General features: G+C 72.1%; 48 protein-coding genes and 1 pseudogene (1 of these 49 only partly in view). 21 read left to right on the top strand and 28 right to left on the bottom strand.

Features of this window, described 5'->3' with window-relative positions:
• The 3 genes from ABEE00_RS02615 to ABEE00_RS02605 form a co-directional block, all read right to left on the bottom strand.
• Positions 1-6 carry the beginning of a DUF5719 family protein gene (locus ABEE00_RS02615; RefSeq protein WP_345743501.1) on the bottom strand. Its footprint begins 1533 nt before the window's first position, so only the first 6 of its 1539 coding nucleotides appear in the window; its start codon is at positions 4-6; its stop codon lies off the left edge, out of view.
• Positions 3-3953, bottom strand: a complete 3951-nt coding sequence (locus tag ABEE00_RS02610) for a glycosyltransferase (RefSeq protein WP_345743500.1) — start codon at positions 3951-3953, stop codon at positions 3-5. Before ABEE00_RS02610 ends, ABEE00_RS02615 begins: the two co-directional genes overlap by 4 nt.
• A gap of 194 nt (positions 3954-4147) precedes the next feature.
• On the bottom strand, positions 4148-4411 hold the full coding sequence (locus ABEE00_RS02605) for a WhiB family transcriptional regulator (protein WP_004952403.1): 264 nt from the start codon (positions 4409-4411) through the stop codon (positions 4148-4150).
• Between the two features lie 629 nt (positions 4412-5040).
• On the opposite strand from ABEE00_RS02605, the gene ABEE00_RS02600 reads away from it, so the two are divergent.
• The 3 genes from ABEE00_RS02600 (at position 5041) to ABEE00_RS02590 (ending at position 7986) form a co-directional block, all read left to right on the top strand.
• Positions 5041-5544, top strand: a complete 504-nt coding sequence (locus tag ABEE00_RS02600; protein WP_345743499.1) for a cysteine dioxygenase — start codon at positions 5041-5043, stop codon at positions 5542-5544.
• 118 nt (positions 5545-5662) lie between these two features.
• Positions 5663-6634: a 2-phospho-L-lactate transferase gene (gene cofD / locus ABEE00_RS02595; RefSeq protein WP_345743498.1), complete on the top strand. Its 972-nt coding sequence runs from the start codon at positions 5663-5665 to the stop codon at positions 6632-6634.
• Entirely contained in the window at positions 6631-7986 is a 1356-nt protein-coding gene (locus tag ABEE00_RS02590) for a coenzyme F420-0:L-glutamate ligase (RefSeq protein WP_345743497.1), read from the top strand. Before cofD ends, ABEE00_RS02590 begins: the two co-directional genes overlap by 4 nt.
• Positions 7987-8063: 77 nt before the next feature.
• On the opposite strand, the gene ABEE00_RS02585 is transcribed toward ABEE00_RS02590, so the two are convergent.
• From ABEE00_RS02585 to ABEE00_RS02575, 3 genes are all read right to left on the bottom strand, one after another.
• Positions 8064-8975 carry a DNA-3-methyladenine glycosylase family protein gene (locus ABEE00_RS02585; protein ID WP_345743496.1) on the bottom strand — a complete coding sequence of 304 codons (912 nt, stop codon included), beginning with the start codon at positions 8973-8975 and terminating at the stop codon, positions 8064-8066.
• A 43-nt stretch (positions 8976-9018) separates the two neighbouring features.
• Positions 9019-10101 carry a mannose-1-phosphate guanylyltransferase gene (manB, locus tag ABEE00_RS02580; RefSeq protein WP_345743495.1) on the bottom strand — a complete coding sequence of 361 codons (1083 nt, stop codon included), beginning with the start codon at positions 10099-10101 and terminating at the stop codon, positions 9019-9021.
• A gap of 123 nt (positions 10102-10224) precedes the next feature.
• Positions 10225-11865 (bottom strand): peptidoglycan recognition protein family protein, encoded by a 1641-nt coding sequence (locus ABEE00_RS02575; protein WP_345743494.1) that lies wholly within the window; start codon positions 11863-11865, stop codon positions 10225-10227.
• 167 nt (positions 11866-12032) lie between these two features.
• Between ABEE00_RS02575 and ABEE00_RS02570 the strand changes: the two genes are divergently transcribed.
• The 4 genes from ABEE00_RS02570 (at position 12033) to ABEE00_RS02555 (ending at position 17944) form a co-directional block, all read left to right on the top strand.
• Complete coding sequence (locus ABEE00_RS02570) at positions 12033-12794, top strand: TIGR03089 family protein (RefSeq protein ID WP_345743493.1); 762 nt, start codon at positions 12033-12035, stop codon at positions 12792-12794.
• A gap of 184 nt (positions 12795-12978) precedes the next feature.
• Positions 12979-14187 carry an LCP family protein gene (locus tag ABEE00_RS02565; protein ID WP_345743492.1) on the top strand — a complete coding sequence of 403 codons (1209 nt, stop codon included), beginning with the start codon at positions 12979-12981 and terminating at the stop codon, positions 14185-14187.
• Positions 14188-14310: 123 nt separating this feature from the next.
• Entirely contained in the window at positions 14311-16113 is a 1803-nt protein-coding gene (locus ABEE00_RS02560) for an LCP family protein (RefSeq protein ID WP_345743491.1), read from the top strand.
• 97 nt (positions 16114-16210) lie between these two features.
• The gene (locus ABEE00_RS02555; protein ID WP_345743490.1) at positions 16211-17944 is read left to right on the top strand and encodes an LCP family protein; all 1734 of its coding nucleotides are present in this window, start codon (positions 16211-16213) and stop codon (positions 17942-17944) included.
• A gap of 67 nt (positions 17945-18011) precedes the next feature.
• Here the strand turns inward: ABEE00_RS02555 and ABEE00_RS02550 are convergent, their stop codons facing one another.
• Together ABEE00_RS02550 and ABEE00_RS02545 are read right to left on the bottom strand one after the other, a co-directional pair.
• Entirely contained in the window at positions 18012-19094 is a 1083-nt protein-coding gene (locus tag ABEE00_RS02550; protein ID WP_345743489.1) for a glycosyltransferase family 2 protein, read from the bottom strand.
• A gap of 194 nt (positions 19095-19288) precedes the next feature.
• The gene (locus tag ABEE00_RS02545) at positions 19289-19468 is read right to left on the bottom strand and encodes a hypothetical protein (RefSeq protein ID WP_345743488.1); all 180 of its coding nucleotides are present in this window, start codon (positions 19466-19468) and stop codon (positions 19289-19291) included.
• On the opposite strand from ABEE00_RS02545, the gene ABEE00_RS02540 reads away from it, so the two are divergent.
• The gene (locus ABEE00_RS02540) at positions 19455-20822 is read left to right on the top strand and encodes an LCP family protein (protein ID WP_345743487.1); all 1368 of its coding nucleotides are present in this window, start codon (positions 19455-19457) and stop codon (positions 20820-20822) included. The two genes, ABEE00_RS02545 and ABEE00_RS02540, sit on opposite strands and share 14 nt — an antisense overlap.
• Positions 20823-20904: 82 nt before the next feature.
• Here ABEE00_RS02540 and ABEE00_RS02535 read toward each other — a convergent pair whose 3' ends face one another.
• Positions 20905-21459, bottom strand: coding sequence for an acyl-CoA thioesterase (locus ABEE00_RS02535; RefSeq protein WP_345743486.1), 555 nt, complete (start codon positions 21457-21459; stop codon positions 20905-20907).
• Between the two features lie 128 nt (positions 21460-21587).
• Here ABEE00_RS02535 and ABEE00_RS02530 point away from each other — a divergent pair, with 128 nt between their 5' ends.
• A complete protein-coding gene (locus ABEE00_RS02530) occupies positions 21588-22829 on the top strand; it encodes an LCP family protein (protein ID WP_345743485.1) in 1242 nt (413 codons plus the stop codon).
• Between the two features lie 106 nt (positions 22830-22935).
• Here the strand turns inward: ABEE00_RS02530 and ABEE00_RS02525 are convergent, their stop codons facing one another.
• On the bottom strand, positions 22936-23310 hold the full coding sequence (locus ABEE00_RS02525; protein ID WP_345743484.1) for a VOC family protein: 375 nt from the start codon (positions 23308-23310) through the stop codon (positions 22936-22938).
• 76 nt (positions 23311-23386) lie between these two features.
• Between ABEE00_RS02525 and ABEE00_RS02520 the strand changes: the two genes are divergently transcribed.
• Positions 23387-23962 carry a CGNR zinc finger domain-containing protein gene (locus ABEE00_RS02520; RefSeq protein ID WP_451918479.1) on the top strand — a complete coding sequence of 192 codons (576 nt, stop codon included), beginning with the start codon at positions 23387-23389 and terminating at the stop codon, positions 23960-23962.
• Positions 23963-23975: 13 nt separating this feature from the next.
• Here ABEE00_RS02520 and ABEE00_RS02515 read toward each other — a convergent pair whose 3' ends face one another.
• Positions 23976-25322: a UDP-glucose dehydrogenase family protein gene (locus tag ABEE00_RS02515; protein WP_345743483.1), complete on the bottom strand. Its 1347-nt coding sequence runs from the start codon at positions 25320-25322 to the stop codon at positions 23976-23978.
• A gap of 302 nt (positions 25323-25624) precedes the next feature.
• Here ABEE00_RS02515 and ABEE00_RS02510 point away from each other — a divergent pair, with 302 nt between their 5' ends.
• Positions 25625-26731: an acyl-CoA dehydrogenase gene (locus ABEE00_RS02510; protein WP_345743552.1), complete on the top strand. Its 1107-nt coding sequence runs from the start codon at positions 25625-25627 to the stop codon at positions 26729-26731.
• A gap of 42 nt (positions 26732-26773) precedes the next feature.
• On the opposite strand, the gene ABEE00_RS02505 is transcribed toward ABEE00_RS02510, so the two are convergent.
• The 3 genes from ABEE00_RS02505 to ABEE00_RS02495 all read right to left on the bottom strand — a co-directional run bounded on the left by ABEE00_RS02505 (position 26774) and on the right by ABEE00_RS02495 (position 31296).
• On the bottom strand, positions 26774-27871 hold the full coding sequence (locus ABEE00_RS02505; protein WP_345743482.1) for an alpha/beta hydrolase: 1098 nt from the start codon (positions 27869-27871) through the stop codon (positions 26774-26776).
• Positions 27872-27970: 99 nt separating this feature from the next.
• A complete protein-coding gene (locus tag ABEE00_RS02500) occupies positions 27971-29482 on the bottom strand; it encodes a peptide MFS transporter (RefSeq protein WP_345743481.1) in 1512 nt (503 codons plus the stop codon).
• Between the two features lie 320 nt (positions 29483-29802).
• A complete protein-coding gene (locus tag ABEE00_RS02495) occupies positions 29803-31296 on the bottom strand; it encodes a peptide MFS transporter (protein ID WP_345743480.1) in 1494 nt (497 codons plus the stop codon).
• 385 nt (positions 31297-31681) lie between these two features.
• Between ABEE00_RS02495 and ABEE00_RS02490 the strand changes: the two genes are divergently transcribed.
• Positions 31682-32362 carry a response regulator transcription factor gene (locus tag ABEE00_RS02490; protein WP_345743479.1) on the top strand — a complete coding sequence of 227 codons (681 nt, stop codon included), beginning with the start codon at positions 31682-31684 and terminating at the stop codon, positions 32360-32362.
• A 10-nt stretch (positions 32363-32372) separates the two neighbouring features.
• Positions 32373-33665, top strand: a complete 1293-nt coding sequence (locus ABEE00_RS02485; RefSeq protein ID WP_345743478.1) for an ATP-binding protein — start codon at positions 32373-32375, stop codon at positions 33663-33665.
• On the opposite strand, the gene ABEE00_RS02480 is transcribed toward ABEE00_RS02485, so the two are convergent.
• Positions 33570-34118 carry a GtrA family protein gene (locus ABEE00_RS02480; protein WP_451918478.1) on the bottom strand — a complete coding sequence of 183 codons (549 nt, stop codon included), beginning with the start codon at positions 34116-34118 and terminating at the stop codon, positions 33570-33572. The two genes, ABEE00_RS02485 and ABEE00_RS02480, sit on opposite strands and share 96 nt — an antisense overlap.
• Positions 34119-34398: 280 nt before the next feature.
• Here ABEE00_RS02480 and ABEE00_RS02475 point away from each other — a divergent pair, with 280 nt between their 5' ends.
• From ABEE00_RS02475 to ABEE00_RS02465, 3 genes are read left to right on the top strand one after another with little or no spacing between them, the layout of a single operon-like run.
• The gene (locus ABEE00_RS02475; RefSeq protein ID WP_345743477.1) at positions 34399-35547 is read left to right on the top strand and encodes a 5-(carboxyamino)imidazole ribonucleotide synthase; all 1149 of its coding nucleotides are present in this window, start codon (positions 34399-34401) and stop codon (positions 35545-35547) included.
• Positions 35544-36086, top strand: coding sequence for a 5-(carboxyamino)imidazole ribonucleotide mutase (purE, locus tag ABEE00_RS02470; RefSeq protein WP_345743476.1), 543 nt, complete (start codon positions 35544-35546; stop codon positions 36084-36086). Before ABEE00_RS02475 ends, purE begins: the two co-directional genes overlap by 4 nt.
• Positions 36083-37282 (top strand): dipeptidase, encoded by a 1200-nt coding sequence (locus ABEE00_RS02465; protein ID WP_345743475.1) that lies wholly within the window; start codon positions 36083-36085, stop codon positions 37280-37282. The genes purE and ABEE00_RS02465 overlap by 4 nt, the downstream gene beginning before the upstream one ends.
• 83 nt (positions 37283-37365) lie before the next feature.
• Here ABEE00_RS02465 and ABEE00_RS02460 read toward each other — a convergent pair.
• From ABEE00_RS02460 to ABEE00_RS02435, 6 genes and pseudogenes are all read right to left on the bottom strand, one after another.
• A pseudogene (locus ABEE00_RS02460) lies at positions 37366-38163 on the bottom strand (hypothetical protein); the annotation flags it as partial.
• Positions 38164-38402: 239 nt separating this feature from the next.
• Positions 38403-39593, bottom strand: a complete 1191-nt coding sequence (locus tag ABEE00_RS02455; RefSeq protein ID WP_345743474.1) for a neocarzinostatin apoprotein domain-containing protein — start codon at positions 39591-39593, stop codon at positions 38403-38405.
• A complete protein-coding gene (locus tag ABEE00_RS02450) occupies positions 39590-40450 on the bottom strand; it encodes a COG1470 family protein (protein ID WP_345743473.1) in 861 nt (286 codons plus the stop codon). The genes ABEE00_RS02455 and ABEE00_RS02450 overlap by 4 nt, the downstream gene beginning before the upstream one ends.
• Positions 40451-40481: 31 nt before the next feature.
• Positions 40482-41234: an LPXTG cell wall anchor domain-containing protein gene (locus ABEE00_RS02445; RefSeq protein WP_345743472.1), complete on the bottom strand. Its 753-nt coding sequence runs from the start codon at positions 41232-41234 to the stop codon at positions 40482-40484.
• 290 nt (positions 41235-41524) lie between these two features.
• The gene (locus ABEE00_RS02440) at positions 41525-42097 is read right to left on the bottom strand and encodes an ATP-binding protein (protein WP_345743471.1); all 573 of its coding nucleotides are present in this window, start codon (positions 42095-42097) and stop codon (positions 41525-41527) included.
• Between the two features lie 185 nt (positions 42098-42282).
• Positions 42283-42663, bottom strand: coding sequence for an STAS domain-containing protein (locus ABEE00_RS02435; RefSeq protein WP_345743470.1), 381 nt, complete (start codon positions 42661-42663; stop codon positions 42283-42285).
• Positions 42664-42933: 270 nt separating this feature from the next.
• On the opposite strand from ABEE00_RS02435, the gene ABEE00_RS02430 reads away from it, so the two are divergent.
• From ABEE00_RS02430 to ABEE00_RS02420, 3 genes are all read left to right on the top strand, one after another.
• On the top strand, positions 42934-43887 hold the full coding sequence (locus ABEE00_RS02430) for an RNA polymerase sigma factor SigF (protein ID WP_345743469.1): 954 nt from the start codon (positions 42934-42936) through the stop codon (positions 43885-43887).
• A 324-nt stretch (positions 43888-44211) separates the two neighbouring features.
• On the top strand, positions 44212-44667 hold the full coding sequence (locus ABEE00_RS02425; RefSeq protein WP_345743468.1) for a nitroreductase family deazaflavin-dependent oxidoreductase: 456 nt from the start codon (positions 44212-44214) through the stop codon (positions 44665-44667).
• Positions 44668-44981: 314 nt separating this feature from the next.
• The gene (locus ABEE00_RS02420; RefSeq protein WP_345743467.1) at positions 44982-46745 is read left to right on the top strand and encodes an APC family permease; all 1764 of its coding nucleotides are present in this window, start codon (positions 44982-44984) and stop codon (positions 46743-46745) included.
• Between the two features lie 94 nt (positions 46746-46839).
• Here ABEE00_RS02420 and ABEE00_RS02415 read toward each other — a convergent pair whose 3' ends face one another.
• The gene (locus tag ABEE00_RS02415) at positions 46840-47457 is read right to left on the bottom strand and encodes a cysteine hydrolase family protein (RefSeq protein ID WP_345743466.1); all 618 of its coding nucleotides are present in this window, start codon (positions 47455-47457) and stop codon (positions 46840-46842) included.
• Between the two features lie 197 nt (positions 47458-47654).
• Here ABEE00_RS02415 and ABEE00_RS02410 point away from each other — a divergent pair, with 197 nt between their 5' ends.
• Positions 47655-48599: a GlxA family transcriptional regulator gene (locus tag ABEE00_RS02410; RefSeq protein ID WP_345743550.1), complete on the top strand. Its 945-nt coding sequence runs from the start codon at positions 47655-47657 to the stop codon at positions 48597-48599.
• A 66-nt stretch (positions 48600-48665) separates the two neighbouring features.
• Here ABEE00_RS02410 and hutI read toward each other — a convergent pair whose 3' ends face one another.
• Genes hutI through hutU form a run of 4 tightly spaced genes read right to left on the bottom strand, consistent with a single transcriptional unit; the run spans position 48666 to position 54182 of the window.
• The gene (hutI, locus tag ABEE00_RS02405) at positions 48666-49838 is read right to left on the bottom strand and encodes an imidazolonepropionase (RefSeq protein WP_345743465.1); all 1173 of its coding nucleotides are present in this window, start codon (positions 49836-49838) and stop codon (positions 48666-48668) included.
• 53 nt (positions 49839-49891) lie between these two features.
• Complete coding sequence (locus ABEE00_RS02400; RefSeq protein ID WP_345743464.1) at positions 49892-51262, bottom strand: formimidoylglutamate deiminase; 1371 nt, start codon at positions 51260-51262, stop codon at positions 49892-49894.
• Positions 51259-52452, bottom strand: a complete 1194-nt coding sequence (locus ABEE00_RS02395) for an allantoate amidohydrolase (RefSeq protein WP_345743549.1) — start codon at positions 52450-52452, stop codon at positions 51259-51261. Before ABEE00_RS02395 ends, ABEE00_RS02400 begins: the two co-directional genes overlap by 4 nt.
• A gap of 44 nt (positions 52453-52496) precedes the next feature.
• Positions 52497-54182 carry a urocanate hydratase gene (gene hutU, locus ABEE00_RS02390; protein ID WP_345743463.1) on the bottom strand — a complete coding sequence of 562 codons (1686 nt, stop codon included), beginning with the start codon at positions 54180-54182 and terminating at the stop codon, positions 52497-52499.
• Positions 54183-54338: 156 nt separating this feature from the next.
• Here hutU and ABEE00_RS02385 point away from each other — a divergent pair, with 156 nt between their 5' ends.
• Complete coding sequence (locus tag ABEE00_RS02385; protein ID WP_345743462.1) at positions 54339-55649, top strand: type III PLP-dependent enzyme domain-containing protein; 1311 nt, start codon at positions 54339-54341, stop codon at positions 55647-55649.
• Positions 55650-55845: 196 nt separating this feature from the next.
• On the opposite strand, the gene ABEE00_RS02380 is transcribed toward ABEE00_RS02385, so the two are convergent.
• Together ABEE00_RS02380 and ABEE00_RS02375 are read right to left on the bottom strand one after the other, a co-directional pair.
• Complete coding sequence (locus ABEE00_RS02380) at positions 55846-57021, bottom strand: 5-methyltetrahydropteroyltriglutamate--homocysteine S-methyltransferase (protein ID WP_345743461.1); 1176 nt, start codon at positions 57019-57021, stop codon at positions 55846-55848.
• A 74-nt stretch (positions 57022-57095) separates the two neighbouring features.
• Positions 57096-57662, bottom strand: coding sequence for a pyridoxamine 5'-phosphate oxidase family protein (locus ABEE00_RS02375; RefSeq protein ID WP_345743460.1), 567 nt, complete (start codon positions 57660-57662; stop codon positions 57096-57098).
• Positions 57663-57671: the final 9 nt, after the last annotated feature.

Here is a 57671-nt window from a genome sequence, read left to right as displayed (position 1 = left end):
GTTCATCGCTGGTCGCTCCTGTCGCCGTACGGGGCGCCGTCGGTGCCGGGCTCGCCCGCCCCGCCCTGCCCGTACGGGTCGTACGGGTCATAGGGGCCCGGAGGCGGGGGCGGCGGGTACTGCCCGTACGGGTCGTACTGACCCTCGAACTGCGTCTCGTACTGCGCCTCGTACTGGCCCTGCTGCTGCTCCGGCAGCACGACCCCGCCGTAATCCCCGGCCTGCCCGTACGGGTCGTACTGCTGCTGCCCGTAGGGCTGTTGGCCCTCCCAGCCGGGGTACGCGCCGGGCTGGGCGCCCTGCTCCTGGCCGTACTGCTCGTACTGCTCCCCGTAGCCGCCGCCGAACTGCGCCGCGAAGGGGACCTGTTCCGGCTGCTGAGCGGGGAACCCGGGCGCGGCATAGGGCTGTTGCTCCGGGTAGGGCTGCTGCCCGGGGTCCGGCGCCATGCCGGGCTGCGGCACGCCGTGCTCGGGCACGCCGTGCTGCTGCCCGTACGGGTCGTAGGGGTCGTACGGGGGCTGCCCCGGCATCTCCGGGTCCCCGTAAGGGGGTTCGGGGACGGGCGGGACGGCGCCCTGATCCGCACCGGGGTCCTGCCCCTGGTCCGGCACGCGGTTCTCCCCCGCTGCGCGCAGCCGGCGCGCCCTGCGGCCCTCGCCCGCGACGGGCTGGGCCGGCACGGCCTCGGCCTCCGGCAGGTCGTCGTCGATCTCGCGGCGGCGCCCCGGCAGGGCGAGCACGACCACCACGGCGGCGAGCAGCCCCTGCGCCCACAGCCACGCGGCGTGCCCGAAGCCGCCCGCGTAGGTGAGCTCCAGCTTCCCGCCGTTGGCGGGCAACTTGAAGCCCTGCGCCCAGCCGTCCACGGTCACCGGGCTGAGCGGCTTCCCGTTCAGCGTGGCCTGCCAGCCGTCGTCGGCCGCGTCCGCGAGGCGCAGCACCCGGCCCTGCGGCCCGCCCTTGATCTGCGTGCTGGAGTCCACGGCACCCGCGGCGACCGGGACCGGCGCGGTCTCCTTGCCCGCCGCGGCGTTGCCCTGGGTGCCCGGCACGATGCTGACCCGGGACACCTCGCGCTCCACGCGCCACAGCGCGCTGCCGTCCGACTGGCTCAGCCGGGTCAGCCCCGGCGTCGCGTCGAGCACACGGCCCATCTGGCGCGGTGCGCCGTCGCGTACCAGCACATAGCGCACCGCGTACTTGCCGAGCTGGCTGGTCTGGTCGGCGCCCGAGCCCGCGACCAGATTGGCGACGATCTTGTCCAGGCGCGGGTTGTCGCCCGCCGTGGCCGCCAGGTCCGCGTCGCCGAGGCGGGCGCCGGCACCGCGCACGAGCGAGTACGCGACGTCGGCCGCCGCACCCGAGGAGCGGTCGGCCTCGCCGTCCATCACGAGCGTGCGCGCCTGGTCCTGGGTCTTGCTCTCCTCCGCGACGAACGCGGGCACCTGCTCGGGGCTGCGCCGGGACAGCGGCCCGTCGGCGCCGCCGATCATCCAGCCGAAGGCCGCGATCACCGGGGCAGCGGCGGCGGCCGCCGCGATCAGCGCGGCGACCGGCTGCCGCCAGCCGAAGCTCTGGCTCGCCACCCGCTCCTTGGCGCCCTCCGCGCCCATGACCGCGGCGCACAGCAGCGCCAGCCCGTACACCAGGGTCGCGGGCCCGGCCCACGCCGAGCCGTTGGACAGCCCGGCGAAGAGCAGCCCCGCGAGCGCGACCGCCCACGCCGTGCGGATCGCCAACTGCCGCTCGCCGCGCAGCAGCGCGGCGAGACCGGCCAGCACCACGCCGCCCAGCAGCAGACCGCCGGTGGCCCCTGGACCGCCCGGGCTGAGGGTGAGCAGATCCAGCGCGTCGGCCGAGCTCGCCCCGTACGGGATGCCGACCTCGCGCAGGAACAGCGCGGGGTCGGTCAGCAGCGACAGCGACCAGGGCGCCAGCAGCACCATCGGCGTGAGCAGCACGATCAGCGCCCGCAGCAGGACGCGCTGCCCGAACTCGCCGCGCATCGCACTCAGCACGAGCAGGCCCGCCATCAGCAGCAGCGCGATCGGCCACATCACCGGCGTGAACGCGGTGACGAAGGTCAGCAGCAGCGCGCACGCCCACGCGGCGCGCCATCCGGGGCGCCCGCCGCGCAGCCCGCTCACCGCGAGCCCGGCCCTGGCGAGCAGCGGCAGCACCATGGCGAGCACCGCGGTGCCGATGTGGCCGCCGGCCAGCGCGCCGGTCGCCGCGGGCAGGAAGGCGTACGCCACGCTCGCCCACGCGCGCAGCGGCCGGGACTCGGTCAGCGGGCGGGAGCAGAAGTACGCGCTCAGCCCGGCCAGCGGGACCGAGCACACCAGCAGCACCGTGAGCGCGAACCCCGTGCTGCCGAAGCACACGGTGGCCACCAGCGCCACGATCGCCAGATAGGGCGGCGCGGTCTGGGTGCCCCCGACACCCACCGGGTGCCAGCCGTCGAAGTACCGCGCCCACAGGTCGGAGACGTCGGCCGGCGCGGGGAGCAGCGCGCCGCCCGCCAGCGCGCCGCCGCCGAGCAGCGCCCGGCAGGCGACCAGCGAGACCACCAGCAGCACCGCGAACAGCATCGGGCCCGGCTTGCGCGCGACCCGCTTGAGCCGCGCGAACTGCTCGACCTCCAGGAAGTCGGCGTCGTCACCGCCGGGACCGCTCTCCACGGCGCCGTGCCGCCCGCCCGAGGACAGCTCGGGCTCCGAGCGCCCGCCGATGTTGCTGGCGACCTGCTCGACGGTGACCCGCACGGTCGCCCCGGGCGGCGGGAAGAGGTGCCTCAACTCCCCGTAGGGGACGTGCGGTTTGCCTCTCTTGCGGCGGGCCGCCGTGATCCGGCCTGGCCGCAGCAGGGCGCCGGTCAGCCCGGCGATCTCGTCGAGCGCCTGTCCCGGCACCTTGCCGACGAGGTACGCGAGGGTACGCAGCAGGGTGCCGAGCACCAGCCGCAGCAGCACCCACGGAAGCTTCTTGCCGGGGACGTTGGCGAGCAGCGCGTACACCGCTCCGGCCTTGTCCACGCGGTGGGGGCTGGCCCCGTTCCTGCTGGCCCGGCCGACGCAGTCCACGGGGCGCCGCTCGCGCGATGCCGCCTCCGCGTGCCGCATCATCGCGTCGGGCGCGACCAGCACCTGGTGGCCCGCCGCCTGGGCGCGCCAGCACAGGTCGATGTCGTCCCGCATCAGGGGCAGCCGCCGGTCGAAGCCGCCGAGCTGCTCGAAGACGTCCCGCCTGATGAGCATGCCGGCGGTGGACACCGAGAGCACCGACCGCACCTGGTCGTGCTGCCCCTGGTCCTGCTCGCGCCGCTCCAGGCCCGTCCACCTGCGGCCGCTGTTGGCGATCGAGACGCCGGCCTCCAGAAGCTGCCTGCGGTCGTACCAGCTCCGCAGCTTCGGCCCGACGACGGCGACCTCCGGGTGCGCGTCGGCGATGCGCAGGAGCTGCGCCAGCGCGTCGGGCTCCGGAGCGCAGTCGTCGTGCAGCAGCCACAGCCACTGGACCGGCTCGCCGTACGGCAGGTCCGGCATGTCGTACGCCTCGTCCCGCCAGGTGCGGTTGACCGGGTCCCAGCCGCTGGGACGCTTCAGATAGGTCAGCTCCTCGGGCGTGAGGACGGGCGCGGTGCGCGCCGCCTCCTCGACGGCCGAACCGAAGCCGGTACGCCGGGCCATGTGCAGCACACGGCCCTCGCCCAGGGCTTCGGTGACCAGTCGGGCCGAATCGTCCGCGCTGCCGGTGTCGGCGCCGATCGCGTACTGGACCGGGCGCTCCTGCCCGAGCAGTCCGGACAGCGCCTCGGGAAGCCACCGTGCTCCGTCGTGCGAGACGAGCACCGCGGTGACCACATGGCGCGGGAATTCGGGCGGTCCGGCAGAACCGAACGCCGCTGTGGCCGCCTCGTATTGGGCCGCCGGATGGCTGTGCACGGACATCGAGGTACGGGCCCTCCCCGGGGGTGCGGGGGCTTCCCCGGAAGACGCTGTGGTGGATGCGGTGGACACACGCGCCTCTGGGGAAGGCCGATGTGCCTCTGACGGCGCACCACACTAGCGGCTCACTACAGCGCACCTGCCTCGTCCGTGCTTAGTTCGGACAGGAGCTGGGCAGAGACTGCCCACCATGTCCCTTACACAGCGGCCTTCTTCAGTCGTCGGCGCTCACGCTCGGACAGTCCGCCCCAAATACCGAAACGCTCATCATTCGCGAGGGCGTATTCCAGGCATTCGGATCGGACCTCGCAGGCAAGGCAGACCTTCTTCGCCTCCCGGGTGGAACCACCCTTCTCGGGGAAGAACGACTCCGGATCGGTCTGCGCGCACAATGCGCGCTCCTGCCATCCGAGCTCCTCGTCCGCCTCTTCGACCAGCAGTTGTTGGAACAGCTCGGTCATGTGCGCGCCCCTCGTCCGTCTTTGCGTCCCCGTGATGCAGTCGTTATCGGGCCGGTCCGTTATCGAGTCGGACCGTTATCGAGTAGGCCCTGTCGAGTTGTGCTTCTTCGAGCCAGCCGTTATCGAACCCGCCTGAACGACACGGGTGAAATTACAAGTGTGCCGATCCGGGCCAGTCAAGCCGAGATCTGCTATTGAGCCCGTTATTCACTCTGCGGAACCAGTCTTACGCAGTAAGTGTTCATATCGGCACAAACCATGACATCGAGTCACGTTGACCCTCCACCTCGACGCAAGAGCGTCGATCACGCTCTGATCACAGATGCGCAACGGCGTTTGCCGGGGCGGATGGTGCGCCACTTGTCCTGTGCGGCGATCGCACAAACCTTTCCCCGGAGATCCCAACCGGATGCAGTGAAACATTGCGCCCAAATGAGACAAGGCATTGACATCAGGGCATGCCCTGTGGCTGCCTTGTCCCCATGTCAGTGACCTCCGAGCTCCGCACGGCCCGCTCCGCCGGGTCCCTTCGTGCTGCCGCGGGCGCGGGTCACTGTTGCTGTCGCTGCTGTTGAGGCACCCGCTTTTCTTCCTTCTTCCTCCCTCCAGCGCGAAAGCTCTCTCCTGACGTGAACAGCGACGTCGAGATCGCGGGCGACCCGCTCGCGGTTCCGCACCTTCTTCCGCCCGTTCCCGAACACCCCGCCACCGTCGCGGGATTCGCCGGACTGGCCCGCACCATCGCCGCCGACCGCGCCGCCTGGGAATCCCTGGTGCGGTACGACGCCACCACCCGCTGGTACCACCGGCTGCGCACCGGACCCGGTTACGAGGTCTGGCTGCTGAGCTGGCTGCCGGGGCAGGGCAGCGGCGCGCACGATCACGGTCCGTCCTCCGGCGTGCTCACCGTGCTCGACGGCCGGCTCACCGAGCACGCGCGCGGGACCGGGCGTGCTCTTCTTCCGGGCGCGCAGCGTGTGTTCGCGCCCGGTTATGTGCATGAAGTGATCAACGACAGCCTGGAACCGGCCGTGAGCCTGCACGTCTACTTCCCGGGGCTGACCGAGATGCCGATGCACGCACCGCACTGCGCGGCCCCGGCGTACGAGCCGAGGCAGGCGCTCACCACCTGACGGGGCCGCGCCCGCCCCGGCCACCACCCTCCTGTGCGACAGGCTCCGCCTGACAGGCCCGCCCGTCGCCCAGCCACCACCCTCCTGTAGGACAGGCTCCGCCTGACAGACTGCTGGCATGCAGCGGATTGTGGTTCTGGCCGGGGGCATCGGCGGTGCCCGTTTTCTTCGTGGTCTCCAGGCCGCCGTGCCCGACGCGGAGATCACCGTGATCGGCAACACCGGCGATGACATCCACCTCTTCGGGCTGAAGGTCTGCCCGGACCTGGACACCGTGATGTACACGCTGGGCGGCGGCATCCACCCCGAGCAGGGCTGGGGCCGGGCCGATGAGACCTTCGCGGTGAAGGAGGAGCTGGCGGCGTACGGCGTGGGCCCCGGGTGGTTCGGGCTCGGCGACCGCGACTTCGCCACGCACATCGTGCGGACGCAGATGACCGGCGCCGGTTATCCGCTCTCCGCCGTGACCGAGGCACTGTGCGACCGCTGGCAGCCCGGCGTGCGGCTGCTGCCGATGACCGACGACCGGGTCGAGACGCACGTGCTGATCGAGGACCCGGACGATCCGGACGGCGGCCAGAAGGCCGTGCACTTCCAGGAGTACTGGGTGCGGCTGCGCGCCTCGGTCGACGCGCAGGCCGTGGTGCCGGTCGGCGCCGACGCGGCGAAGCCGGCGCCCGGCGTGCTGGAGGCGATCGCCGACGCCGACGTGATCCTCTTCCCGCCGTCCAACCCGGTGGTCAGCGTGGGCACCATCCTCGCGGTGCCCGGCATAAGGGAGGCCATCGCCGAGGCCGGAGTGCCGGTCGTCGGCCTCTCCCCCATCGTCGGCGACGCGCCCGTGCACGGGATGGCCGACAAGGTGCTGGCGGCGGTCGGCGTGGAGTCGAGCGCGTCGGCGGTGGCCCGGCACTACGGTTCGGGGCTGCTCGACGGGTGGCTGGTGGACAGCGTGGACGAGGGCTCCGTCGCGGACGTCGAGGAGGCGGGCATCCGCTGCCGCGCCGTGCCGCTGATGATGAAGGACACCGAGGCGACGGCGGAGATGGCGCGCGCCGCGCTGGCGCTCGCCGAGGAGGTACGCGCGTGACGCTCGGCCCCGAGAGCCCGTCCTCGTACCAGGTCTGGGCGCTGCCCGGCATTCCCGAAGTGCAGCCGGGCGACGACCTGGTGAAGCTCATCGCCGCTGCCGCCACGGGGCCCGGGCTCCCGGGCCTCGCGGACGGCGACGTACTGATCGTGACGTCGAAGATCGTCAGCAAGGCCGAGGGCCGGGTGCTGGTGGCCGACGACCGCGAGGCGGCCATAGACGCGGAGACGGTGCGGGTGGTCGCGCGGCGCGGTCCGGCGCGGATCGTGGAGAGCCGGCACGGTTTCGTGATGGCGGCCGCGGGCGTGGACGCCTCCAACACCCCCAAGGGCACGGTGCTGTTGCTGCCCGAGGACCCGGACGCCTCGGCCCGCACGGTGCGCGAGGGCATCGCGGACGTGCTGGGCGTGGACGTCGGCGTGGTGGTCACCGACACCTTCGGGCGGCCGTGGCGCGAGGGCCAGACCGACGTCGCGATCGGGGCCGCCGGCGTACGGGTGCTGGACGACCTGCGCGGCGGGGTCGACGCGTACGGCAATCCGCTGGGCGTGACCGTCACCGCGGTCGGCGACGAACTGGCCGCCGCGGGCGAGCTGGTGAAGGGCAAGGCCGACGGACTGCCGGTCGCGGTGCTGCGCGGACTGCCGCAGCACGTGCCCTCCCTCACCGACGACCCCGAGGACGCGGCGCGGGAGCAGTCGGCGCGGGAGCTGGTGCGGGACGCGGCCAGCGACATGTTCCGGCTGGGCACGTCGGAGGCGGTGCGCGAGGCGGTCACGCTGCGGCGCACGGTGCGGGAGTTCACCGACGAGCCGGTGGATCCCGAGGCGGTGCGGCGCGCGGTGGCCGCGGCGGTCACCGCTCCGGCGCCGCACCACACGACGCCGTGGCGGTTCGTGCTGCTGGAGTCGGAGGAGTCGCGCGCCCGGCTGCTGGACGCGATGCGCGAGCAGTGGATCGCGGATCTGCGCGCCGACGGCAAGTCCGAGGAGAGCATCGCCAAGCGGGTGCGGCGCGGCGACGTGCTGCGCGACGCGCCCTATCTGGCCGTGCCGTGCCTGGTCATGGACGGTTCGCACGACTACCCGGACGCGCGCAGGTCGGCCGCCGAGCGGGAGATGTTCGTGGTGGCGAACGGCGCGGGCATCCAGAACTTCCTGATCGCGCTGGCCGGCGAGCGCCTGGGCTCGGCGTGGGTGTCCTCCACGATGTTCTGCCGCGACGTGGTGCGCGAGGTGCTGGACCTGCCCGGCGACTGGGACCCGATGGGCGCGGTCGCCGTGGGCCACGCGGCGGCACCGCCGAGGGAGCGGCCGCCGCGCGACGGCGCGGACTTCATCGTCAGCAGGTGAGCATCGTCAGCAGGTGAGCAGACCGGCAGCCCGGCGGGCGCCCCGTACGGGAACCCCCTGGGTGCCCTGACGCCCCGTCACAGTCGCGCGATGTCCCCCACGGGGAAGCGCGGCCGGCGGCGGGGCGGTGCGTGTCCTGTGAGGCAGATGAGCCGGGCCGCGCGGTGCCGCTGGCCCTCGTACGGGGCGAGGAGCTCCAGCATTCCCTCGTCGTCCACGGTGCGCTCGCCGGTCAGCGCGTAGCCGACGATCCGCGGCAGGTGCAGGTCGCCGACGGTGATCGCGTCGGGCGCCCCGTTGCTGCGCTGGAGCGTCTCGGCCGCGGTCCACGGGCCGATGCCGGGGATGGCCTGGAGCCTGCGCAGGGCCGCCTCCAGCTCCATGTCCGCGGCCTCCTCCATGCGCGGGGCGCGCTGAGCGGCGCGGATGACGGCGGCCGAGCGCTTGGAGTCCACGCCGGCGCGGTGCCACTCCCATGAGGGGATGCGGCACCAGTCGCGGGGCTCGGGCATCACCTGCAGCCTCTCGTGCGGGCCCGGGGCCCTCTCGCCGAAGCGGCGCAGCAGCAGGCGCCAGGCGCGGTACGCCTCGTCGGCCGTGACCTTCTGCTCCAGCACCGAGGGGATCAGCGACTCCATGACGAGTCCGGTGCGCGGGAGCCGCAGCCCGGGGTTGCGCCGGTGCGCCTCGCGTACGAGGTCATGGTGGGCGGTGAAGGCGCTCGGATCGTCCAACTCGCCCAGCAGTGCCGGGAGTTGGTCCAGCATCCAGGTGGCGCCCGCGCCCCATGCCTCGGCCCGTACGGTCCGTGCTTCCTGGGTCAGGCGCAGCGTGGCCGGGCCCTCGGGGGTGCGGCTGGCGCGCCAGACGGCGCCGTCCTCGGCGCGGTACGCCGGGTCGTGCGGTCCGCGCTGGAGCACACGCAGGGTCCGCCGCAGGTCGTAGTGGGGCGGCGGGGTCCAGGTACGGGTGAGGGGCGGCGCGGACACGCCCGCAAGGTTAACGAGCCCGCGCACCGCCCCCGCCCCTCGCCTACTGGTCGGAGGAGAAGCGGACCGAGCCCGCGGGTATCCGTGCGTCGCACCACACCCTGATGCCCTCGCGCAGCTCGTTGCCCTCGCCGATCTCCGCGCCGTCGCCGATGACCGCGCCGTCCAGCACGGTGCCGGCGCCGATCCTGGCGCCCTCGCCGATCAGCGAGTCGCGGATCTGCGCGCCGCCGTCCACCACGGCGCCGTCCAGCACCGTCGAGCCGTCCACCCGGGCGCCGGGGCCGACCACCGCGCCGGCGCCGACGACCGTACCGCCGGTCAGCTTCGCGTCGGAGGCGACCTGCGCCGTTTCGCGTACGAGGCTGTCGCCGCATCTGCCCGGCACGGCCGGCGAGGGTGCTCTGCCCAGCACGAGGTCGGCCGAGCCGCGCACGAAGGCCTGCGGGGTGCCGAGGTCGAGCCAGTACGTGGAGTCGACCATGCCCTGGAGGTGCGCGCCGTCGGCGAGCAGCCCGGGGAAGGTCTCGCGCTCGACGGAGACCGGGCGGTCGTGCGGGATGGCGTCGATCACCGAGCGGTCGAAGACGTACGCGCCCGCGTTGATCTGGTCGGTGACGATCTCCTCGGGCGTCTGCGGCTTCTCCAGGAAGGCGGTCACCCTGCCGTCCGCGTCGGTCGGCACGAGGCCGTAGGCGCGCGGGTCGTCGACCCTGGTCAGGTGCAGCGAGACATCCGCGCCCGAACCGGTGTGGGTGTCCACCAGGGCGCGGATGTCGAGTCCCGTGAGGATGTCGCCGTTGAAGATGAGCACCGGGTCGCCGGGGGCCGAGTGCAGGCGGGAGGCGACGTTCCTGATCGCGCCGCCCGTGCCCAGCGGCTCATCCTCCGTCACGTACTCCAGGTGCAGGCCGAGTTGGGACCCGTCGCCGAAGTACGGCTCGAAGACCTCGGCGAGGTAGGAGGTGGCCATCACGATGTGCTCGACCCCCGCCGCCCTCGCCCGCGCGAGCTGGTGGGTGAGAAAGGGCACGCCTGCCGCCGGGACCATCGGCTTCGGCGTGTTCACGGTCAGCGGGCGCAGCCGGGTGCCCTTGCCCCCGACCAGGAGAATCGCTTCTGTCACCTGTTTCTCTGCTTCCTGAACGGGGCCCTTGGCCGGGTGGCCGGCGGCCAGTGTAAGCGGATGCGGACATCCCGCCCGGCGGCCACCCGTACCGCCCAGGAGCAGCGGCTTCGGTCGTTCCGGTCAGCGTCCCTGAAGCCGTGCCGCGGTGAACCGGATGGAGCCGAGCTTGCTGTAGAGCTGGGAGCCGGGGCACGAGGTGCTGTAGCCGTCGCGGTGCCCCGAGACGGTGTGAAGCCTGACCTTGCTGCCCTTCTTGTACTTGCCGCCCCCCGAGACGGCCCACGACGTCCCCCCTGCGTTCACTCCGCTCAGCCCGAGCTTCCACGCCGTGAGCTTCGCCACGGCGGTGGTCGCGGCGTTGGTCGGACGGGACGAACCGAACGAACCGAGCACCGCGATGCCCGTGCTGTTGGAGTTGAACCCGTAAGTATGGGCGCCCTTGACCGGTTTGGCCACCCCGCCTGCCCGGCCCTCGTAAATGGTCCCGCACTTGTCGATCAGGAAGTTGTAGCCGATGTCCCGCCACTTACTGCTCTTGACGTGGAAGCGGTAGATCGAACGCAGGATGCGGGGTACCTCACGGCAGCTGTAGTTGTTGCTCATGGCCGTGTGGTGGACGAACGCCCTGTGCACGGTGCCGGTGTAGGAGAAGCCCTTCTCCCGCCACTTCTCGTTGGCGCCCCAGCCGTGCCGGGTGACGATCGCGGGGCGCGGACCGATGCGGCTCTCGACGGCGCGCTGGTCGTCCCCCGACCCGGATTTCGCGGCGGCGGCGGCCTGTGAGCCGTACTCCGCCTCGGTCTGCTCCTTGGTGAGCGCGGGGATCACGTCACGCTCCTGGTCGGGCTGCCCGGGCTGCTGCGCGGAGCCGGGCTTCTTCGCGGGCTGCTGGGCGGCTGGCTGCTTCTGCTCGGCGGGCTTCTGCTGAGGCTGAGCGGCCGGCTTCTGCGCCTCGGGCTTCTTCGCCTCGCTGGACTCCTGCCCGGTGGCGGGCTTCTCCGCGGTGGCGGGCTTCTCCGCGGTGGCGGGCTTCTCCGCTGCGCCGGGCGCCGGCTTGGTCTCGGAGGCCGGGCGGGCCTGGTCGTCCTGGCCCTGCTGCGAGCCGGACGCCGCGCCTGACCCCGTCGCGGGGGCGGAGCCCGAGCCGGTCACCGCGTCGGTCACCGCGTCGGCCGTCGAGTCGGGTCCCGGGTCGACGAGTTCGAGGCGCAGGCCCTCGGGGAGCACCGACTCGTGGTGGACGCGGACCTGCACGCCGTCGGAGTTGCCGGCCCACATGGGCGCCGACGAGCCGCGCCCCGCGTCCCCCGCGTCGGGGCCGTCCTCGCTGTGCGTCTCCAGGTCGCGCCAGGGGGTCCAGCCCTTGCCGCCCTTGTCGTGGGTGCGGACCTCGACGCGTCCGTGCAGCTCGGCGTCGGGGCGGTCCCATACGACGCCGACGAGCGAGAAGGGGTCGACCTTGCGGGGCTTGAAGAGCCGGGGCCCCTTCTCCCCCGCTCCCCCGCCGCCGCGGGCGGGCCCGGAGAGCGCGAGGGGCAGGGACTGGGTGCTGCCGGGGAGTTGGGCCGCCGCCTTCCTGCCGCGGTCGCCGTCGCCCGACCGCGCCGGTGCCGCGGGGGCCTCGGCGGCAGCGGCCTGTCCGGGGGACGTGGCGCGGGAGGAGAGCGTGGCGGAACCGTCGGGCGAGGAGGGGCCGGTGAGAGGGAGCAGCAGCGCCGCCGAGCACGTGACGCCGATCGCGGAGACAGAGAATGCACGCATAAGTCAAATGCTGGACATACAGTCACAATTCTGTCCATCCGGAACTGACGCCTCGTCGGACGCCGGGGCCCCGCCCGCGCCCTCGCCGGCGGGCTTCTTTCGTACGGACGTTCCCCGCCGCCTGCCTGACGGTTCGTCGGAAAGCGGGCGCCCGTACCCTTACGGCGATGAACACCACCGATCGCACCCCCGCCGACCTGCTGCGTTCCGCCCTGGCCACGGATCCGGGACGCCCGCTGGTGACCTACTACGACGACGCGACGGGCGAGCGCGTCGAGCTGTCCGTCGCGACGCTGGCCAATTGGGTTTCCAAGACCGCGAACCTCCTTCAGGGTGACGTCGCCGCCGAACCGGGTGACCGCGCCGTGCTCCTGCTCCCCGCGCACTGGCAGACCGCGGTGTGGCTGCTCGCCTGCTCCTCCACCGGTGTGGCCGCCGCACCCGGCGGTGATCCGCGGGGCGCCGACCTCGCCGTCAGCGGTCCCGGCGCCGAGCAGCTGGAGGCGGCGCGCGCCTGCACCGGAGAGCGGATCGCGCTCAGCCTGCGCCCGCTGGGCGCGCGCTTCCCGCAGCCGCCGGAGGGCTTCCACGACTACGCCGTCGAAGTGCCGGGCCAGGGCGACCAGTTCGCTCCGCTGGCCCCGGTCTCGGGGGACGACGTCTTCCTGGAGCTGCCCGACGGCACGGAGCTGACGGGGGAAGAGGCCGTACGCCGCGCCCGCGAGGACGCCGCCGCGCTGGGCCTGGAGCAGGGCTCGCGCCTGCTGACCGGCGGCTCGTACGACGACTGGGAGGGCATCAGCACGGGGCTGCTCGCGCCGCTGGCGGCCGGCGCCTCCGTGGTGCTGTGCCGCAACCTCCAGGAGCTGGACCCCGCCGCGCTCGACAAGCGCAAGGAGGACGAGCGGGTCACCCACACCGCCGTCTGAAGGTGGCCGCCCGCGCCGCCCGGTTCCATGATCGGCACAGCGTGCTCGCGCATTCCGCAGCACCGGCGCACGCCTGCCGCGTACAACCCCGGCGCGGTCCGGGGCGTCTGACTGCGTGACCGGCGTCGGTGTGTGCCCGTGCGCTGCTCGCACGCGCCACCGACACCGGGAGGATGACACCGCCGTGACCGACGCCGGGAACGACCCCACGGGTTCCGCGCCCGAGGAGCAGCGACAGCGGCCCCGCCGCCGCTGGCTCCGCTGGACCGCGCTGGGCTCGGCGGTGCTGGTGCTGGCCGCCGGGGGCGTCGCCGTCCATCTCTACCGGTCGCTCGACGACAACATCCACACGGATGTGGACACGGCGGAGGAGCTCGCGCAGTACGAGAAGGAGCGACCGGCGCGGCCGCCCGGCGCGGCCCGCAACATCCTGCTGCTCGGCTCCGACAGCCGCGCCGGGCGGAACTCCGGCTACGGCGGCGGGGACGACAGGCAGCGCTCGGACACCACGATCCTGCTGCACCTGGCGGCCGACGGGCGCAGCGCGACCGGGGTGTCCGTCCCGCGCGACCTGATGGCGCGGGTGCCGGAGTGCACCCGACAGGACGGGAGCGTGGAGGCGGCGCGGTTCGCGCAGTTCAACTCGGCCTTCGAGGAGGGGGGCCCGGCCTGCACCATCCGTACGGTCGAGAAGCTCACGAAGATGCGCGTGGACCATCACCTGGTGGTCGACTTCGACGGCTTCAAGAAGATGGTGGACGCCGTGGGCGGGGTCGACGTCTGCGTACCGGCCCCGGTCGACGACAAGAAGGCCCAGCTCAAGCTCCCCGCGGGGCGGCAGACGCTGCACGGCGCCCAGGCCCTGGGCTACGTACGGGCGCGCGGTGCGCACGGCGGGCTCGGCGACGGCAGCGACACGCAGCGGATGGAGCGGCAGCAGGCGTTCCTCGGCTCATTGGTGAAGAAAGCGCGGAGCACCGGTGTGCTCCTCAATCCGGCAAAGCTCTATCCCGTGCTGAACTCCGCGACCTCGGCGCTCACCGCCGACGCGGGCCTGGATTCTCTGACGGAGCTGTACGAACTCGTGCGCAGCGTCCGGAATATCCCCGAGGACCATGTGCGATTTCTGACCGTTCCGCGACGGTCGTACCCGCCCGATATCAACCGCGACGAACTCGTGCAGCCGGAAGCGGGCCGGCTCTTCGCTCGGCTGCGCGCCGACCGCCCCGTGCGCACCTCGGCGTCAGCGGCCGCCGACGCCGGTGACCGTGTGGGTGACCGCACATCGGGGCCCCGCGGCGCCCCGGGCGATGACGGGCGCGGGACCTACGACGGGCGGTCGGCGGCCGAGGACATCTGTGCGAGGGAGCACGCTGGGAATGGGGGGAATTGACCGCTTCTAAGTCCGTGGAATCAGTCACCGACGTCGCTCACCAAGGAATACCCCGGTTAGTGTGAGCGCTCCGGTCCGCCCCGAGGGGCGACGCCAGGCGGTAAATGGAGGACTTACGCAATCGTGAACGCGCAAGGCCGTGGGCACGCGGGCGATATCGATCCCGCGGATCAGTGGGTGTTCGATCCGAACACCGGCAGCTATCAGCTCCGGCTGAATGACGCTGCCGACGGCTCCGCCTCGGAGCAGGGCAGCGCCCGCCCCACCGCACCGCGCCAGAGAAGATCCTCCACCGGTTCCCGCCGCTCCAGGGGCGCGGACCGGGCAGGCGCCGCGGAGGGCGCGGGGGCGGCGGGCGAGACGGCCGCCGCGCACGGTTCGGGCGGCCGCCGCGTGCCGGGGCAGCGCCGCAAGGGCAAGAAGGTGTCGGGGGCCGCTGCGACGGCCGGTGCCGCGACGGTGGCCGGACACCGGTCCGGAGGCCACGGGCGGCGCAGCCGCCGGGCGCGCACGGGGCTGTCGAAGAAGCAGAAGGCGCTGCGCTGGGGCGGCGGCGCGCTGGGGCTGCTCCTCGTCGCGGGCTGCACCGGCGGCTACATCTTCTACGACCAGCTGAACGGCAACATCAGCAAGGTCGACGTCGGCATGAACAACGCCGCGACCACCGACGGGCCGGTCAACATCCTCGTGATGGGCACCGACAAGCGCGACGGCAAGGGCAACGCGGGCTACGGCGACACCGGCAGCGTCGGGCACGCGGACACGACGATATTGCTGCACGTCTCCAAGGACCGCTCCAACGCCACGGCGCTGTCCATCCCGCGCGACATGCTCACCGACATCCCGGACTGCCCGACCAAGCAGAAGGACGGGACGACCAAGACGATCCGCGGCCAGCAGCAGGCGCGCTTCAACACCAGCCTGGGGCAGTCGGAGCGCGACCCGGGCTGCACCTGGCGCACGGTCGAGAAGATGGTCGGCATCAAGATCAACCACTTCATGCTGGCGGACTTCAACGCCGTGAAGGAGCTGTCCACCGCGGTCGGCGGCGTGCCGGTCTGCGCGGGCAAGGAGATCAACGATCCCAAGTCGCACCTGCACCTGACGCCCGGCAAGCACACCGTGAAGGGCGAGCAGGCGCTGGCCTTCGTGCGCACCCGGCACTCGGTGGGCCTCGGCAGTGACCTCAGCCGCATCGAGCTCCAGCAGCAGTTCCTCAGCTCGCTGATGCGCAAGATGCAGTCCGGGGACACGCTCAGCAGCCCGTCGAAGCTGATGGACCTGTCCAGCGCGGCGACCAAGGCGCTCACCGTGGACACCGGCATCGGCACCGTGGGGAAGCTGTACGACCTGGCCAACGACCTCAAGCAGGTCAAGCCGAAGAACATCACCTTCGCGACGCTGCCGGTGCTGGACAACCCCGACGACCCGGCGACCGTCATTCAGGACAAGGCGAAGGCGAAGCCCTTGTTCAACATGATCCGCAACGACCAGTCGCTGACGAAGACCAAGCAGGAGAAGGCCAAGAAGAAGAAGGCAGCACTGAACGCCAAGCAGGCCCCTGCCTCCGAGGTGAACGTCGCCGTGCAGAATGGCGGCGGCCCGCCCGGCGCCGCGCAGCAGACCGCGGACTGGCTGGGCACCAAGGGCGTCGGCCAGGCACAGAACGGCGGCAACGCCGGGGGCGCGGGCGGCAAGACCAAGCTGGAGTTCAGCCACGCGCAGGCGGGGCAGGCGGCGACCGTGGCCCATCTGCTGGGCCTGCCGAAGTCGGCGCTCAAGCCCGGCTCCGGGGGCGGTGGGGCGATGAAGCTCACGCTGGGCCAGGACTTCAACGGTCCCGGCAAGCCCGTGGAGGTCGAGCACAAGGCGCCGGCCGGCGTACAGAACGTGAACGGCAACGACAAGAACATCTGCGCGAAGTGAGCCCGGTCCCCCGGTCGCCCCAGCGGGCGGCCGGGGGACGGCGCGAGGAAGCGACGGGCCCGCTGCGCTGCTGGATACAGGACAGCGGGGAGGGCCCGTGCGGCAGAACGGCGTCCGGGGAGGGCAGGGTGAGCGCTCGCGCATACCCACGGCCCGCGACAGGGGCTGGGACGATTCCCTGTACGAGGACCGGGACAGGGAACGGAACGAGGGCGGGGACACCCGTGACGGCGACGGTGAGCCGCATGAACGCGGCCCGGTGAAACGGGACCGGGACCGCCAGGGGGAGGACAAGCACTCGGCACGCCGCCGCCCCGCGCGGCGGCGCAGACGCGTGCTGCTCTGGATCGTCTCGGCGTTCTCGGTGCTGGTGCTGCTCGTCGCGGGCGCCGGGTATTTCTACTACCAGTACCTCAACGGCAATCTCGGCAAGGACATCCTCAACCTCGGCGACAGCAAGCTCGACAAGACCGGGCCGAACGCCGCGGGGCAGACGCCCCTCAACATCCTTCTGCTGGGCTCGGATTCGCGGGACGGCGGGGACAACGCGAAGCTCGGCGGTTCGCGCGCCGACCGCGGCAGGCCGCCGCTCGCCGACGTGCAGATGATGCTCCACGTGTCGGCCGACCGCAGCAACATGTCGGTGATCTCGATCCCGCGCGACACCAAGGCGACGATCCCCAAGTGCACCGACCCGGACGACGGGAAGGTCTATCCGGAGACCACGGGACGCATCAACTCCAGCCTCCAGCGCGGCGGTCCCGGCTGCACGGTCGCCACCTGGGAGGAGCTGACCGGCATCCCGGTAGACCACTTCATGATGATCGACTTCTCCGGCGTGGTCTCCATGGCGGACGCGGTCGGCGGCGTACCGGTGTGCGTGAAGGACAACGTGCGCGACCCGAAGTCGCACCTGCGGCTGCGCAAGGGGCGTTCCGTCGTACGCGGCGAGCAGGCGCTGCACTGGCTGCGCACCCGGCACGGCTTCGGCGACGGTACGGACATCGGCCGCGCGAAGGCGCAGCACATGTACATGAACTCGATGGTGCGGCAGCTCAAGTCGGGCACCAAGCTCACCGACCCGGGGAAGCTGCGCGACCTGGCCGAGGCCGCGACCGAGGCGCTCACCGTGGACACCGGCATCGGCTCGGTGAAGAAGCTCTACGACCTGGGCAGCGACCTGCGCCGGGTGCCCACGGGGCGGATCACCATGACGACGATGCCGTGGCGCTATGCGCCGGGCGGCTATGTGGAGCCCAAGGACGGCGACGCGGACAAGCTGTTCTCCATGGTCCGCAACGACGTCGCGCTGGACGGCAAGGACAAGAAGAAGCACGGCCCGGCGAAGAAGCCCGAGCCCACGAAGCCCTCCACGCCCCAGGCCGAGCTGCCCGTACGGGTGCTCAACGGCACGGGCACGGCGCTCCAGGCTCCCGTCACCGGGCGCGCGGGCCAGATCACCGAGGTGCTGGGGCGGCAGGGCTTCGCGCAGACCGTCGCGGACGCCACGCCCAAGTCGCAGGCGGACACGACGGTCAGCTACCCGCGGGAGGGCCAGCGCGGCGACGCGCTCGCGGTGGCCAAGTCCCTCGGCCTGCCGGAGAGTTCGCTGAAGCACTCCACGGGCGTGGACGAGGTGACGCTCGTGATCGGCGCCGACTGGCGGCAGGGCGAGCGCTACCCGGCGGGCGCGGGCGGCGGCTCCCAGGACGACGCGGACAAGGGCGGCTCCGGCGGCAAGGACGACAACAAGGCGCCGGACAGCGCCGACGCGCTCAACGGCAAGGACAAGGGCGCCTGCATGGACGTGAACCCGGCGTACAGGTTCTGAGCCCGGCCGCAGGCCACGTGAAAGCGCCCCGGGCGTCGCCCGGGGCGCTTCGCTGTGTGCGGCCTCGTTACGAGGGCTGCCGCTCGGCGGTCTCCGCCGCCCCGGCCCGCACCGGCTCGCGGCGGCTGGCGATGACCTTGCGGGCCAGCTTCTTGGGGCTGGTCAGGAAGCCCCAGCCCCAGGACATGTGCATGGTGGCCAGCGCCAGCGGGATGCGGACGCGGGACGCGGCCGAGAGGCCCTTGCCCGCCGGGAAGGAGCCCGCGGCGATCGCGGCGAGGTAGCCGCCGGGCACCACCAGGCCCCACGGCGTGACCAGCACACCCACGACCGTGCCCGCGGCGATCGCGCACACGGCGGCCGGCGGCGCGAGATAGCGCAGGTTGATGGAGCCGGAGTGATAGCGCGCGACCACGTGCCGCCAACGGCCGTAGTTCTTGTACTGCTTGGCGAGGGCGCGCACATTGGGCCGGGGCCGGTAGGACACCCGCAGGTCGGGCGAGAACCACACCAGGCCGCCCGCCTCGCGGATGCGGAAGTTGAGCTCCCAGTCCTGCGCGCGGATGAACTCCTCGTTGTACCCGCCCTGCTGCTCCAGCACGTCGCGCCGGAACACGCCCAGATACACGGTCTCGGCCGGCCCCGCCTGCCCGCCGGTGTGGAAGGCCGCGTTGCCCACGCCGATCTTGGAGGTCATCGCCGCTGCGACGGCCTCCTCCCAGGCGTTCTCGCCCTCGGCGTGCATGATGCCGCCCACGTTGGCCGCGCCGGTCTCCTCCAGGAGCCGCACGGCGGTGGCGATGTAATTCGCCGAGAGCATCCCGTGCCCGTCCACGCGCACCACGACGGGGTGCCGGGAGGCCTTGATCGCCGCGTTCAGCGCGGCGGGGGTGCGGCCCGTGGGGTTGGGCACGGTGGCGACCCGCCGTTTGCCGGACGCGGTCTCGCTGACCAGCTCGGCCGCGATCTCGTCCGTGCGGTCCTCGGAGGGCCCGAGCGCGATGACGACCTCGAGCTCGCCCTCGTACTCCTGCTCCAGGATGGCCCGCACCGCGGTGCGCAGGTGCCGCTCCTCGTTGAGCACCGGCATGATCACCGATACGGCGGGGAGCGCGGCCAGTTCGGCGGGTGGGGTGGCGCTATCAGTCACGCCGCTCACGGTACCGCGTACGGATGAGGGCCCCGCACGCCAGCCGGGTAGCGGGCGCTGGGCCATTGGGCGTGTGAGGGAGGCGCGCCCGGTCATATCGGCCTACGGTGCGAGACGTACGGAAAGTAGCCGACCGACCGCAGAGCGCAGCTCCACGCCCCCGCCCGACGGTCCCGTTCGCACGCCGCGAGGTGTCAGTTGCCCGCACCGCCCCACCGCCAGCCCTCGTCACGGCCGCCCTCGAGTACGCCCAGGTCAGGACGCCCCGGCACGCCGCCGCGCGGCCGGGAAGGCCGCACGCCGCGCTGGGGTCTGAGACTGTCGGCCGCCGTCTCGGCGCTCGTGCTGACCGCGAGCTGCGTGGGCAACGTCATGGTCTCCGACCTGGACCAGAACGTGCGCCGGGTGGACGCCTTCAAGGGCATGAAGGGGCGCCCGGGCAGCACGGACGGGCTGAACTTCCTGGTGGTCGGCACCGACAAGCGGGACAAGATCAGCGACGCGCAGCGCAAGAAGTACAACCTCGGCGGCTCGGCGTGCGACTGCACCGACACCCTGCTGCTGGTGCACGTCTCGGCCGAGGGCGACCGGGCCAGCGTGGTGAGCCTGCCGCGCGACTCGTACGCCGAACTGCCGCCGCACAAGGACAAGATCTCCGGCAAGTGGACCGACACGCTGCCGGCGAAGCTCAACTCGGCCTACACGCACGGGGGTCCCCAGCTCACCGCGCAGACGGTGGAGAAGATGACCGGGGTGCACCTGGACCACTACCTGGAGGTCGACTTCACCAGCTTCATGCGCACCGTCGACACCCTGGGCGGGGTGCCGGTGTGCACGGACAAACCGCTCAAGGACGACCACTCGGGGCTGGACCTGCCCGCCGGCACCTCGAACCTGAACGGCGGCGAGGCCCTGCAGTACGTACGCGCCCGGCACCTGGACGCGGCGGCCGACATCGGGCGGATGCAGCGCCAGCAGCGCTTCCTCGCCTCGGTGCTGACGAAGGCGACCGACAGCGGGGTGCTGCTGAACCCGGCGAAGTTCCAGAAGGTCTCCTCCGCCATGCTCTCCTCGGTGCGCGCCGACCCGGGCTTCGGCACCGAGCAGATGATGCAGCTCGGGCAGGCCATGCGCGGCTTCTCGCCGTCCTCGTCCGAGTTCGTCTCGGTGCCGATCAAGAACACCGACAACCGGGTGCCGGGGCTCGGCTCGACGGTGCAGTGGGACGACTCGCGGGCCCGCGACCTGTTCGGCAAGCTGCGCGCCGACAAGCCGCTCGCGGCGCACAAGAAGAAGGAGCACGGCAAGGAGGAGGCCAAGCAGGGCGAGGGCTCGGGCGTGCCGGTCGAGGTGGCGCCGGACAACGTGAAGGTGCAGGTGGAGAACGGCACCGGTACGCCGGGGCTGGGCCACAAGGCCGATCAGGCGCTGCGCGGCGCGGGCTTCGACACCACGGGCATCCCGCGGAACGCCGAGGACAAGAAGGCCAAGCACACCGTGATCTCCTACGACCCGCGCTGGGACGCCTCGGCCCGCTCGCTGGCCAAGGCCGTTCCGGGGGCCGAGCTCAAGGAGGAGAAGGGGCGCGGCCCGGTGATGCGGGTCACCGTGGGCTCGGACTACAAGGACGTACGGAAGGTGCGGGCGAGCTCGCCCGACGGCGGCTCGGACGGCGCGCCGGAGCCGGACGGCAAGGCGGTCACGGGCGACAAGGTGGCCTGCTCGTGAGGCCCCTGCTCATGAGGCCGGCTGCTCGCGAGGCCGTCCGCTCGTGAGGGGCGCGCGGTCGGGGTGCGCGGCTCGCGGCGGCTCACGCGTGCTGGTCGGGCTCCGCGTGCTGCTTCTGCTCCCGCAGCTCCCTGATCGCGCGGCGCCTGGCCAGCCGGTGGGTGCGGCGGATCTGCGCCTCCTGGTAACGCCGCTTGTCCCGGTCGCTTTCCGGGACGACCGGCGGTACGGCGCGCGGCTTGCCGTCCGTGTCCACCGCGGCGAACACCAGGTAGGCGCTGCCGACCTGGGTGGCCGGCGTCGACTCGTTCCAGCGCTCGGCCAGCACCCGCACGCCGACCTCCATGGAGGACCGGCCCGTCCAGTTCACCTGGGCCTTCACATGGACCAGGTCGCCCACCCTCACCGGCTCCAGGAACACCATCTCGTCCATGGAGGCGGTCACCGCTGGGCCCTCGGAGTGCCGCCCCGCGACCGCACCCGCCGCGTCGTCGACCAGCTTCATGATCACGCCGCCGTGCACGGTGCCGAGGAGGTTGGTGTCGTTCCCCGTCATGATGTGGGACAGGGTGGTGCGGGACGCGGCGGTCGGCTTGCCCGGAAGGGTGTCGTCCGCGGTAAGGGCCTGGTCGGTCATGTCCTCCACCATATGCGGGGACAAGATGGACACCGGTGCGACGGCTTTGCATCAGAACTGCTACAGCATTCGACCGAAGCGGACACCGGGCTGGGTTCGCACGCCGTACCAGGTGCACACTGCCCGGCATGAATCAGTGGCCCGACGGATGGACCGAGGGCTCCCGCGACCGGCGAGGTCGCGGAGGCCCCGGACGACCAGACCCGACAAGTGTCATGCCTCAGTCACCCCGCCAGGGCGTACCCGCCCAGGGCGGAGGGGGCTACGCCGGCGACCCGGGCCCCGGATACGACTCGGGCTACAACACGGGCCAGGTCTACCGGGGCGGTGGCGGCGGCCACGGCGGCTACGACGACGATTACGCCTACGACCGGCGGCCGCGTCCCAACTGGGGCCGCCGCATCAAGGTGACCGTCATCACGGTCCTCGTGGTGTTCCTCGCCTGGTCCATCGGCACCTACTTCTGGGCCGACTCCAAGCTCCAGCGCAAGGTCGACCTCGGCATCGTCGAGAACCGCCCCGACGCGGGCAGCGGCACGAACTACCTGATCGTGGGCTCGGACAGCCGCGAGGGCATGACAGCGCAGCAGAAGAAGGACCTGCACACCGGGTCGGCCGAGGGGAAGCGGACCGACTCGATGATGATCCTGCACGTGGGCTCGGACGGGCCGACGATGATCTCGCTGCCGCGCGACTCGTGGGTGGAGATCCCGCCGTTCACCGGCGCGGAGTCGGGCAAGCACTACACCAACACCCAGCACACCCGGCTGAACGCGGCGTACGCGCAGGACGGTCCGACGCTGCTCACCCGCACCGTCGAGCACAACACCGGGCTGAAGATCGACCACTACGCGGAGATCGGCTTCGGCGGCTTCGCGCAGATCGTGGACGCGGTCGGCGGCGTCGAGATGAACATCCCCGAGGACATCAAGGACAAGAACTCCGGCGCCGACTTCAAGAAGGGCAAGCAGGTCCTGAACGGCAGGCAGGCCCTCTCCTTCGTCCGCAACCGGCACGCGGGCACCGGCGACAGCGACCTCGGCCGTACGAAGAACCAGCAGAAGTTCCTCTCGGCGCTGGCCAACCAGACGGCCACCCCGTCGACGGTCATGAACCCGTTCCGGCTCTACCCCACGATGGGCGCCGGCCTGGACACGCTGACCGTCGACAAGGACATGAGCCTGTGGAACCTGGCGTCCATGTTCTACGCGATGAAGGACGTGACCAGCGGCCAGGGCAAGTCCATGAACATGCCGGTCCAGATGGTGTCCGGGCCCTCCGGCTCCCTCCTGTGGGACAAGCCGAAGGTGCACGAGCTGGTGAACCAGCTCAAGAACGACGAGAAGGTGACCGTCACCTCCGACCGCTGAGAGGTCGCCCAGAGGCACTGACCGCGCCAGACCGCGCCACTGAATTCCGAGGGGCGGGCCGGATCCTTCCGGCCCGCCCCTCGCTTGGTCGCGCGCCCTCGCCCCGCTACTTCGCGCAGAGGCAGAAGGGGTGGCCCGCCGGGTCCAGGTAGACGCGCCAGTCGCCCTCCTCCGTCTCGGACTGGACCAGCTTCGCGCCGAGCGCCAGCACCTCGTTCTCGGCCTCGTCCCAGCGGTCCTTCGGTACGTCGAAGTCCAGGTGCAGCTGCTGGCCGTGCTCCAGGCTCGGCCACTGGGGCGGGATGAAGCCCGGGGACTCCTGGAAGGCGAGGCGCCGGCCCTCGGGGCCCGCGACCTCGACCCACTCGGAGTCGCTCTCGGCGGGGTCGATGCGCCAGCCCAGCACGCCCGCGTAGAACTCGGCGAGCCGCTGCGGGTCGGGACAGTCCAGGACGACGACGCCCATTGTCGCGATGGCCATGGTTACCCCTTGGTTGGGTTTGGTGGTAACGCCTTCGGTTACCTCATGATGGCCCCGTACCGGTAACGTGGCAACCGTGGCGGACAACGGCATGCCGGATTCCCTCGTCCTGGTGCGGGAGTTGGTGAACACCCGGGACGTGGAGACCGGCGAGGACGCGCTCGCCGAGGGAGCGGGCTTCGCGGACTTCGTACGGCGGCACGGGCTCGGCCCGATGGGGCTCGACCGCGACCGGCACGGGGCCGACCTGCGCGAGCTGCGCGAATGCCTGCGCGCCGCCTGCCTCGCCCACGCGGGCACGGACATGCCGCCGCACGAGGCGGCCGTGCTCGGGGAGCGGCTGGGGCACGCCCCGCTGGCGCTCGGCGTGGACCGTACGGGGGCGGCGGCGCTGCGCCCGGCGGAGGGGCTCTCCGGCATGCGCGCGCTCACCGCGCGGATCGCCGCCGACATCGCCGCGGCCTCGGCGGACGGCGCCTGGCAGCGGCTCAAGGTGTGCGAGGCGCACGACTGCCTGTGGGCGTTCTACGACAGGAGCCCGGCGGGCCGCAGACGCTGGTGCGACATGGCCGTCTGCGGCAGCAGGGCGAAGATGCGCGCGTACAGGAACAGGGCGAACAAGGCCGACAAGCCCCGCGACACGCGCAGTTGACCCCGGAGGGCCCTCAGGCGCGCGGCCGCCCCAGCGCGCGGAAGGTCCAGCCCGCCTTGCGCCACAGCTCAGGGTCGAGGGTGTTGCGCCCGTCCAGGAGGTGCCGCCTGGCCACCGCCTCGCCCAGCACCGCCGGGTCCAGCTCCTTGAACTCGCGCCACTCGGTGAGGTGCAGCACCACGTCGGCGCCGCGCACCGCCTCCAGCGCGCTCGGCGCGTAGCCCAGCGTCGGGAAGAGGGCGCGCGCGTTCTCGTTGCCCTTCGGGTCGTACACCGTGACCTGGGCGCCCTGGAGGTGGAGCTGACCTGCGACGTTCAGCGCGGGCGAGTCCCGTACGTCGTCGGAGTCGGGCTTGAAGGTGGCGCCGAGCACGGCGATCCGCTTGCCCAGCAGGCTGCCGCCGAGCGCCTCGCGTGCCAGCTCGACTATGTGGGCGCGGCGCCGCATGTTGATCGAGTCGACCTCGCGCAGGAAGGTCAGCGCCTCGGAGGCGCCCAGCTCGCCGGCGCGGGCCATGAAGGCGCGGATGTCCTTGGGCAGGCAGCCGCCGCCGAAGCCGATGCCGGCGCGCAGGAACTTACTTCCGATCCGCTCGTCGTGCCCGATCGCCTCGGCCAGCTTCACGACGTCGCCGTCTGCGGCCTCGCACACCTCGGCCATGGCGTTGATGAACGAGATCTTCGTGGCCAGGAAGGAGTTGGCCGAGGTCTTCACGAGCTCGGCGGTCGGGAAGTCGGTGACCACGAAGGGCGAGCCCTCGGCGATCGGCTGCGCGTACACCGTGCGCAGCAGGTCCTCGGCGTGCTGGCTGCGCACGCCGACCACCAGCCGGTCCGGGTGCAGGGTGTCCTTGACCGCGAAGCCCTCGCGGAGGAACTCCGGGTTCCAGGCGAGCTCGGCGTCCTCGCCGACGGGGGCGGCCGCGGCGAGCTCGGCGGCCAGCCGCTCGGCGCTCCCGACGGGGACCGTGGACTTGCCGACCACGAGCGCGGGCCGCTTCAGGTGCGGGGCGAGCGAGGCGACCGCGCTGTCCACATAGCTCATGTCGCAGGCGTATTCGCCGTGCCGCTGCGGGGTGTTCACACAGATGAAGTGGATGTCGCCGAATTCCCCGGCCTCCGCGTAGGAGGTGGTGAAGCGGAGCCTTCCGCTCGCGCCCTCGTGCCCGGCGACGTGCTTGCGCAGCAGGTCCTCCAGGCCCGGCTCGTACATCGGGGCCTCGCCGCGCTCCAGCACGGCGATCTTCTCGGCGGAGACGTCCAGGCCCAGCACCTCGAAGCCCAGCTCGGCCATGGCGGCTGCGTGGGTGGCACCGAGATATCCGGTGCCGATCACGGTGATCCTGGGGGCGGGGGCCATCGGTGCTCCTGTAACTGCCGGCAAACGCTGGGCGAACGCTGCCCGCGAGCATAACGGGGCGCGCCCGCGGGCATTCCCGTGGAGCCCGGGCCCGGGAAGGCTGTCGTGAAGCTCACGTATCGCGAGCCCCCGAATGCCCTCTAGAATTCGGGTTACTTAACGGTAATTTGCTTTGCAGTGCCCGCCCATGCCGCGCCGTGCCACCGCGAACGGCGGCTCAGGAGGAGTGAGACAACTTGGCGTCCAACGGAAACAGCAACGCCGCCGACTTCGACCTCTACCGGCCCGCCGAGGAGCACGACATGCTCCGCGACTCGGTGCGCGGACTGGCCGAGGCGAAGATCGCTCCGTTCGCGACCGAGGTCGACGAGGAGGGCCGCTTCCCGCAGGAGGCGCTGGACGCGCTCGTCTCCAACGACCTGCACGCGGTGCACGTCCCCGAGGCGTACGGGGGCGCCGGCGCCGACGCGCTGGCCACCGTCATCGTGATCGAGGAGGTCGCCCGGGTGTGCGCCTCCTCCTCGCTGATCCCGGCCGTGAACAAGCTGGGCTCGCTGCCGGTGATCCTCTCCGGCTCCGAGGACCTGAAGAAGCGGTACATGACGCCGCTCGCCAAGGGCGACGCGATGTTCTCCTACTGCCTCTCCGAGCCGGACGCGGGCTCGGACGCGGGCGGCATGAAGACCAAGGCCGTACGCGACGGCGACAGCTACGTGCTGAACGGCGTGAAGCGCTGGATCACCAACGCGGGCGTCTCGGACTACTACACGGTCATGGCCGTCACCGACCCCGAGAAGCGCACCAAGGGCATCAGCGCCTTCGTCGTGGAGAAGGGCGACGAGGGCGTCTCCTTCGGCGCCCCGGAGAAGAAGCTCGGCATCAAGGGCTCCCCCACCCGCGAGGTCTACCTCGACAACGTGCGCATCCCCGCCGACCGCATGATCGGCGAGGAGGGCACGGGCTTCGCCACCGCGATGAAGACCCTGGACCACACGCGCATCACCATCGCCGCGCAGGCGCTGGGCATCGCGCAGGGCGCCCTGGACTACGCGAAGGGCTACGTCCAGGAGCGCAAGCAGTTCGGCAAGCCGATCGGCGACTTCCAGGGCGTGCAGTTCATGCTCGCCGACATGGCGATGAAGCTGGAGGCCGCGCGGCAGCTCACCTACGCGGCCGCGGCCAAGTCCGAGCGCGTCGACTCCGACCTGACCTTCTTCGGCGCGGCCGCCAAGTGCTACGCCTCGGACGCCGCGATGGAGATCACCACCGACGCGGTGCAGCTCCTCGGCGGCTACGGCTACACCCGGGACTACCCGGTCGAGCGCATGATGCGGGACGCGAAGATCACGCAGATCTACGAGGGCACCAACCAGGTGCAGCGCGTCGTGATGTCCCGCAACCTGCCGTAACGGGCACGACGAGAAGCACGGACCCCCCGACCGGCCGCCGGATCATCCGGCGGCCGGTCGTGTGTGCTCCCTGATCCAGTTCAGGACCTCGCGGTTGACGCCGGGCAGCCGCAGGATCGGGCCGCCGTGCGCGCTGCCGTCCTTGACCTCGTACCGCATCCGGCCCTCGGGCGCGCCCGCGCGGCGCTCGGCGCGCACCAGGTCGCGGGCGTGCGCGACCGGCACGAAGTCGCCGCGCGAGTGCAGGAGCAGCATCGGCGGGTCGGCGGCGCCCGAGGCGTGCCGCAGCACGCGCATGTCCTGCCAGCGCCGCGAGCAGGCCGAGCGCGGCTCCCCCGCGCGCGGCGCGCAGCCGGCCAGCACCTGGGCCTCGCCGCGCACCCGGCGCGCGTTCCTGTCGGCCGGGCCGTCGCCCTTCGCCGCGCCGCCCTGGCGCCAGGAGCGCAGCGGGTCGGCGACGGCGGAGAGCCCGACCACGCCGGCCACGCGCTTCCCGCCCCCGTACGTGGCGGCGCTGAGCGCGAGATGGCCGCCGGCCGAGGAGCCGACCAGCACCATGCGGCCGGGGTCCACGCCGAAGGAGCCCGCCCGCTTCCTGATCCAGGCCAGCGCGCTGAGCACGTCGGCGCGCTGCGCGGGCCAGTGGGCGTCGCTGTTGCGCCGGTAGCGCACGGTGAAGGCGGCGAAGCCCTTGTCGGTGAGGTTCTTGGCCCAGGTGTCCCATGCGGGGTGCTGGTCCTGATACCAGAAGCCGCCGTGCAGCAGCACGACGGCGGGGCGGCGCGCGCCCTGCGAGGGGGCGCCGCGCTGCCAGTGGGCGGTGAGCTTCTGGCGGGCGTCCCGGCCGTACGCGTAGTCCGCCTCGGACCTGGGCGCGGTGCGGCCCGCGCTGCCCAGGTTGTCGGCGGGCGCCGGCGCGGGGTCCCGCGCGGCGACGGGATCGGACGCGGAATCGGGGCCTGAGCCTGTGCCGGAGTCGGAGGCCGGGCCGGAATCGGAGGCCGGGCCGGAGTCGGAGGCGGTGTCGGACGCTGAGCCGGGCGCGGGCGGTGCCGCGGGGGCTATGCCGGTCTCCAGTGCGGGCGTCGTGCAGAGGACGAGTACCGCACAGACCGCGAGGCTGATGAGGAGTCGACGCACCCCCACAGGCTCACGAAGCGGCCGCAGGGCCGCACGGCTTGGGCCCCCGAACGGGGCGGTGCGCCGTCCGGGGGCCCGAGTGGCGGCTTCGCGTGGGGGTTACTTCACGCTGCCGAGGAGCGGCCTGATCCGGCTCCGGCTCGCCAGGAACGCGAGGCCGGCCACGACCGCGATCACGCCCTGCACGGCGAATCCCGTACGGCCGGTCGCGGCGTCCCCCGCCACGAGCTGGACCAGCGCGAAGACGCAGTCGCCCGCGGTCACCGCGAGGAACCACACTCCCATGAGCTGGCCCGCGTACTTGGCCGGGGCCAGCTTGGTGGTGACCGAGAGGCCGACAGGGGAGAGGCACAGCTCGGCGAGGGTCTGGATCAGGTAGACGCCGATCAGCCACAGCGGGCTGACCTTCTCGCCGCCGGAGGCCGCCGCCATGGCGAGCATCATCAGGCCGAAGGAGGCGCCGACCAGGATGAGGGACGCCGAGAACTTCGCGGTGGTGGAGGGGTTGCGGCGGCCGAGCTTGACCCACACCGCGGCCAGCACCGGCGCCAGGATCATCACCCACATCGGGTTCACCGACTGGAACCAGCTCGTCGGGAAGGTGAGCCCGAGCAGGTCGGTGGAGGTGCTGTCCTTGGCGAACAGGTTCAGCGTGGAGCCGGACTGGTCGAAGATCATGAAGAAGATCGCGGCGGCCACGAAGAACCAGATGTAGCCGCTCAGCTTCCGCTTCTCGTCCGCGGTCACCTCGGGGTCGCGCTTCATCTTCACGAAGTAGCACGCGGGCAGCACGAGCCCCGCGATGCTCAGCGGCCACAGCACCCAGTCGATGGTGAAGGCGTCCGCCAGCACCACGGCGCCGTAGAACACGGCCAGCACCAGGACGGCGAGCAGGGTGTTGCGCAGGGCCTTGCGGCGCTCGCCGTCGTCCAGGGGGTTGGGCACCACGGCGGACTCCGGCGGCATGTTCCGGGTCCCGTACAGGAACTGCACCAGGCCCAGCAGCATGCCGAGCGCGGCGAGGCCGAAGCCCAGGTGCCAGGAGACGCTCTGCCCGGCCCAGCCGATGAGCAGCGGGGCCGTGAAGCTGCCGATGTTGATGCCCATGTAGAAGACGGTGAACCCGCCGTCGCGCCGCGGGTCGTCCGGGCCCTTGTAGAGCTGTCCGACCATCGTCGAGATGTTGGACTTGAGCAGTCCTGAACCGACGCCGATGAGGGCGAGGCCCACGAAGAACAGGGCCTCGACCGTGGTGGCCAGCAGCGCGTGGCCGATCATGATGACGAAGGCGGAGACCGCGACGGTCTTGCGCGGGCCCCATACGCGGTCGCCGAGCCAGCCGCCCGGCATCGACATGAGGTAGACCGTCGCGTTGTAGACGGAGTAGAGCGCGACGGCCGTGGCCGTCGCCATCCCCATGCCGCCGTCCACGACCGCGGCCGTCAGGTAGAGCACGAGCAGGGCGCGCATGCCGTAGAAGCTGAAGCGCTCCCACATCTCGGTCATGAAGAGGGTGGCCAGGCCGCGGGGGTGTCCGAAGAAGGACTTTCCGCTGCCGCCGTTCGCCGCGGGCAGGTCCTGCGGCGCGTCCTTGGTCGCGGTGGACGCCATGGTGGTTCCTTGCTGCTGGGTGGGGGCGGCGCGGGGAGCCGCCGCACGCGTCCCCGGCCCCGGGCGCGCGTCGTCGCGCGGCGGGGCGGGGGCGCAGATCATGCACTGGGATCAGGGTGACGATCGCCGGATGGGCGCCAGAAGGGTCTTTTGGCGTGTTCATTCCGACGAAAGCCCTGGATGACCAGCGTACCTCTGAAAGTTCAAGGGTCGTTTCGGGCCGGGTGTCCGGGGCTTCGCCCCGGCGGTCGCACCCAGCACGCAGCAAAACGGCGTCCCTCCCCGGAAAGGGAGGGACGCCGTCGTGGGGCCCGGGAGGGTTACTTCACGTCGCCCAGCAGGGGGCGGATCTTGCCGCGGGCCATCAGGAAGGCGAAGCCGGCCAGGATGGCGAAGACGCCCTGGAGGCCGAAGCCCAGCTTCCCGCTGGCCGCGTCGCCGATGCCGAGCTGCAGGATGGCGAAGACGCAGTCGCCCGCGGTCACGGCGAGGAACCACACGCCCATGAGCTGGCTCGCGTACTTCACCGGCGCCAGCTTGGTGGTCACCGACAGGCCCACCGGCGAGAGGCACAGCTCGGCGAGGGTCTGCACGAGGTACACGGCGATCAGCCACAGCGGGGTGACCTTGTCGCCGCCGGAGGCCGCCTGCATCGCGAGCATCATCAGCACGAACGAGGCGCCGACGCCGATGAGGCCCATCGAGAACTTCGCCGTGGTGGACGGGTTGCGGCGGCCCAGCTTGACCCAGAGCGCGGCCAGCACCGGCGCGAGGAGGATGACCCAGAACGAGTTCACGGACTGGAACCAGCTCGTCGGGAAGGTGAACCCGAGCAGGTCGGTCGAGGTGCTGTCCTTGGCGAACAGGTTCAGCGTGGAGCCGGCCTGGTCGAAGATCATCCAGAAGATCGCCGCGGTGATGAAGAACCAGATGTAGCCGGTGAGCTTCTTCCGCTCGTCCCCGGTGACCTCCCGGTCCCGCTTCATCTTGGTGAAGTAGTACGTGGGCAGCACCAGCCCGGCGATGCTCACGGGCCACAGCACCCAGTCGATGGTGAAGACGTCGGCGAACACGACGACCCCGTAGAAGACCGCCAGGATCAGCACCGCGACGAGCAGGTTGCGGAGCGCGCTCTTCTTCTCCTGCGACGACAGCGGGTTCGGCACGACCGAGGACTCGGCGGACAGGTGCCGGGTCCCGTACAGGAACTGGATCAGGCCGAGGCCCATGCCGACCGCGGCGAGGCCGAAGCCCAGGTGCCAGGAGACGCTCTGCCCGGCCCAGCCGATCAGCAGCGGCGCGGTGAAGCCGCCGATGTTGATGCCCATGTAGAAGACGGTGAAGCCGCCGTCGCGCCGCGGGTCGTTCGGCCCCTGGTAGAGGTGCCCGACCATCGTCGAGATGTTGGACTTCAGCAGGCCCGAGCCGACACCGATGAAGACGAGGCCCACGAAGAAGAGGGCGTCGACGCCCACCGCCAGCAGCGCGTGGCCGATCATGATGACGGAGGCGGAGATGGCCACGGTCTTGCGCGGGCCCCACACCCGGTCACCGAGCCAGCCGCCGGGCATCGACATCAGGTAGACCGTCGCGTTGTAGACGGAGTAGAGCGCGACGGCCGTGGCCGTCGCCATCCCCATGCCGCCTTCGGACGCCGCGGCGGTCAGATACAGCACCAGCAGGGCGCGCATCCCGTAGAAGCTGAAGCGCTCCCACATCTCGGTCATGAACAGAGGGGCCAGGCCTCGTGGGTGGCCGAAGAAGGTCTTCCCGCCGGGATTGCCGACGGCTCCCTTCGTCTCGGTGGACGTCATGTGCGGTTCCTTGTGGGGTCGGGACGCGCGCATGCCCGGAATCCGGGTATGCGGAATACGCGAGGTACGCGGAGTACGCGCCCGGAGCACGGAACAGGAGCGACGCCCGGCGGGAGGTGGTCGGGCCGCGGCCGGAAGCCACGGCCTTCGCAGCTCAGGGCCCCCGGCGGTGGTACCGCGAGCGGAGGACCTGGACGGGTCACTTCAAAAACCTCCTCACCATAAGTCACCCGTGCACGCGCGACGGAAGAGGATGCGACGTAGATCACAGCGCCTTCCCGAAACCTTTCCGGGGTTTCAAAGGTGACGTGCACGCGTCACCAAAGATCATCCGCGCTTCCCGGGGACCGCCCTTGCGCTCGGCGACGAGGACTACCATCGGGCCATGACCCGTGTACTGCTCGCCGAGGATGACGCGTCGATCTCGGAACCGCTCGCCCGCGCACTGCGCCGGGAGGGGTACGAGGTCGAGGTGCGGGAGGACGGCCCCACCTCTCTCGAAGCCGGACTGCGGGACGGCATCGATCTGGTGGTGCTGGACCTCGGACTTCCCGGCATGGACGGCCTGGAGGTCTGCCGCCGCCTCCGCAACGAGGGCCATGCCTATCCCGTGCTCGTCCTCACCGCGCGCGCCGACGAGGTGGACACCGTCGTCGGCCTGGACGCCGGTGCGGACGACTACGTGACGAAACCCTTCCGGCTGGCCGAACTCCTCGCGCGGGTGCGCGCGCTGCTCCGCCGCGGCGCCACGGCCGAGCCCGCGCAGCAGCCCGCCACCCACGGCGTGCGGATCGACGTGGAGTCGCACCGCGCGTGGATGGGCGAGGAGGAGCTCCAGCTCACCGCCAAGGAGTTCGACCTCCTGCGGGTGCTGGTGAGAGACGCCGGACGGGTCGTCACCCGGGACCAGCTCATGCGCGAGGTGTGGGACACCACCTGGTGGTCCTCCACCAAGACCCTGGACATGCACATCTCCTGGCTGCGCAAGAAGCTCGGCGACGACGCGGCGAACCCGCGCTACATCGCCACGGTGCGCGGCGTCGGGTTCCGCTTCGAGAAGAGCTGAGGGTCCGCACTTGAGGCGTCGTCTGATCCAGTCCACCCTCGCGGTGGTGCTGGTGGTGGTCGCCGTGTTCGGCGTCTCGCTGGTCATCGTCGAGTCCCGCACCATCGAGAACAGCGCGCAGGAGAGCGTGCAGTCCGAGGCCGTACGGCTCATGTCGGTGGTGGAGAGCCGTCTGGTCGCGGGCGAGAAGGTGACCCCGGAGACGATGGGCACCACCGTCTCGGGCAACCGCTACGTCCGCATCGAGGTGCGCGGCAAGGAGCCCATCGAGCTGGGGCACAAGCCCAAGGGCAAGGTCATCGAGGCCTCCCAGACCGGCGGGCACGACGAGAAGGTCATCGTCGAGGAGGCGCACGCCAACGTCCGCGACGAGGTCGGCCGCACCCTGCTGATCATCGCCGCGGTGGCCCTGCTCGCGGTCGCGGCCGCCGCGATCCTCGCGGTGCGCCAGTCGCACCGGGTCGCGGCCCCGCTGACCGACCTCGCCGAGACCGCCGAGCGGCTCGGCTCGGGCGACCCCAGGCCGCGGCACCGCAGATACGGGGTGCCGGAGCTGGACCGGGTCGCGGACGTGCTGGACGCCAGCGCCGACCGGATCGGGCGGATGCTCACGGCCGAGCGGCGGCTCGCGGCCGACGCCTCGCACCAGCTGCGTACGCCGCTGACCGCGCTGTCCATGCGGCTCGAGGAGATCATCGCCACCGCCGACCACGACGACCCGGAGGAGCGGGCCATCGTGAAGGAGGAGGCCACGATCGCGCTGGCGCAGGTGGAGCGGCTGACCGACGTGGTGCAGCGGCTGCTCACCAACTCCCGCGACCCGCGCTCGGGTTCGGCCGTCGGCTTCGACCTGGACGAGATCGTCAAGCAGCAGATCGAGGAGTGGAAGCCCGCCTACCGCAGCGCGGGCCGTGCCCTGGTGCGCTCCGGCAAGACCGGGCTGCGCGCCGTGGGCACCCCGGGCGCGGTGGCCCAGGTGGTGGCCACGCTCATCGAGAACTCCCTGATGCACGGCCAGGGCCGGGTCGCGCTGCGCACCAGGACCACGGGCAACCAGGCGGTCGTCGAGGTCACGGACGAGGGCCCCGGCGTCGACCCCGAGCTGGGCTCGCGGGTGTTCGAGCGGACCGTCAGCGGGCGGAACTCCACGGGGCTCGGGCTCGCCGTGGCCCGCGACCTCGCGGAGGCGGACGGCGGCCGGCTCGAACTACTTCAGCAGCAGCCGCCGGTCTTCGCCCTCTTCCTCGGGAGGGAAACGCCGGGTTCGCCCGGCCACGCGGCGGACGAGGAGCCTGCGGAGTGACCGGGTGCGCTGCCGCGTACCCTCGCCGCCGCCCTCCGGCCCCGAGGCCGCACCGCCGCCGGAGCCCTGGCCGTCCCGGCCCTCGCCCGCACCGGGACCGCCCGAGTCCTCTGGGCTCTTGAACACCCAGGTGCGGTAGGCCCAGAAGCGGAAGAGGGTGCCGATGCCGAGGCCGACGACGTTCTTGGCGATGTTGTCGGCGAGCGTCGAGGTGTGGCCCAGGCCGTAGTGCGAGATCGCCAGCACGCCGTTCTCGATGACCAGGCCGATCCCGCTGAAGAAGAAGAAGCTGGCCGTCTCCCTGCGCACCCGCCGCTTGTCGGAGTGCCGGTACGTCCAGTAGCGGTTCCCCAGGTAGTTCGTGCCGATGGCGACGACCTGGGAGATCACCCCGGAGCGTACGGGGGCCAGCTTCAGGGTGTGCATGCAGAGGTTGAAGACGACGACGTTCACCAGGAAGCCGATGGCTCCGACGGCTCCGAATTTGCCCAGCTCACGCGCGATTCCCGCCAGGCGTGGGCGCAGAGTGCGCCATCCGCTCCCAATGATCGCTAAGCCCCGTTCCGGTAGGCGATGGTCGGCGTTGTCCGCAGCGTCCTCATGCTAACCAGGCGCAGCCGCCATCCGTAGGGCCTCTCCCGGCCGCGCCCGCAGCTCCCGCACCGCCCCTCCGGTGACGTCTGCGGCGGACGTGGCCGCAGCGCGCATGAGGTGTGCCGATACCCTGAGGGGCGTGACGTTCCCGGTAGTCGGCATGGTCGGCGGCGGTCAGCTCGCCCGCATGACCCACGAGGCGGGCATCCCGCTCGGCATCAGATTCAAGCTCCTCTCGGACACCCCGCAGGACTCGGCTGCGCAGGTGGTCGGCGACGTGACCGTCGGCGACTACCGCGACCTGGAGACCCTGCGCGCCTTCGCGCGCGGCTGCGACGTGATCACCTTCGATCACGAGCACGTCCCCACCGAGCACCTGCGCGCCCTGGAGGCGGACGGCATCCCCGTACGCCCCGGGCCCGACGCGCTCGTGCACGCGCAGGACAAGGGCGTGATGCGGCAGCGCCTTGTCGCGGCCGGCGTGCCGTGTCCGCGGCACCGCATCGTGCGGGACCCCGAGGACGTGGCGGCCTTCGCGGCTGAGGGCTCCCCCGACGAGGGCTTCCCCGTCGTCCTCAAGACCGTGCGCGGCGGCTACGACGGCAAGGGCGTGTGGATCGCGCGCAGCGCCGAGGACGCGGCGGAGCCCTTCAAGGCGGGCGTGCCCGTGCTGGCCGAGGAGAAGGTGGACTTCGCGCGGGAGCTGGCCGCGAACGTGGTCCGCTCCCCGCACGGCCAGGCCGTGGCGTACCCGGTCGTGGAGTCCATCCAGGTCGACGGCGTGTGCGACACGGTGATCGCCCCGGCGCCCGGCATCGACCCCGAGCTCGCCGTGCAGGCGCAGGAGCTCGCGCTGAAGGTGGCGCACGAGCTGGAGGTCGTGGGGCACCTCGCGGTGGAGCTGTTCGAGACCAAGGACGGCCGCGTCCTGGTGAACGAGCTCGCCATGCGCCCGCACAACAGCGGCCACTGGACCCAGGACGGCGCGATCACCTCGCAGTTCGCCAACCACGTGCGCGCGGTGCTCGACCTCCCGCTGGGCGATCCGCGGCCGCGCGCGCCGTGGACGGTGATGGCGAACGTGCTGGGCGGCGACTACCCGGACATGTTCGCCGGCTACCTGCACTGCATGGCCCGCGACCCGCAGCTCAAGATCCACATGTACGGCAAGGACGTGAAGCCGGGCCGCAAGGTCGGGCACGTCAACACCTACGGCGACGACCTGGAGGACGTGCGCGAGCGCGCCGCCCACGCCGCCGGCTACCTGCGAGGCACGATCACCGAATGACAAGCTCGGAGCACCCCTCAGTAGGCATCGTCATGGGCTCGGACTCCGACTGGCCCGTGATGGAGGCGGCGGCCAAGGCCCTCGACGAGTTCGAGGTGCCGTACGAGGTCGACGTGGTCTCGGCGCACCGGATGCCGCGCGAGATGGTCGCGTACGGCGAGAAGGCGGCCGACCGCGGTCTCAAGGCCGTCATCGCGGGCGCCGGCGGCGCAGCGCACCTGCCCGGCATGCTCGCCTCGGTGACCCCGCTGCCGGTGATCGGCGTGCCGGTGCCGCTCAAGTACCTGGACGGCATGGACTCGCTGCTCTCCATCGTGCAGATGCCGGCCGGCGTCCCGGTCGCCACCGTCTCGGTGGGCGGCGCGCGCAACGCGGGCCTGCTGGCGGTGCGGATGCTCGCCGCGCACGACGCGGACCTGCGCGAACGCATGGAGCGCTTCCAGGAGAACCTCAACGAGCAGGCCACCGAGAAGGGCCGCAAGCTGCGCGCCAAGGTGGCGGCCGGGGACGCGGGCTTCGGCTTCGGGGGCGGCAAGTGACGGCCCCCGACGTGGAGTTGCTGGGCCGCGCCCACGCCCTGCTCGCCAGGACCCCGGTGGTGGACGGGCACAACGACCTGCCCTGGGCGCTGCGCGAGCAGTGCGGCTACGACCTGGACGCGCGCGACATCGCCGAGGACCAGTCGGCCCACCTGCACACCGACCTGGCCAGGATGCGGTCGGGCGGTGTGGGCGCGCAGTTCTGGTCGGTGTACGTGCGCACCGATCTCACCGGGGACTCCGCGGTCAGCGCGTGCCTGGAGCAGATCGACGTGGTGCGCCGGCTGGCCGAGCGGTATCCGGAGGAGCTGCGGCTGGCCTTCTCCGCTGCCGACATGGAGACGGCGCGCGCCGAGGGCCGCATCGCCTCGCTGATGGGCGCCGAGGGCGGGCACAGCATCGACGAGTCGCTGGCGACGCTGCGCGCGCTCCACCGGCTCGGCGTGCGCTACATGACGCTCACCCACAACGACTCGCTGGCGTGGGCGGATTCGGCGACCGACGAGCCCCGCGCGGACGGGCTCTCCCGCTTCGGCGAGGAGGTCGTACGGGAGATGAACCGGCTCGGCATGCTGGTCGACCTCTCGCACGTGGCGGCCACCACGATGCGGGACGCGCTGCGGGTCACCGAGGCGCCGGTGATCTTCTCGCACTCCTCGGCCCGCGCGGTGTGCGAGCACCCGCGCAACATCCCGGACGACGTGCTGGAGGCGCTGCCGGGCAACGGCGGGGTGGCGATGGCGACCTTCGTGCCGAAGTTCATCCTGCCCGAGGCGATCTCCTGGACGCAGGGCGCCGATGAGAACATGCGCCGGCACGGCCTGCACCCGCTCGACGGCAGCGCCGAGGCGCTCAAGCTCCAGCGCGCGTACGAGGCCGAGAACCCGCGCCCCGTGGCCACCGAGGCCACCGTCGCCGACCACCTGGACCACATGCGCGAGGTGGCGGGCATCGACCACATCGGCATCGGCGGCGACTTCGACGGCACCGCCTTCACGCCCTCGGGCCTCGACGACGTGTCGGGCTACCCCAACCTCATCGCCGAACTGCTGCGCCGCGGCTGGTCGGAGACCGACCTGTCCAAGCTGACCTGGCAGAACGCGGTACGGGTGCTGGGCGCTGCCGAGGAGAGCGCGCGGAGGATCTCGGCGCGCCGCGGGCCGTCCATCGCGACGATCGAGGATCTGGACGGCTAGACGTCGCAGGAGAGTCGAGGGGGCGGACCCACGTGGGCCCGCCCCCTCACTCGTACCCGGCTCACTCGCGCCCCGGGCCCGCCTCAGCGGGTGAGGCGCCGCCACGGCGTGAAGGTGAACACCGCGCCGCCCAGCAGGACCACGGTCCCGCCGACCAGGCCCAGTGCCTCCAGCGAGCCGTTGTCCGAGGCGCCGGTCTCCGCCAGTCCGCCGCTGCCGCCCGCGCTCTGCGGGGCCGAGCCGCCGCCGCCCGAGGCCGCCGCGCCGCCGGAGGAACCGCCCGCGGCTCCGCCGCCGCCCGCGCTGCCGCCGCCGCTGGTGCCGCCCTCGTCACTGGTCTCCACCGTCACCGAGGGGCCGGGGTCCTTGGAGGGCGTGCAGGTCGTGGTGGTGCCCATCGCCTTGACGGTCAGCACGCCCGGGGTGAGCGTCGCCTTGCCCTTGGCGCCCGGCTTGTACGGGCCCTTGAGGTCCGGGATCTCGATCGGGTCGCCCTGCTTGATCGCCTTCTCGTTGGTGGGGCCCTCGACCTGGGCGGTGCCCTTGTCGTCACCGCCCACCTTGACCGCCATGGACGGCTTGACCTGGCCCTTCTGGATCTGGGCCGGGCTGTCCATCACGGACTTGCTGAATTTCACGGTGAGTTGGTAGCCCTCGCCGCTCTTCGCCGCGTCGATCTGCACGGGCGAGGTGGCGCTCTTGTCGCCGATCGGGGTCTTGCACTGGTAGGGGACCTGCACCTCCTTGCCGGTCTTCGAGCCGCCGCCCGCGTCGCTCCCGCCGCTGCCGCCGCCGCTCGCCGAGGACCCGCCGGAGCTCCCGCCGCTCTCCCCTCCCCCGCCGGAGGATCCGCCCGAACTCCCGCCGCCGCTGTCGGAGCCCGGCAGCCCCGGCACTCCGGCGGGCGGCTTCGGCAGCTTGTCCGCGCCCGGGATCTTGTCGGTGTCCGACGGCTTGGGGAGCTTGTCGGCGCCGGGGATCTTCGATGTGTCGGGGGCCTGCGGCGCCCCGGGCGCCTGGGGCAGTCCGGGGTCGTCCGCGTACACGGGTCCCGCGGCCATCAGGACGCTCGCGCCGCCGAACATCAGGGCGGCGCCGATCGCGCGCCGTCGTTGCCTCATCACGTGTTTCCCTTCGATGTGGGACGGTCATCGGAAGGTGCGGAGATGGTGGTGCGGCCTTCGCCGGACTCTCCGGCGCCGGTGCGGCGTGTGCGGGGCGCCGCGTCGAGGGTGTCCGGGGTGAACCAGGGCAGCGCGCCGCCCCCGGACGGCGAGGACTCCCCGCCGCGTACGGGGTGTTCGCGCGCCCCCGACGACTTGCCGCGCCCGAACCCCGTACGGGCCCTGCCGCGGGGCCGCTCGGAGCCGGGGCGCGGCTCGCCGGTGACGATCTGGCCCGGGCGGCGCGGCCTGAGCCGGTCCACGACGGCCATGCCGGCGCGGAACACGGCGGCGGGGACGACCACGCACAGCAGCACCCAGAAGAGCGTCACGCCCCAGGGCCTGCCGACCTCCCAGGGCTGCTCGGTGAGGACCTTGCCGCTGTACTTGGCGGCCACCGTGTAGTCGCCGTGCGCCCCGGCCGACAGTTCGACGGGGAGCTTGACCTGCGCCTTGCGGCCCGGGTCCACGGTGCCGCGCCACTGCTGCTGCTCCCAGTCGGGCGAGTAGACGCCGTGCGAGGTGCCGATGTCGAAGACCGGGTCGCGGGCCGGGGTGGAGCCCACATTGCCCACGGTCAGCACCAGTTGGCGGGACGGCGCAGCGCCGAACCACGTGAGCAGCCCGCTCTCCCCTTCGAGCCGCGCCGCGAGCACGGTGAGCCTGCCGCCCCCCGCGTCCCTCGGCAGCGGCTTCACGGGGTGCCCGGCCACCTGGAACTTCGCGTCGGCGTCCGCGTAGGCGCCGGTCACCGTCGCGGCCCGTACGACGCAGGGGCAGGCGGCCGGGGGCTCCGCCACGGGCAGCTTCTTGCTGAAGCCGCCCTGCTTGTCCGTGGTGACCGCGCGGCCCTGCTGGTTGGCGCAGGAGTTGGTGCCGCCGATGGCGTTCTGCCCGCAGATCAGGAGCGTGAGCAGCGCGCCGGGGCGGAAGCCCTTGCCGGTCACGGTGACCTTGCCGCCGGTGCCGGCCTCCTTGGCGGAGAGCGAGATGCGCTCCTTGCCCTGGGGAGCCGCGGCGGCCCGCCCCGGCGCGAGGAACCCCGCGACGAGCAGCCCGCACAGGGCGAGGACGAGGGCGAGCGGCACGGCTCTGCGCCGGGCCCTGACGATCGGATGCGGGCATGACAATGTTGGCTGCTCGGTCATCCTTGCTCTCCCTCCCGACGGGGGCGGCGGCGCAGCCGCCAGGCGACGGCGGCTCCGGCTGCGGCCACCGCGCCGAGGCCGCCGAACACGCCCCACGGCACCGCGGTGTACCCGGCACTGCCCTCGCCCTTCGCGCCCGCCTGCGCCGCGACCCGCAGCGAGACCTTCGCCGAGTCCAGCGCGGGCGGCGAGGACCAGGGCTCCCGCATCCGTTTGCGCGCGCCCGGCGGCAGCTCCACGTCCAGCGCGCGCTCGGGGCGCCGCAGCAGCTCGCCGAAGACCCCGTCGGCACGGACCGAAAGGCGCGGCGAGAGCGTGGTGTTGCCCCGGTTCACCAGGACGTACGCGATCTCGGCCGGGCCCTTTCCGGTGTCCCGCACCCGTACGTCCTCCACGCTGAGCGCGGAGAGCGCCGGGCCGAGCACCCGCAGCCGCACGCCGACCCGCTGCTCCCGCTGTCCGTCACCGACCACCACGGCCGAGGGGTGGTCGCCCGGTACGGCGCCGCCCGGCAGGGTCACGGTGAACGGGATCTCGGCGCGGGTCCTGGCCGGGACCCGTACCTGTTTCTTGGCGAAAGCGAACCACTTCCCGGTGCCCCGCACCCGGTAAGTGCGGGCCTGCGCGCTCTTGTTGACGACCGCCACGGCGTCCTTGAGCACCGTGCCCGGCTCGCCCGCGAGGTAGAACCCGGTCCGGGCCCCGCCCTCCTGCTTCAGCGCTCCGTCCGAGGTGACAGGCGCCGCCGACCAACCGCCGCGCGCGCCGTCCGGAGACGCGGCCGCCGCCTCCTGCGGCAGCCACGCCCCGCACAGCAGCGCGCACAGCAGCGCGGCCGCGGCGCCCCGGGTTCTCACAGCTCTCGCCGTCGTACGCGAACGCAATGCGTCAGCGGGTACGAGCGGTCGCGTTGCGCCGGGTCAGCCACAGCGCGCCGGCGACCCCGGACAGCAGCACCGTGCCGCCCAGCGTGCCCAGCGCGACGGCCGAGTCGGCTGGACCGGTCTGCGGCAGCTCGGAGCCGCCGCCCGAACCGCCGCTCGCCCCGCCGCCCGGCGCCGACTCGCCGCCACCGCCGGCGGGCGCACCGCCGCCACCGCCGCCCGCGCTCTTCACATCGAGGCTCAGCGCCGGATCCGGCTTGTTCTTGGGGGTGCAGGTGGTGGTGGTCCCCATCGCCTTGATGGTGAGGACGCCCGGCGTGAAGTCGACCTTGCCGCTCTTCTTGGGCGAGTAGTCCCCGGTCAGCGTGCTGACCTTGATCGGGGTGTTGGGCGGGATCGCCTTGTCGTTGGGCGGGCCCTTCACATCGACCTGGCCGCTGTCGGCGCCGCCCAGCTCGATCTTCGCGCTGGGCTTCATCGCGCCCTTGCCCAGCTCGACGGGGCTGGAGGAGACGCCCTTCTGGAAGGACATGGTGAGCTTGTAGCCGTCGCCGCTCTTGGTGCTCTTGATGTCGATCGGCGAGACCGCGCCCTTCTGTCCGATGGGCGTCTTGCACTGGTAGTCGACGTCCACGGTCTTGGCCTGTGCGGCGGGTGCGGCCAGCAGCACCGCTGCCCCCGCGGCCACCGCCGTGGTCAGCGCCGCCGCTGCGCGGCCCCGCGGCCCGCTCGGTCGACGCTCGCTGCTCCGGTACACCGGGGGTACCCCCTTCGTCCTGGCTCGCTCTGTGCGGACTGGCTGTGTGCGGACTGACGTGTGCGGACCGGCTCTGTGTGGCGCGAAACTGACGGCACATCAGATCCAAGGCCGGAAGGGGACAGTACGACGGGGACCTTGCCGAGGGAAGAGAGCGCACAGACCCCGATTTCACGGGGTTCCCGGCCGTTCGGGGCCCGCGCCGGGGCAGGCATACGAAAACGCCCCGTACGGAACCTCCGTACGGGGCGCGGGAGTTGCTGCGGCGCGGCGCTCGGCGGGCGGCCGGATCAGCTCGGCGCGGCCAGCTCGGCCCAGACCGTCTTGCCGGTGCCCTCGGGGTTGCGCACCACGCCCCAGTCCAGGCACAGCCGCTGGACGATGAACATGCCGTGCCCGCCGGGCCGTCCCGCCCTGTGCGGGGTGCGCGGCGAGGGCGCGCCTGTGCCCAGGTCCACGATCTCCAGCCGCAGCACCTTGGAGCCGGCGCCGATGCGCAGCTCCTCGGGTCCGTCGGCGTGCAGGCAGGCGTTGGTCACCAGCTCGGACACGACCAGCAGCACGTCCTCGGCCGCGGCGCGCTGGTCGCCGGTGGCCGCGGGGAGCCAGCCCCAGTCCTGGAGCGCCTGCCGGGTGAAGTCACGGGCGCGCGGCACGGGTCCGCTCGCACCCGTCAGGCGCAGCCTGCGCACCTGCCGTACCGACTGCGTCGCCCCGGGCACGGCGTCCTCCTCATCGGCGGTCCGCGGCTCGGTGTGCGAAGGGGTGCCCGGGGCATCCCCGGCCTCCGGCGCGGCGGCGGCCGCGGCGCCCTCGGGCTCCGGCCCGCAGTCGCCAGCCGGGTGCGGCCGGGTGGTGCTCATCCGTGATTCACCTCACCGATCACCGATTTACCGTTTCAGTCCCTCGCGCGCTCTGGTCCGCGAGGTGACGAATGTCTGACAGATTCAGGGGTCTCCTGCCCCTCCGTACCGCGGGAACACCCACGGATTCGGGCGGGCCGGTGTGACGCGTGCAACGCGTGCCCGCGCGTGCGGGCCTGCGGGGGTCACGCGCCCGGAACATTCTCCAACGCCGCATCAAGATCATCATGCACCGTGAACACCGCCTCGGCGCCGGTGATCTCGAAGACCCGTGCCACCACGGGCAGCATTCCGGCCAGGTGCACCCCGCCGCCCGCCGCCTCGGCCTTCAGCCGGGCGCCGAGCAGTACGTTCAGCCCCGTCGAGTCGCAGAACTCCAGTTGGGAGCAGTCCACGACCAGCCGGCCGTAGCCCTCCTCCACGCACTGCTCCAGCGGCTCGCTCAGCAGTTCCGCGGTGTGGTGATCGAGCTCACCGGTGGGCGTCACCACAGCGCTGATGCCCTCGTGGCGTACCTCGACCGTCAGCCGGCCCCGGCTCGTGCTGCCGGGCATCCCGCGGTCCATGCAGTTCCCTTCGATTGCCTTCTGCTTGCGAAAGCGCCCGCTCTCTGCTGCCCCCGTCAGGCGCCCCGAACCCTACGCCTTCCCCGCGCCGTCCGGTAGCCGAACAACCCACACAACCGGGCAAATTCGGACATAAAGGACTTGCCATGCCCGTGTGAAAGCAGGTAGGCGTAGAAGAGACATCCGCAAACGCGTCGGCTTTGGAGGCGCCGCACACCGCAGTGCACGTCAGGCCCCGGCAGCCATATGCCGAGACTTATGGAGGACACCATGTCACCCCGGCTCGACCACGGGATATCGGAACCCACCGACCCGGAGGCCGCCCTGGAGACGCCCGGAGCACCCGAGGTGCCCGAGCACTTCCCGGCAGAAGAGCTCCCGGAACCCACGAGCCCGGAAACGGTCGAAGAGCTCTTCGACCAGCTCCAGCTCCCTGAGATCCCACCCTATGACGAGGTGGGTCCGCTGGATGCGCGAGCCCTGTCCAAGACCCTCTTCGAGCGGCTGGAGAACCTCGAAGAAGGCACTCACGAGTTCGCCTATGTGCGCAACACGCTGGTCGAACTCAACCTCGCGCTCGTCAAGTTCGCCGCCTCCAGGTTCCGCTCGCGCAGCGAGCCCATGGAGGACATCGTCCAGGTCGGCACGATCGGGCTGATCAAGGCGATCGACCGCTTCGAGCTCAGCCGAGGCGTCGAGTTCCCCACCTTCGCGATGCCGACGATCGTCGGCGAGATCAAGCGCTTCTTCCGCGACACCTCCTGGTCCGTGCGCGTGCCGCGCCGCCTCCAGGAGCTGCGCCTGGACCTCGCCAAGGCCGGCGACGAGCTGGCCCAGCGGCTGGACCGCGCCCCGACGGTGGAGGAGCTGGCCCAGCGCCTGAGCATCTCCGCCGAGGAGGTCGTGGAGGGCATGGCCGCGAGCAACGCCTACACGGCGAGCTCGCTGGACGCGCAGCCCGAGGAGGACGACGCCGAGGGCACCCTCGCGGACCGGATCGGCTACGAGGACCACGGCATCGAGGGCATCGAGTACGTCGAGTCCCTCAAGCCGCTGATCGCCGAACTGCCGCCGCGCGACCGCAAGATCCTCTCGCTGCGCTTCGTGGCCGGCATGACGCAGAGCGAGATCGGCGAGGAACTGGGGATCTCCCAGATGCACGTGTCCCGGCTCCTGTCGCGGACCCTCGCCAAGCTCCGCAAGGGGCTGACAGCCGACGAGTGACCCCGTCATTCACGTCGCGCCACGCTGCGTGACAGTGCGTGCGATGCGGGCGGCCGCCGCTGCCCGCCCCACACGCCCGCGGGTGGGCCGTCCCGGTACGAGAGCACCGGGGCGGCCCACTGCGTGTGTAGGGGGTCCTGCGCGTGTACGGGGTCTATGGCGGAGCCTTCTCCCGCGCTCGCTTTGCCTCCTCTTTGCGCTTTGCTATTCCTTTGCCCTGGCGCCACCGGAATTCCTCTCCTCGCGCGGGTGTTGCCCTCGGCACGATCCGTAACGGTGCCTTCACGTACACGCACCGGACACGCACCGGAGAGGAGTCCGTCCATGGCCGAGGGGACCGGAGGAGCAGCGGGGGACGTCGTCGTCACCCCGACCGACTGGGTCGCCGAACAGGCCCGGCTCTACGAGGAGTCGGGCGGCACCGAGGGCACCGAGATCTTCGGGGCGCCCTGCCTGCTGCTGGACTACGAGGGCCGCCGCACCGGCACCTGGCGGCGCACCGTCCTGATCTACGGGCAGGACGGCGAGGACTACCTGATCGTGGCCTCGTACGGAGGGGCCGACCGGCATCCCGCCTGGTATCTGAACCTGGTGGAGAACCCCGAGGTGCGGCTGCGGGTGGGCACCGAGCGCTTCACCGCGCGCGCCGAGACGCTCTCCGCGGAGGAGAAGCGGCGCGTGTGGCCGGAGTTGGTCGAGCTCTTCGCGCCGTACGCCGAGTACCAGGCGAAGACGGACCGGGACATCCCCGTCGTGCGGCTGCGGCGCACCGGCGGCTGAGGCCCGCGCCGAGCCCCGTGCGAGGGCCCGGGCCAACTGTGCTCCCGCGGGCGCCGATTGGCGGCGCCCGCGGTTCCGCATGTCCGCTCCGAGTGGCGTTTGTCACCTGTGCCGCCGCAAAGAAGGTGTATTAATCACCGTTCACATCATGAGAGCATGCCGAGGTTGTGACATGAGTAAGACCTTGCTGTTGAACGGCGGACCCAGCCCCTTGCCCTGATGGGTACTTCTCCGGCTTCTCCCTGAACCGACTCCGGGGGGCGCGGTCCGAACTCCGTCACGGAGGCGAAGGGAGACCCGGAACTTTGAGCAGCATGCCCACATCCACGTCCCAGGGGGACAACAGCCCCCAGGGCGGTAACGGCGGCTATCGCCGTTCCCTGGGCACCGTGGCCCTCACGGCCACCGGGCTCGGCTCGATCATCGGCTCCGGCTGGCTGTTCGGCGCCGAGAAGGCCGCGGCCATCGCGGGTCCCGCGGCGATCCTCGCCTGGGTCATCGGCGCCGTCGTGGCCCTGACCATCGCGCTGACCTACACCGAGCTGGGCTCGATGTTCCCGCGCGCCGGCGGCATGGTCCGCTACGGGCAGTACAGCCACGGCTCGCTCGCCGGATACCTCGCGGCCTGGGCCAACTGGATCGCGATCGTGTCCGTCATCCCCGGCGAGGCCACCGCCTCGGTGCAGTACATGGCGTCCTGGGACTTCGGCTGGGCGCAGGCGCTGTTCGACGGCAAGCAGCTCACCGGCAGCGGCATCGCCTGCGCGAGCGTGCTGCTGGTCTTCTACTTCTTCATGAACTGGTTCGCGATCACCCTGTTCGCGAAGACCAACACCGCGATCACCGTGTTCAAGGTGGTCGTGCCGATCCTCACCGCGGGCGCCCTGATCGCCGCGCACTTCGACACGAGCAACATCAAGGAGCACGGCGGCTTCGCGCCGAACGGCTGGAGCGCGGTGTTCACCGCGGTCGCCGTCTCCGGGATCGTGTGGGCGTACAACGGCTTCCAGTCGCCGATCAACATGTCGGCCGAGGCCAAGTCGCCCGGCCGCTCGCTGCCCAAGGCCGTGATCGGCTCGATCGTCATCGCGCTGCTGATCTACCTGGCGCTGCAGGTCGCCTTCCTCGGCGGCGTCCCCTCCGCCGACCTCGCGAAGGACGGCTGGAGCGGGCTCGCGTACGACTCCCCGCTGGCCGACCTGTCGCTGGCCTGGGGCCTGAACTGGCTGGCCATGCTGCTGTACGCGGACGCCTTCATCTCGCCCTCCGGCACCGGCATGATCTACGCGGCGACCACCTCGCGCATGATCCACGGCGTGCAGGAGAACGGGCACCTGCCGGGCGTCTTCGGCAAGGTGGACAAGAAGACCGGCATCCCGCGCCCCGCGCTGGTGCTGAACCTGGCGATCTCCTTCATCTTCCTCGCGGTCTTCCGCGGCTGGGGCTCGCTCGCCGAGATCGTCTCGGTGGCCACGGTGATCTCGTACATCACCGGCCCGGTCGCCGTGATGTCGCTGCGCAAGCTGTCGCCGGGCCTGAAGCGTCCGGTGAAGCTCAAGGCGATGCCGTTCATCGCGCCGCTGGCGATGGTCTTCGGCTCGCTGGTCCTCTACTGGGGCCGCTGGCCGCTCACCGGCAAGGTCATCCTGATCATGGCGATCGGCCTGCCGGTGTGGGCCTGGTACGAGCTGCGCAAGCCCTGGGCCGAGCTGAAGCCGCACCTGAAGTCCGGTGCGTGGATGGTCGCGTACCTGCTGGTCATGGCCTTCGTGTCGTACACCGGCGGCAAGGAGTTCGGCGGCAAGGGCTGGCTGCCGCAGGGCCTCGACCTGGTGGTCGTGGCGGTCATCGGCCTGCTCTTCTACGTCTGGGGCCTCAAGAGCGCCTGGCGCAACCCGACGCTGGAGCAGGTGGAGCGCGAGATGTCCGAGGACGCCTCGGACGGCCCCGAGGGCGGTTCCGAGGGCGGTTCCGAGGGCGGCCCGGGCGGCGGTGGCTCCGCCGATGACGGGGACGACGACGGCAAGGGCCCGCAGGGCGGCTCCGACAGCAAGGTCCCGGAGCCCGCGGGGGTCTGAGACCTCGTGACTCCGGATTCCGGATACGGCGTGAGGGCCGGGCGGCATGTGCCGCCCGGCCCTCTTCGCGTCGGCCCTCCTCGTCCCGGGCCGTTCACGCCGCCTTGAGGATCTCCTCCGTCCGTACGACCCGGGCGAAGCCGCCGCCGTGCAGGTTCACCGCGGTCGCGCGGTACAGCTCGTCGGCCGTCAGCGACCAGCCGTGCGGTCCCTCCAGGTCGAAGGTGTACGTGGCATCCAGCGCGAACACCACGTCGAAGCCGAGATTGCCGCCCATCCGCGCGGTGGTCTCGGCGCAGAAGTTGGTCTGGACGCCGGCCAGCACGATCTGGCCGATGCCCCGCTCGGTGAGCCAGTGCGCCAGGTCAGGATCGCCGAGGAACGCCGAGTTCACGTGCTTGGTGATCAGCGACTCCCGGTCGGGGGAGCCCTTTCCGCGCCGTTCCGCCACGAAGTCCTGGAGGTCGTTGCCCGGTTGCCCCGGCCGCAGCGGCGAGTCCGGCTCGCGCGAGTCGTGCCGCACGAAGACCACGGGGCGCGCGGAGTCCTGCCAGGCGTCGGCCAGCGCGGCGATGTTGGCCTCCGCGCCGGGGTTGTTCCGCGGCTGCGGGTAGGCGTCGAACCCCTTCTGCACGTCGACCAGTACGAGGGCCGCGTTCCCGGAGATCTCGAGGTCCAGCCGAGCGGTCTGCTGAGCGCTGTCGTTGTCCATGCCCTCAGCATCCGGCGGGGTAAGCGCGGGAAACAGTGGCAGCAACGCACACTATCGATGGCTTACTGCCACTTCGGGAAGGCGCCGCGGCGGCGCATACTGGCGGCGTGCCCTCACCTTCGCTGACCGACTCCGCTTCGCCGGCCGCCTCCCCCGCTCCCCCTCCGGCCGCCGCTGCCGCCCCGTTCCAGGTGGCGATGCTGGTCTTCCCCGGGGTGCGCGCCTTCGACGTCTCCGTGATCACCGAGGTGTGGGGCGTGGACCGCTCGCACCACGGCGTACCGCCCTCCCTGCTGCGGCGCTGCGCCGCGGAGCCCGCGCCCGTACCGGTACGGGGCGGGCTCTCCCTCACACCGGACCGCACCCTGGCCTGGCTCCCGCGCGCCGATCTGGTGGTGGTGCCGGGTCTGGACGATCACGACACCCCCGCTCCAGCCCCGGTGCTCGCCGCGCTCCGCCGCGCCCACGCGCGCGGCACCCCGGTGGCGGCGCTGTGCGGCGGGGCCTTCACCCTCGCGCAGGCCGGGCTCCTGGACGGGCGGCGCGCGGTCACCCACTGGCGGCTCGCGGAGCGGCTGGCCGCGCGCTTCCCGCGGGCCACGGTCGATCCCGAGGCGCTGCACGTCGAGGACGGCGGCATCTGGACCTCGGCCGGTACCGCGGCGGGCATCGACCTGTGCCTGCACCTGATGCGGACCTTCCAGGGGTCGGAGACGGCCTCGGCCGTGGCCCGCCACATGGTCACCGCCCCCTTCAGGGCGGGCACCCAGGCGCAGTTCATCGAGCGGCCCACCCCACGCACCGACCGGGACTCCGACGCGCTGGCCGCCGTGCGGGAGCGGGCGCTGCGCAGCCTCGACGAGCCGCTGCCGGTGTCCCGGCTCGCCCGCTGGGCCGGGATGGCGCCGCGCACCTTCGCCCGCCGCTTCGCCGCCACCACCGGCAGCACCCCGCTGGCCTGGCTCCTGGAGCAGCGGCTCGCCCTCGCCCAGCGGCTGCTGGAGCACACCGACCACCCCATGCCCGAGGTGGCCAGGCGCTCCGGCTTCGGCAGCGAGGTCACCATGCGGCAGCACTTCGCGGCGAGGCTGGCGACCTCGCCGCGGGAGTACCGCAACGCCTTCGCCTCCAAGAGGAGCTAGGCGGAGGCGAGTTGGCGACTCTGCGCCGCCACGGCCGGGGGCTGCCCCTCACCGCACGACTTCCGCTTACCGCACCACTTCGCCCCGCTGCCACACCCGCTCCACCAGCGGCACACCCGGCCGGTAGGCGAAGTGCACGTGGCTGGGGGCGTCCAGGAGCATCAGGTCCGCGCGGGCGCCGGGGCTCAGGCGGCCCACGTCGTCGCGGCGGAGCGCCCTCGCGCCGCCCGCCGTCGCCGCCCACAGCGCCTCGTCGGGGGTCATGCCCATCTCCCGCACCGCGATGGCGATGCAGAACGGGATGGAGGACGTGTACGAGGAGCCCGGGTTGGTGTCCGTGGACAGCGCCACCGTGACGCCCGCGTCCAGCAGGCGGCGGGCGTCCGGGTACACGGCGCGGGTCGAGAACTCGCAGCCGGGGAGGAGGGTGGCCACGGTCCGGCCGCCGGACTGCGCCAGCGCGTCCACGTCCTCGTCCGTGAGGTGCGTGCAGTGGTCGGCGGAGGCCGCCTCCAGCTCCACGGCGAGCCGCACGCCGGGCCCGTACGAGAGCTGGTTGGCGTGCACGCGGGGCACGAGCCCCTTCGCGCGGCCCGCTTCGAGGATGGCCCGCGCCTGGTCACCGTCGAAGGCGCCCTTCTCGCAGAACACGTCCACCCAACGGGCGTGCGGTGCGCAGGCGTCCAGCATCTCGCCGGTGACCAGCTCCACGTACGACGCGGGGTCCTCCGCGTATTCGGGGGCCACGATGTGCGCCCCCAGATACGTGACCTCGTCGGTGTGCTCGGCCGCGATGCGCAGCGCGCGGGACTCCTGGTCCGCGGTGAGGCCGTAGCCCGACTTGGTCTCCTGCGTGGTGGTGCCCTGGAGCGCTCCCTCGCGCAGGTGCCGGGCGAGGGTCGCCGACAGCTCCTCGTCGGTGGCCTCGCGGGTGGCGGACACCGTCGTACGGATGCCGCCCGCGGTGTAGGGCCGCCCGGACATGCGGGCGTTGAACTCCTCCGTGCGGTCGCCCGCGTAGAGCAGGTGCGAGTGCGAGTCGACGAAGCCGGGGAGCACGGCGCGGCCCCCGGCGTCCTGCGCGCCGTCGGCCTCGGGCGCCCGGTGCGCGGGCCCGGCCCAGGCGATCCGCTCGCCGTCCAGGACGACGGCGGCGTCCCGGACGATCCCGAGCGGCCCCTCGCCGAGCTCCGGGTCGTTGGTGACGAGCGAGCCGATGTTGTGGATGAGGGTGCTCATCGCTTCCTTCCCCTACGGGATGTACGTACGTGCTGCGGATGCTCGGCGAGCACTCAACGGAGCTGCGCCATCGCGGCGTTCAGCGCCTGTGCCACGTCGCCGACCGCGGTGTGAGCGCCGTCGCGGACCAGGTGCCTGCCGCCCACGACCACGTCCCGCACGTCGGGGGCCGAGGCCGCGAAGACGGCGGTCTCGGCGGCGAAGCGCGGGAGCGGGCCCGCGGTGCGCACCGAGGAGAGCGAGACAGCGGCGAAGTCGGCGAGCGCGCCGGTCTCCAGACGGCCGGCCTCCGGCCAGCCCAGCGCGGCGTGGCCGTCCTCGGTCGCGGCGCGCAGGAGCTGGGCCGCCGTCCAGTGGCCCCGGGTGCGCGAGCGCAGCCGCTCGTTCAGCTCCATGCCGCGCGCCTCCTCGAAGAGGTCGATCACCGCGTGGCTGTCGCTGCCCAACGACAGGGGCGAGCCGGCGCGTTGGAGCGCGGGCGCCGGGCCGATGCCGTCCGCCAGGTCACGTTCCGTGGTGGGGCACATGCACACGCCCGTGGACGCGCCGCCGAGCAGCGCGATGTCCTCGTCCGTGAGGTGGGTGGCGTGCACGGCCGTCGTCCGCGGGCCGAAGACGCCGTGCTCGTGCAGCAGGGCGGAGGGGGTGCGGCCGTGTGCCTCCTGGCACGCGTCGTTCTCCGCTGTCTGCTCGGAGAGGTGGACGTGCAGCGGCGCCGAGCGCTCCTCGGCCCAGCCCGCCACGGTGCCCAGCTCCCGCGCGGGAACGGCCCGCACGGAGTGGACCGCGGCGCCGATGCGGGCGTGCTCGGAGGGCTTGAGGGCCGCGGCACGCTCGGCCCACTTCTCCGCCGTGCCGTCGGAGAACCGCCGCTGGTGCTGCTCGGGCGGCGCGCCGCGGCCCTTCGTGCCGAAGCCGGAGGCGAGGTAGGCGGTGTCCAGCAGCGTGATCCGGATGCCCGCCTCGGACGCCGCGGCGATCAGGGCCTCGCCCATCGCGTTGGGATCCTCGTACGGGGTGCCGTCCGGCGCGTGGTGCAGGTAGTGGAACTCGCCGACGCAGGTGATCCCGGCGAGCGCCATCTCCGCGTACACGGCCCTGGCCAGCGCGAAGTAGGTGTCGGGCGTGAGCTGCGAGGCGATGCGGTACATCGCCTCGCGCCAGGTCCAGAAAGTGCCCGAGCCCACCTGCACGGTGCCGCGCAGCGCGCGGTGGAACGCGTGCGAGTGCGCGTTGGCCATGCCGGGCAGCACCAGGCCGCGCAGCGGCACCGCGCCGGGCGGGGGCGCCTCCGCCCCCGTACGGACCTCCGCGATGCGGCCGTCGGCCGTGGTGCCGAGCAGCACGCCTGGCTCCACGGTGCCGTTCAGCCAGGCGTGTTCACACCAGTACGTGGTCGCGTTCTGGTACGTCGTTGCGCTCACGGGCACACGAGCCCTTCCAGTACGTCGGCGAGTGCGGTCACTCCGGCCACGCAGTCGTCCTCCTCGGCGAACTCGGCCGGCGAGTGGGAGATCCCGGTGGGGTTCCGGACGAACAGCATGGCGGTCGGCACCGAAGCGGACAAAATACCCGCGTCGTGTCCCGCGCCCGTGGGCAGCACCGGGGCGCCGCCGAGCAGTCCGGCGAGCCGGTCGCGCAGCGGGTGCGCGAACTCCACGACCGGCGTGAAGGATTCGCGGGTCACCCGCACCTCGGTGCCGTCGAGCCCGGCCCGCTTGTCGGCGGCCCGCTCGATCCCGCCCACCACGGCGGCGAGCGTCTCCTCGTCGGCCGCGCGGGAGTCCAGCCAGCCGCGTACGAGGGACGGCACGGCGTTCACGCCGTTCGGCGCGGCCTCGACCTTGCCGAAGGTCGCACGGGCCCCCGCCTCGCCCGCCTGCTCGCGGGCCGCGAGGACGGTGGCCGCGTAGGTGAGCATCGGGTCGCGGCGGTCCTCCAGGCGGGTGGTGCCCGCGTGGTTGGCCTCCCCGTGGAAGTCGAAGCGCCAGCGGCCGTGCGGCCAGATCGCGGAGGCCACGCCGACCGGCGTGTGCTCCTCGCGCAGCGCCAGGTCCCTGCCCTGCTCCACGTGCAGCTCGACGAACGCGCCGATGCGGCCCAGCAGTTCGGGGTCAGCGCCGATGCCCTCGGGGTCGATGCCCGCCTGCTCCATGGCCCGGGGCAGGGTCACCCCGTCCCGGTCGGTGAGCGTGTGGGCGTGCTCCGGGGTGAGGGTGCCGGCGACGAGGCGGGAGCCGGCGCAGGCGAGGCCGAAGCGCGCGCCCTCCTCGTCGGCGAAGTTGACCAGGCCCAGGGGGCGGGCGAACTCCGTGCCGCGCGCCCGCAGTTCATCGAGCGCGGCGAACGCGGAGACCACGCCGAGCGGACCGTCGAAGGCGCCGCCGTCCGGCACCGAGTCCAGGTGCGACCCGGTGACCACGGCGTCGCCCCGTGCGGGATCGCCGTACCAGGCCCACTGGTTGCCGTTCCTGTCCACCTCGTACGCGAGCCCGCGGGTCTCGGCCTGGGCGCGGAACCAGGCGCGGCACTCCAGGTCGGGGCCGTTCCACGCGAAGCGGCGGTAACCGCCGGTGTCGGCGTTCCTGCCGATCGGCAGGAGGTCGGCCCACATCTCGTGGAACGAGGGCGCCTTCGCGCCGGGGCTGTCGGACGCCGTCACGCGTCGCCACCCTCCCGCATCGGCACCCGCACGTCCCGCTCGGCCGCGACCTCGTCGGCGCGCTCGTACCCCGCGTCGACGTGGCGGATGACGCCCATGCCCGGGTCGTTGGTGAGCACCCGGCGCAGCTTCTCGCCCGCGAGCGCGGTGCCGTCGGCGACGGAGACCTGGCCCGCGTGGATCGAGCGGCCCATGCCGACGCCGCCGCCGTGGTGCAGGGACACCCAGGAGGCGCCGGAGGCCACGTTGACCATGGCGTTCAGCAGCGGCCAGTCGGCGATGGCGTCGGAGCCGTCGGCCATGGCCTCGGTCTCGCGGTAGGGCGAGGCCACCGAGCCGCAGTCCAGGTGGTCGCGGCCCAGCGCCAGCGGAGCGGAGAGCGTGCCGTCGGCGACCATCTCGTTGAAGCGTTCGCCGGCGCGGTCCCGCTCGCCGTAGCCCAGCCAGCAGATGCGCGCGGGCAGGCCCTGGTAGCTGACCCGCTCGCCGGCCATCTTGATCCAGCGCGCGAGGGACTCGTTCTCGGGGAAGAGGTCGAGCAGCGCGCGGTCGGTGGCCGCGATGTCCTTGGGGTCGCCGCTCAGCGCCGCCCAGCGGAAGGGGCCCTTGCCCTCGCAGAACAGCGGCCTGATGTACGCGGGGACGAAGCCGGGGAAGTCGAAGGCACGCGCGTACCCGTGCAGTTGGGCCTCGCCGCGGATGGAGTTGCCGTAGTCGAAGACCTCGGCGCCCGCGTCCATGAAGCCGACCATGGCCTCGACGTGCTTGGCCATCGACTCGCGCGAGCGTGCGGTGAAGCCCGCCGGGTCCTTCTCCGCGTACGAGGCCATCTCGTCGAACGCGACGCCCACCGGCAGGTACGACAGCGGGTCGTGCGCCGAGGTCTGGTCGGTGACGATGTCGATCGGCGCGCCCGCGGCCAGCAGCTCGGGCAGCACCTCGGCGGCGTTCCCCAGCAGGCCGATGGAGAGCGGACGGCGCGCGTCCCGCGCCTCGGTGGCCAGCCGCAGCGCGTGCGCGACCGAGTCGGCGCGCACGTCCAGGTACCGGTGCTCGATGCGCCGGTCGATGCGGGTCGCGTCGCACTCGACGCAGATGGCGACGCCGTCGTTCATGGTGACCGCGAGCGGCTGGGCGCCGCCCATGCCGCCGAGCCCGGCGGTCAGCGTGATCGTCCCGGCGAGCGTGCCGTTGAAGCGCTTGGCAGCAACGGCGGCGAAGGTCTCGTACGTCCCCTGCAGAATCCCCTGCGTGCCGATGTAGATCCACGAACCGGCCGTCATCTGGCCGTACATGGTGAGCCCGAGCTGCTCCAGGCGCCGGAACTCCTCCCAGTTCGCCCAGTCGCCCACCAGGTTGGAGTTGGCCAGCAGCACGCGCGGCGCCCACTCGTGGGTCTGCATCACGCCGACCGGGCGGCCCGACTGCACGAGCATCGTCTCGTCGGCGCGCAGGTCCTGGAGGGTGCGGACCATCGCGTCGAAGGACTTCCAGTCCCGCGCGGCCTTGCCCGTGCCGCCGTACACGACGAGCTTCTCGGGGTGCTCGGCCACCTCGGGGTCGAGGTTGTTCTGCAGCATCCGCAGGGCGGCCTCCTGCTGCCAGCCGCGCGCGCTGAGCGCGGTGCCGCGCGGCGCCCGTACGGTGCGCGGTCCCGAGGTTCCCGTGGGTGTGCCTGCCATGAGCCCTGCCTTCCTGGTGGTGCGGAAGCCGTCGATGCGGCCTCGACCGAGCAGCAAATTATTCACTCAGACTACTCACTGAATAAGTCCAGTCAACAGGGCCTCCGGGAAACGGTCCTCTGGGAAGCGGAGTCCCGCCGTGCTTCGCTGGGAGGTATGGACCACTTGGAACAGAACGGCCTCGCCGCGCGCCGCGATCTCGCCGTGCGGGCCGCCGTGGAACAGGGCCTGGTCACCGACGACCGGCAGCCGCTCGCCGCGCTGCTGGACGAGACCGCCGTACGGGACGCGGCGCGGGCGCTGCACGCCGCGTTCCGCGCGGTCGCGGCGCCCGGGCAGCCGGTGCTGCACACCTTCGCGGTCAAGGCGGCCTCGCTGGTCCCGGTGCTGAGACTGCTCGCCGAGGAGGACGTCGGGTGCGAGGTGGCCAGCCCCGGCGAGCTGGCGCTGGCGCGGGCCGCGGGGGTGTCGTCGGCGCACACGGTGCTCGACTCGCCCGCCAAGACCCGCGCCGAACTGCGCGAGGCGCTGGACCTGGGGGTCGCGCTCAACGCCGACAACCCGCAGGAACTTTCGCGGCTGGACGCGCTGGTCGGCGCCTCCCCCTCTTCTGCTCCCCTGGGCCTGCGGGTGAATCCGCAGCTCGGCGGCGGTTCCATCGACGCGATGAGTACGGCGACCGAGCACTCCAAGTTCGGGGTGGCGCTGCGCGACCCGGGGGCGCGGGAGTGGGTCGTACGCGCTTATCTGGAGCGCCCGTGGCTGACCCGGCTGCACACCCACACCGGATCGCAGGGCTGCCCGCCCGAGCTGATGGCGGAGGGCGTCCGGGCCGCGTACGCGCTGGCCGAGGAGGTCAACGCGGCCGTCGGGCGGCAGCAGATCGACACGCTCGACATCGGCGGCGGCCTGCCGGTGGACTTCGCCTCCGACGAGGGCGGTCCTTCGTACGAGGGGTACGCGCGGCTGCTGGCGCGCACGGTGCCGGGGCTCTTCGACGGGCGGTACGGGCTGGTCACGGAGTTCGGCCGGTCGCTCACCGCCAAGGCCGGGACGGTCCTCGCGCGCGTCGAGTACGCGAAGTCGGCGGGCGGCCGCGCGATCGCGGTCACCCACGCGGGCGCGCAGGTGGCCGCGCGCACGGTCTTCGCGCCCGAGGCGTGGCCGCTGCGGGTGGCGGCGTACGACGCGAAGGGGCGGGCGAAGGAGGGGCCTGCGGTGGTGCAGGACGTGGCGGGGCCGTGCTGTTTCGCGGGCGACTTGGTGGCGCGGGAGCGCCCGCTTCCCCTGCTGGAGGAGGGCGACTACGCCGCCCTCCTCGACACGGGCGCCTATTACGCGTCCAACCCGTTCGGCTACAACTCGCTGCCGCGGCCGGGGGTGTACGCCTACGACAGCGATCTCCGCTTTACGACGATCCGCCACCCCCAGAGCGTCGAGGATTTGGTCGCCGAGTCGGGCGGCTGACCGCTTCCACCGCCGACGGCTTGGCTGCGTGCTTACTTCCCGCCGCGGCGGGATTCGGGTGAACCCCTCGTACGAGCTGTGGGCAGTCGTTCCGCAGGGGCGGAACGGGTGGGCACAGCGGACCGCAGGCCCCCGCTCCCACGCAACCACGCTCGGAACGGGGGCCCGGGGCGCGGCCCCGGAAACGCAATGGGGGTTACACGGAACCCCACAACTCCTCCGCCGTCTCGACGATCAGTCGAAGCTTCGCCAACTGATCCGCCTCGGTCAGGTTGTTGCCCTCGACCGTCGAGGAGAAGCCACACTGCGGCGACAGACAGAGCTGATCCGCGTCCACGTACTGCGACGCCTCCTCCACCCGCCGCTTCAACTCGTCCTTCGACTCCAACTCCGGCCGCTTACTGGTGACAAGCCCCAACACCACCCGCTTCCCCTTCGGCACGAAGCGCAACGGAGCGAATGTCCCCGACCGCTCGTCATCGAATTCGAGGAAGAAGCCGTCCACGTCCAGATCGCTGAAGAGCGCCTCGGCCACGAAGTCGTACCCACCCGAAGCGACCCACGACGAGGCGAAGTTGCCCCGGCACATGTGCGTCGTCACCCGCATCCCCGCCGGCCGCGCCTCGATGGCGCGATTGATGTTCGCGATGTACGTCTCGTGCTGGTGCTCGGGATCCCCGCCGATCGAGGCGATGTGCCGCCGCTGCTCGGGGTCGTTGAGGTAGGCCAGCGAGGTGTCGTCGAGCTGGAGATACCGGCACCCCAGGTCGTACACGGCCCGCACCTGCTCCGCGTACGCGTCCGTGAGGTCCGTCCAGAAGCGGTCCATGTCGGGGTAGAGCGCGTCGTCGATGGCCGCCCTGCCGCCCCGGTAGTGCACCATGCTCGGCGACGGGATGGTCAGCTTCGGCGTGACGCCGGGCCCCACCGCGTCCCGCAGGAAGGCGAAGTCCTCGCCGAAGATGGTCCGCTCCAGCCGCAACCGCCCGTCCACCTGCGCGGACGGCGGCGCGAACTCCACGCCGCCCTCGTCGTTGTGGAACTTGATCCGCAGCGAGTCGTCCTCGACCCTGCTGACCCCGCCGAGCGCGTAGATGAAGTCCATGTGCCAGGAGGAGCGCCGGAACTCGCCGTCCGTGGCGCTCCGCAGCCCCGCCTCGGCCTGCATCCGTACGGCCGCGCGCACCGCCTCGTCCTCGGCGGCCGCCAGCTCGCCGGCGGAGAGCGTGCCGGCCGCGTGGGCGTCCCGCGCCCGCTTGAGCGCGGCGGGCCGCAGCAGGCTCCCGACGTGGTCGGCCCTGAAGGGCGGGCCGTCGCCCTGCGCCGGCTCCGGCGGAGTGCCCTGCGGCGTGCCCTGCGGTGTTGCCGTCATAACCGTCCCCTTTCGTACCGGGGGACCAGCCTGCGGCGAAGGTGTTCCAATCCTCAACCACCTTGCCGGGCATACTAACGAGTACGTACAGAAGAACCGCCCCGGAACCGCCAACGGGTCTGCGCGAAGGGGAACTTGGAGAAGCCGAGCGCCTTGCGCGGCCGCACCGCGAAGACGTGCGCCACGCCGCCGCCGTCACCACCGTCTCCGTCGCCGTCGCCGTACCGGAAGGCCCCGTCCCGCACCGTGTAGCGCCAGTCCGGCCCGTACTTCGCCTCCCACTCCCCCGCCAGCCGCCGCAGCAGTACGGGGTCGGTGACGCGTACCGCCTCGCCCTCCACCACGACGTCCAGGCCCTCGGCGTAGCGGTTGTGCCCGGTGGTCAGCGCGCAGTGCGGGGCGGCCGCGAGGTTGCGGTGCTTCTGCTCCTCCTCGCCGGTGCAGAAGTACAGCGCGAGCGGGTCGTCGAGCCACACCCCGAGCAGCGGCGTGACGTGCGGGCGGCCGTCGGCGCGCACGGTGGAGAGCCAGTAGGTGCCCGCGGACGCCAGCTCGTCGCGCGCCTCCTTCCAGGAGGGCGGGGCCGCGCCCTCCTCGCTGTAACGGGGGTCGAGTTCGGGCTGCGGAGCGTCGGAGGTCATGCCCTTCCC

It is taken from the genome of Streptomyces odontomachicola, assembly GCF_039605595.1.
Taxonomy (GTDB): domain Bacteria; phylum Actinomycetota; class Actinomycetes; order Streptomycetales; family Streptomycetaceae; genus Streptomyces.
Note: the sequence above shows the minus strand (reverse complement) of the source record. Positions and strands in the feature narration are given on the sequence as shown.

Bases quoted from the DNA above. Each gene is read 5' to 3' on its own strand.
- ABEE00_RS02610 (WP_345743500.1), bottom strand. From the start codon at position 3,953: ATGTCCGTGCACAGCCATCCGGCGGCCCAATACGAGGCGGCCACAGCG.
- ABEE00_RS02605 (WP_004952403.1), bottom strand. From the start codon at position 4,411: ATGACCGAGCTGTTCCAACAACTGCTGGTCGAAGAGGCGGACGAGGAG.
- cofD (WP_345743498.1), top strand. From the start codon at position 5,663: ATGCAGCGGATTGTGGTTCTGGCCGGGGGCATCGGCGGTGCCCGTTTT.
- ABEE00_RS02575 (WP_345743494.1), bottom strand. From the start codon at position 11,865: ATGCGTGCATTCTCTGTCTCCGCGATCGGCGTCACGTGCTCGGCGGCG.
- ABEE00_RS02570 (WP_345743493.1), top strand. From the start codon at position 12,033: ATGAACACCACCGATCGCACCCCCGCCGACCTGCTGCGTTCCGCCCTG.
- ABEE00_RS02545 (WP_345743488.1), bottom strand. From the start codon at position 19,468: ATGACGTTGCCCACGCAGCTCGCGGTCAGCACGAGCGCCGAGACGGCG.
- ABEE00_RS02535 (WP_345743486.1), bottom strand. From the start codon at position 21,459: ATGACCGACCAGGCCCTTACCGCGGACGACACCCTTCCGGGCAAGCCG.
- ABEE00_RS02530 (WP_345743485.1), top strand. From the start codon at position 21,588: ATGAATCAGTGGCCCGACGGATGGACCGAGGGCTCCCGCGACCGGCGA.
- ABEE00_RS02525 (WP_345743484.1), bottom strand. From the start codon at position 23,310: ATGGCCATCGCGACAATGGGCGTCGTCGTCCTGGACTGTCCCGACCCG.
- ABEE00_RS02515 (WP_345743483.1), bottom strand. From the start codon at position 25,322: ATGGCCCCCGCCCCCAGGATCACCGTGATCGGCACCGGATATCTCGGT.
- ABEE00_RS02510 (WP_345743552.1), top strand. From the start codon at position 25,625: ATGCTCCGCGACTCGGTGCGCGGACTGGCCGAGGCGAAGATCGCTCCG.
- ABEE00_RS02500 (WP_345743481.1), bottom strand. From the start codon at position 29,482: ATGGCGTCCACCGCGACCAAGGACGCGCCGCAGGACCTGCCCGCGGCG.
- ABEE00_RS02495 (WP_345743480.1), bottom strand. From the start codon at position 31,296: ATGACGTCCACCGAGACGAAGGGAGCCGTCGGCAATCCCGGCGGGAAG.
- ABEE00_RS02490 (WP_345743479.1), top strand. From the start codon at position 31,682: ATGACCCGTGTACTGCTCGCCGAGGATGACGCGTCGATCTCGGAACCG.
- purE (WP_345743476.1), top strand. From the start codon at position 35,544: ATGACAAGCTCGGAGCACCCCTCAGTAGGCATCGTCATGGGCTCGGAC.
- ABEE00_RS02455 (WP_345743474.1), bottom strand. From the start codon at position 39,593: ATGACCGAGCAGCCAACATTGTCATGCCCGCATCCGATCGTCAGGGCC.
- ABEE00_RS02440 (WP_345743471.1), bottom strand. From the start codon at position 42,097: ATGAGCACCACCCGGCCGCACCCGGCTGGCGACTGCGGGCCGGAGCCC.
- ABEE00_RS02435 (WP_345743470.1), bottom strand. From the start codon at position 42,663: ATGGACCGCGGGATGCCCGGCAGCACGAGCCGGGGCCGGCTGACGGTC.
- ABEE00_RS02430 (WP_345743469.1), top strand. From the start codon at position 42,934: ATGTCACCCCGGCTCGACCACGGGATATCGGAACCCACCGACCCGGAG.
- ABEE00_RS02425 (WP_345743468.1), top strand. From the start codon at position 44,212: ATGGCCGAGGGGACCGGAGGAGCAGCGGGGGACGTCGTCGTCACCCCG.
- ABEE00_RS02420 (WP_345743467.1), top strand. From the start codon at position 44,982: ATGCCCACATCCACGTCCCAGGGGGACAACAGCCCCCAGGGCGGTAAC.
- ABEE00_RS02415 (WP_345743466.1), bottom strand. From the start codon at position 47,457: ATGGACAACGACAGCGCTCAGCAGACCGCTCGGCTGGACCTCGAGATC.
- ABEE00_RS02410 (WP_345743550.1), top strand. From the start codon at position 47,655: ATGCTGGTCTTCCCCGGGGTGCGCGCCTTCGACGTCTCCGTGATCACC.
- hutI (WP_345743465.1), bottom strand. From the start codon at position 49,838: ATGAGCACCCTCATCCACAACATCGGCTCGCTCGTCACCAACGACCCG.
- ABEE00_RS02395 (WP_345743549.1), bottom strand. From the start codon at position 52,452: ATGTGGGCCGACCTCCTGCCGATCGGCAGGAACGCCGACACCGGCGGT.
- hutU (WP_345743463.1), bottom strand. From the start codon at position 54,182: ATGGCAGGCACACCCACGGGAACCTCGGGACCGCGCACCGTACGGGCG.
- ABEE00_RS02385 (WP_345743462.1), top strand. From the start codon at position 54,339: ATGGACCACTTGGAACAGAACGGCCTCGCCGCGCGCCGCGATCTCGCC.
- ABEE00_RS02380 (WP_345743461.1), bottom strand. From the start codon at position 57,021: ATGACGGCAACACCGCAGGGCACGCCGCAGGGCACTCCGCCGGAGCCG.
- ABEE00_RS02375 (WP_345743460.1), bottom strand. From the start codon at position 57,662: ATGACCTCCGACGCTCCGCAGCCCGAACTCGACCCCCGTTACAGCGAG.